At 71.4% G+C, this 57,671-nt stretch carries 40 protein-coding genes, 1 tRNA gene and 1 rRNA gene (1 of these 42 running past the window's edge); 24 read left to right on the forward strand and 18 right to left on the reverse strand.

Features of this window, described 5'->3' with window-relative positions:
- The 3 genes from rrf to ACZ7MG_RS27115 all read left to right on the forward strand — a co-directional run.
- Positions 1 to 84: ribosomal RNA gene (rrf, locus tag ACZ7MG_RS27105) — 5S ribosomal RNA — on the forward strand; the annotation flags it as partial.
- Positions 85 to 196: 112 nt separating this feature from the next.
- Positions 197 to 859: a DegT/DnrJ/EryC1/StrS family aminotransferase gene (locus ACZ7MG_RS27110; protein WP_471384975.1), complete on the forward strand. Its 663-nt coding sequence runs from the start codon at positions 197 to 199 to the stop codon at positions 857 to 859.
- Positions 860 to 980: 121 nt separating this feature from the next.
- Positions 981 to 1,053 (forward strand) — tRNA-Thr (locus ACZ7MG_RS27115).
- 48 nt (positions 1,054 to 1,101) lie between these two features.
- On the opposite strand, the gene ACZ7MG_RS27120 is transcribed toward ACZ7MG_RS27115, so the two are convergent.
- Positions 1,102 to 3,846 (reverse strand): SpoIIE family protein phosphatase, encoded by a 2,745-nt coding sequence (locus tag ACZ7MG_RS27120; protein ID WP_471384935.1) that lies wholly within the window; start codon positions 3,844 to 3,846, stop codon positions 1,102 to 1,104.
- Between the two features lie 328 nt (positions 3,847 to 4,174).
- Here ACZ7MG_RS27120 and ACZ7MG_RS27125 point away from each other — a divergent pair, with 328 nt between their 5' ends.
- From ACZ7MG_RS27125 to ACZ7MG_RS27170, 10 genes are all read left to right on the forward strand, one after another.
- Positions 4,175 to 9,673, forward strand: coding sequence for a HAMP domain-containing protein (locus ACZ7MG_RS27125; RefSeq protein WP_471384933.1), 5,499 nt, complete (start codon positions 4,175 to 4,177; stop codon positions 9,671 to 9,673).
- Between the two features lie 297 nt (positions 9,674 to 9,970).
- A complete protein-coding gene (locus ACZ7MG_RS27130; RefSeq protein WP_471384931.1) occupies positions 9,971 to 10,654 on the forward strand; it encodes a response regulator in 684 nt (227 codons plus the stop codon).
- A gap of 198 nt (positions 10,655 to 10,852) precedes the next feature.
- On the forward strand, positions 10,853 to 13,588 hold the full coding sequence (locus ACZ7MG_RS27135; RefSeq protein WP_471384929.1) for an FtsK/SpoIIIE family DNA translocase: 2,736 nt from the start codon (positions 10,853 to 10,855) through the stop codon (positions 13,586 to 13,588).
- A 322-nt stretch (positions 13,589 to 13,910) separates the two neighbouring features.
- Positions 13,911 to 14,774, forward strand: a complete 864-nt coding sequence (locus ACZ7MG_RS27140; protein ID WP_471384927.1) for a helix-turn-helix domain-containing protein — start codon at positions 13,911 to 13,913, stop codon at positions 14,772 to 14,774.
- 136 nt (positions 14,775 to 14,910) lie between these two features.
- The gene (gene rimO / locus ACZ7MG_RS27145; RefSeq protein WP_471384925.1) at positions 14,911 to 16,392 is read left to right on the forward strand and encodes a 30S ribosomal protein S12 methylthiotransferase RimO; all 1,482 of its coding nucleotides are present in this window, start codon (positions 14,911 to 14,913) and stop codon (positions 16,390 to 16,392) included.
- Positions 16,389 to 17,135: a CDP-diacylglycerol--glycerol-3-phosphate 3-phosphatidyltransferase gene (gene pgsA / locus ACZ7MG_RS27150; RefSeq protein ID WP_471384923.1), complete on the forward strand. Its 747-nt coding sequence runs from the start codon at positions 16,389 to 16,391 to the stop codon at positions 17,133 to 17,135. Before rimO ends, pgsA begins: the two co-directional genes overlap by 4 nt.
- Positions 17,132 to 17,677 carry a CinA family protein gene (locus ACZ7MG_RS27155; RefSeq protein WP_471384921.1) on the forward strand — a complete coding sequence of 182 codons (546 nt, stop codon included), beginning with the start codon at positions 17,132 to 17,134 and terminating at the stop codon, positions 17,675 to 17,677. The genes pgsA and ACZ7MG_RS27155 overlap by 4 nt, the downstream gene beginning before the upstream one ends.
- Positions 17,678 to 17,786: 109 nt before the next feature.
- Positions 17,787 to 18,164, forward strand: a complete 378-nt coding sequence (locus ACZ7MG_RS27160) for a helix-turn-helix domain-containing protein (protein WP_005481441.1) — start codon at positions 17,787 to 17,789, stop codon at positions 18,162 to 18,164.
- A 222-nt stretch (positions 18,165 to 18,386) separates the two neighbouring features.
- Positions 18,387 to 18,857, forward strand: coding sequence for a Dps family protein (locus ACZ7MG_RS27165; RefSeq protein WP_471384973.1), 471 nt, complete (start codon positions 18,387 to 18,389; stop codon positions 18,855 to 18,857).
- 187 nt (positions 18,858 to 19,044) lie between these two features.
- A complete protein-coding gene (locus ACZ7MG_RS27170) occupies positions 19,045 to 19,338 on the forward strand; it encodes a hypothetical protein (RefSeq protein ID WP_471384919.1) in 294 nt (97 codons plus the stop codon).
- Here ACZ7MG_RS27170 and ACZ7MG_RS27175 read toward each other — a convergent pair.
- The 3 genes from ACZ7MG_RS27175 to ACZ7MG_RS27185 form a co-directional block, all read right to left on the reverse strand.
- Positions 19,286 to 20,050, reverse strand: a complete 765-nt coding sequence (locus ACZ7MG_RS27175; protein ID WP_471384917.1) for an SDR family NAD(P)-dependent oxidoreductase — start codon at positions 20,048 to 20,050, stop codon at positions 19,286 to 19,288. The genes ACZ7MG_RS27170 and ACZ7MG_RS27175 overlap by 53 nt on opposite strands.
- Positions 20,051 to 20,082: 32 nt before the next feature.
- Positions 20,083 to 20,937: an Fpg/Nei family DNA glycosylase gene (locus tag ACZ7MG_RS27180; RefSeq protein ID WP_471384915.1), complete on the reverse strand. Its 855-nt coding sequence runs from the start codon at positions 20,935 to 20,937 to the stop codon at positions 20,083 to 20,085.
- A gap of 84 nt (positions 20,938 to 21,021) precedes the next feature.
- Positions 21,022 to 25,776 (reverse strand): ATP-dependent helicase, encoded by a 4,755-nt coding sequence (locus tag ACZ7MG_RS27185; RefSeq protein WP_471384913.1) that lies wholly within the window; start codon positions 25,774 to 25,776, stop codon positions 21,022 to 21,024.
- Between the two features lie 125 nt (positions 25,777 to 25,901).
- Between ACZ7MG_RS27185 and ACZ7MG_RS27190 the strand changes: the two genes are divergently transcribed.
- The 3 genes from ACZ7MG_RS27190 to ACZ7MG_RS27200 all read left to right on the forward strand — a co-directional run bounded on the left by ACZ7MG_RS27190 (position 25,902) and on the right by ACZ7MG_RS27200 (position 27,961).
- On the forward strand, positions 25,902 to 26,804 hold the full coding sequence (locus ACZ7MG_RS27190; RefSeq protein ID WP_471384911.1) for an AraC family transcriptional regulator: 903 nt from the start codon (positions 25,902 to 25,904) through the stop codon (positions 26,802 to 26,804).
- A 69-nt stretch (positions 26,805 to 26,873) separates the two neighbouring features.
- A complete protein-coding gene (locus tag ACZ7MG_RS27195; protein WP_471384909.1) occupies positions 26,874 to 27,659 on the forward strand; it encodes an AzlC family ABC transporter permease in 786 nt (261 codons plus the stop codon).
- Positions 27,656 to 27,961: an AzlD domain-containing protein gene (locus ACZ7MG_RS27200; RefSeq protein ID WP_471384907.1), complete on the forward strand. Its 306-nt coding sequence runs from the start codon at positions 27,656 to 27,658 to the stop codon at positions 27,959 to 27,961. The genes ACZ7MG_RS27195 and ACZ7MG_RS27200 overlap by 4 nt, the downstream gene beginning before the upstream one ends.
- A 106-nt stretch (positions 27,962 to 28,067) precedes the next feature.
- Here the strand turns inward: ACZ7MG_RS27200 and ACZ7MG_RS27205 are convergent, their stop codons facing one another.
- Positions 28,068 to 29,012 (reverse strand): hypothetical protein, encoded by a 945-nt coding sequence (locus ACZ7MG_RS27205; protein ID WP_471384905.1) that lies wholly within the window; start codon positions 29,010 to 29,012, stop codon positions 28,068 to 28,070.
- Between the two features lie 78 nt (positions 29,013 to 29,090).
- On the opposite strand from ACZ7MG_RS27205, the gene ACZ7MG_RS27210 reads away from it, so the two are divergent.
- The 4 genes from ACZ7MG_RS27210 to recX all read left to right on the forward strand — a co-directional run bounded on the left by ACZ7MG_RS27210 (position 29,091) and on the right by recX (position 33,181).
- A complete protein-coding gene (locus ACZ7MG_RS27210; protein WP_471384903.1) occupies positions 29,091 to 29,285 on the forward strand; it encodes a DUF3046 domain-containing protein in 195 nt (64 codons plus the stop codon).
- 208 nt (positions 29,286 to 29,493) lie between these two features.
- Entirely contained in the window at positions 29,494 to 30,753 is a 1,260-nt protein-coding gene (locus ACZ7MG_RS27215) for an AI-2E family transporter (protein ID WP_471384971.1), read from the forward strand.
- A 295-nt stretch (positions 30,754 to 31,048) separates the two neighbouring features.
- Positions 31,049 to 32,176, forward strand: coding sequence for a recombinase RecA (gene recA / locus ACZ7MG_RS27220; RefSeq protein ID WP_471384901.1), 1,128 nt, complete (start codon positions 31,049 to 31,051; stop codon positions 32,174 to 32,176).
- A 3-nt stretch (positions 32,177 to 32,179) separates the two neighbouring features.
- Positions 32,180 to 33,181: a recombination regulator RecX gene (gene recX / locus ACZ7MG_RS27225; RefSeq protein ID WP_471384899.1), complete on the forward strand. Its 1,002-nt coding sequence runs from the start codon at positions 32,180 to 32,182 to the stop codon at positions 33,179 to 33,181.
- A gap of 58 nt (positions 33,182 to 33,239) precedes the next feature.
- On the opposite strand, the gene ACZ7MG_RS27230 is transcribed toward recX, so the two are convergent.
- From ACZ7MG_RS27230 to ACZ7MG_RS27260, 7 genes are all read right to left on the reverse strand, one after another.
- A complete protein-coding gene (locus ACZ7MG_RS27230; protein WP_471384897.1) occupies positions 33,240 to 33,779 on the reverse strand; it encodes a cupin domain-containing protein in 540 nt (179 codons plus the stop codon).
- Between the two features lie 80 nt (positions 33,780 to 33,859).
- Positions 33,860 to 33,907, reverse strand: a complete 48-nt coding sequence (locus ACZ7MG_RS27235) for a hypothetical protein (protein ID WP_309506048.1) — start codon at positions 33,905 to 33,907, stop codon at positions 33,860 to 33,862.
- A 127-nt stretch (positions 33,908 to 34,034) separates the two neighbouring features.
- On the reverse strand, positions 34,035 to 35,726 hold the full coding sequence (locus ACZ7MG_RS27240; protein WP_471384895.1) for an FAD-dependent monooxygenase: 1,692 nt from the start codon (positions 35,724 to 35,726) through the stop codon (positions 34,035 to 34,037).
- 198 nt (positions 35,727 to 35,924) lie between these two features.
- Positions 35,925 to 36,857, reverse strand: a complete 933-nt coding sequence (locus ACZ7MG_RS27245) for an amino acid ABC transporter permease (protein WP_471384893.1) — start codon at positions 36,855 to 36,857, stop codon at positions 35,925 to 35,927.
- A complete protein-coding gene (locus tag ACZ7MG_RS27250; protein WP_471384891.1) occupies positions 36,854 to 37,531 on the reverse strand; it encodes an amino acid ABC transporter permease in 678 nt (225 codons plus the stop codon). Before ACZ7MG_RS27250 ends, ACZ7MG_RS27245 begins: the two co-directional genes overlap by 4 nt.
- Before the next feature lie 120 nt (positions 37,532 to 37,651).
- The gene (locus ACZ7MG_RS27255) at positions 37,652 to 38,500 is read right to left on the reverse strand and encodes a glutamate ABC transporter substrate-binding protein (protein WP_471384889.1); all 849 of its coding nucleotides are present in this window, start codon (positions 38,498 to 38,500) and stop codon (positions 37,652 to 37,654) included.
- Between the two features lie 82 nt (positions 38,501 to 38,582).
- Positions 38,583 to 39,359: an amino acid ABC transporter ATP-binding protein gene (locus ACZ7MG_RS27260; RefSeq protein ID WP_045561136.1), complete on the reverse strand. Its 777-nt coding sequence runs from the start codon at positions 39,357 to 39,359 to the stop codon at positions 38,583 to 38,585.
- Positions 39,360 to 39,677: 318 nt separating this feature from the next.
- Here ACZ7MG_RS27260 and ACZ7MG_RS27265 point away from each other — a divergent pair, with 318 nt between their 5' ends.
- Positions 39,678 to 40,364, forward strand: coding sequence for a response regulator transcription factor (locus ACZ7MG_RS27265; protein WP_471384887.1), 687 nt, complete (start codon positions 39,678 to 39,680; stop codon positions 40,362 to 40,364).
- 9 nt (positions 40,365 to 40,373) lie between these two features.
- Entirely contained in the window at positions 40,374 to 41,786 is a 1,413-nt protein-coding gene (locus tag ACZ7MG_RS27270; protein WP_471384885.1) for a HAMP domain-containing sensor histidine kinase, read from the forward strand.
- Between the two features lie 33 nt (positions 41,787 to 41,819).
- Here ACZ7MG_RS27270 and ACZ7MG_RS27275 read toward each other — a convergent pair whose 3' ends face one another.
- The 3 genes from ACZ7MG_RS27275 to ACZ7MG_RS27285 are packed head-to-tail and all read right to left on the reverse strand — an operon-like array spanning position 41,820 to position 43,461.
- Entirely contained in the window at positions 41,820 to 42,791 is a 972-nt protein-coding gene (locus tag ACZ7MG_RS27275) for a TAXI family TRAP transporter solute-binding subunit (RefSeq protein WP_471384969.1), read from the reverse strand.
- A complete protein-coding gene (locus ACZ7MG_RS27280) occupies positions 42,677 to 43,228 on the reverse strand; it encodes a peptidoglycan recognition protein family protein (protein WP_471946196.1) in 552 nt (183 codons plus the stop codon). The genes ACZ7MG_RS27275 and ACZ7MG_RS27280 overlap by 115 nt, the downstream gene beginning before the upstream one ends.
- The gene (locus tag ACZ7MG_RS27285) at positions 43,126 to 43,461 is read right to left on the reverse strand and encodes a hypothetical protein (RefSeq protein ID WP_471384980.1); all 336 of its coding nucleotides are present in this window, start codon (positions 43,459 to 43,461) and stop codon (positions 43,126 to 43,128) included. Before ACZ7MG_RS27285 ends, ACZ7MG_RS27280 begins: the two co-directional genes overlap by 103 nt.
- An 86-nt stretch (positions 43,462 to 43,547) precedes the next feature.
- Here ACZ7MG_RS27285 and ACZ7MG_RS27290 point away from each other — a divergent pair, with 86 nt between their 5' ends.
- Together ACZ7MG_RS27290 and ACZ7MG_RS27295 are read left to right on the forward strand one after the other, a co-directional pair.
- Positions 43,548 to 43,922 (forward strand): hypothetical protein, encoded by a 375-nt coding sequence (locus ACZ7MG_RS27290; RefSeq protein ID WP_471384978.1) that lies wholly within the window; start codon positions 43,548 to 43,550, stop codon positions 43,920 to 43,922.
- A gap of 107 nt (positions 43,923 to 44,029) precedes the next feature.
- Entirely contained in the window at positions 44,030 to 44,425 is a 396-nt protein-coding gene (locus ACZ7MG_RS27295) for a pyrophosphohydrolase domain-containing protein (protein WP_471384883.1), read from the forward strand.
- A 55-nt stretch (positions 44,426 to 44,480) separates the two neighbouring features.
- Here ACZ7MG_RS27295 and ACZ7MG_RS27300 read toward each other — a convergent pair whose 3' ends face one another.
- From ACZ7MG_RS27300 to ACZ7MG_RS27310, 3 genes are all read right to left on the reverse strand, one after another.
- Positions 44,481 to 45,380 (reverse strand): hypothetical protein, encoded by a 900-nt coding sequence (locus tag ACZ7MG_RS27300; protein WP_471384881.1) that lies wholly within the window; start codon positions 45,378 to 45,380, stop codon positions 44,481 to 44,483.
- Positions 45,381 to 45,460: 80 nt separating this feature from the next.
- A complete protein-coding gene (locus ACZ7MG_RS27305) occupies positions 45,461 to 48,136 on the reverse strand; it encodes a right-handed parallel beta-helix repeat-containing protein (RefSeq protein WP_471384879.1) in 2,676 nt (891 codons plus the stop codon).
- A protein-coding gene (locus tag ACZ7MG_RS27310) for a scabin-related ADP-ribosyltransferase (protein WP_471384877.1) crosses the window boundary here: on the reverse strand, positions 48,133 to 57,671 show its 3' portion. Its footprint extends 1,342 nt past the window's final position; only the last 9,539 of its 10,881 coding nucleotides appear in the window; its start codon lies off the right edge, out of view; its stop codon occupies positions 48,133 to 48,135. The genes ACZ7MG_RS27305 and ACZ7MG_RS27310 overlap by 4 nt, the downstream gene beginning before the upstream one ends.

Genomic DNA, 57,671 nt, shown 5'->3' on the forward strand with positions numbered 1-57,671 from the left:
TACATTCCGAACCCGGAAGCTAAGCCTTACAGCGCCGATGGTACTGCAGGGGGGACCCTGTGGGAGAGTAGGACGCCGCCGAACAAATATTGAGAGCTGGTCCCCGAATTTCGGTTCGGGGACCAGCTCTTTTTTGTTGCTCTTTACTTGGAGTTCACGTTGCGCGACCAGGATCCGCGCCATGGGTACCGTTGGAATGCTCAGGGCCGCGGGTGTCGGCGTCGGTGACGAGGTGGTCGTGCCGGCGTTCGGGAACCCGGAGGTCGCTCAGGCGGTGAGCCTGGCAGGGGCTGTGCCGGTGTTCGCCGACATAGATCCGGTGACGTACTGCCTGGATGCCTCGGCTGTCGAGGCCGCCGTGACGTCGAGGACGGTGGCCGCGGTCGTGGTCCACCGCTTCGGCCGGTCCGCCGATATCGGGGCACTGCGTCATGTCGGGCAACGGCACGGGCTGTTGGTGCTGGAGCAGGGTGAGTCGGAGACGCCGTACAGCGAGCTGGGGGAGCGGCGGCGGCGGGCCGCGTATCTCAGCGCGAAGCTCAAGGGCGTACGGACTCCTGAAGGGTGTGACGGGCACACCTTCCAGCAGTACGTCGTGCGGGTGCCCGGGAACGGGCGGCCGGACCGGGACGCCTTCGCTCGGGCCGTGCGGGCCAAGGGTGTTGAGTGCAGTGTGCCGGTGAAGACTCCCGTGCACCGGATGCCCGGGTTCCGGCGGGACGTGTGTCTGCCCGAGACCGAGCGGGCCGCCGACGAGACGCTGGCGCTGCCCATCGGCGGCGAGATGTCGCGGCGCGAGCTGCACCGGCTGGTGTCCGCGTGCAACGCGCTCGGTGGGCTGTTGCAGCCGGCGTTCTAGTTCTTCCAGTTCTTCCAGTTCTTCTGACTCTTCTGACCGGGCTCTGCGTGGTTCGAAGCAGCTGTCGGATCGGGGTATGATCTATCTCGTTGCCGCGAGGGAAACCTCGAACAGGTGACAGGCCCCTATAGCTCAGTCGGCAGAGCGTCTCCATGGTAAGGAGAAGGTCAACGGTTCGATTCCGTTTGGGGGCTCGGACAGAAAGGCCCCGCCCACTTGGGCGGGGCCTTTCTCATGTCCGCTCAGTCCTGGTGGAGGCCCGGGACGCGCATCGCCAGGATGGCCATGTCGTCGGAGGGGGCGTCGGAGGCGAAGCGTTCGACCGCGCGCATGACCCTGGCCGCGACCGCTCCCGCCGTGAGGCCCGTGCAGGTGGTGAGGACCTCGGTGAGGCCGTCGTCGCCCAACATGCGGGTGCCTTCACGGCGTTCGGTGACACCGTCGGTGACACAGAGGAGGACGTCCCCGGGGTCGAGGGTGACGGTCTGCTCGTACAGCTCCAGGTCCTCCATGACGCCGAGGAGGGCCTGGGGCTCGGCTGCCGGCTCGACCGTGCCGTCCTGGCGCAGACGCAGGGGGAGCGGGTGACCGGCGCAGACGACCTTCAGGACCGCACTGCCGTCCTCCTGGGGCCACAACTCGCCGTACAGGAGCGTCAGGAAGCGGCTGCGGGCGCCCTCGTCGATGATCGCGGAGTTGAGGCGCTCCAGGACCGCCGGGCCGGCGTAGCCCTCACGGGCCAGCAGGCGCAGGGCGTGGCGGGCCAGGCCGGTGACCGCGGCGGCCTCCGGGCCGGTGCCGCAGACGTCGCCGATGGCGAAGCCGTACGCGCCGTCGCGGATGGGGAAGAGATCGTAGAAGTCGCCGCCGACCTCGTTGCCCTCGCCGGCCGCGCGGTAGATGACCTCGACCTCGACGCCGTCGATCTGGGGCAGCTCGGGCGGGAGGAGGCTGCGCTGGAGGGACTGGCTGATGGCCACGCGCTCCGAGTACAGGCGGGCGTTGTCCAGGGCCAGGGCGGCCCGGCGGGAGAGGTCTTCGGCGAGTTCCAGGATCTCCTGGCGGAAGTGTTCGTCCGTGGGCTTGCCGAGGGTCAGCATGCCGATGACGCGGTTGCGGGCCACGAGGGGGAGGACAACGGTCTCGCCGCCCACCGCCGAGGCTGTCGCCAGCGTCGTACCGATGCCCGAGCTGACCGTGGCGGGTTCGCCGAGGCCCAGGCTGCGCATGGAGGTGCGCAGGGCCGCCTGGTGGGCCGCCTCGGCGGGGGCCGTCCAGACGCGGGCGCCCGGGGTGGGAATGGGCTCCGGCGGGCGGATCTTGACGAGGAGGGCCTTGAGGCCGTCGATGAGGTCCTCGTCCTCGTGCAGGACGTAGGAGAGGTACGGGTCCGAGGCCTGGTCGGCGATCGTGTAGACCGCGCACCAGGTGGCGAGGGTCGGGATCGTCATCTGGGCCATGAGGGCCAGGGTCTGGTCGCGGTCCAGGGTGCCCGCGAGGAGGTCGGAGGCCTCGACCAGGAAGCTCAGCGAGCCGCGGCGCAGGCGCTCCAGTTCGCCGAGGCGGGCCGATTCGACGGCCAGGGCGATGCGGTCGGCGGCGAACTGGAGGCGCAGGGCCTCCTCGTTGGAGTACCGCCCGTGCGCCTCGGCGGCGACGCCCAGGGAGCCCGTGAGGCGGCCCTCGACCTTGAGGGGGACCGTGACGACCGAGCGCATGCCCGTGCCGTTGAGGAGGGGGACGGCGCCGGGGACGGCCGTCAGGTCGTCGTGGACGGCCGGCATACGGGCCGAGCCGTAGCGGCCGGGGCCGGCCTCCACCGGGACGCGGGCGAAGCGCTGGCGGGCCGACGGGAGGCCCGTGGAGGCCCGTACCTCCAACTCGGTCTCGTCGTCGGTGGCCAGGAGCAGGAAGGCGGAGTCACCGTCGAGCATGTCGCGGGCGCGTTCGACCGTGCGCTGGAGGAGGCCGTCGAGGTCGTCCGGGGCCGGTGAGCCGATGAAGACCTCGAAGGGGTCCGTAGCCTGGCCGTCGCCGGAGCCGGAGGTGTCGCCGGCGGGCATGCGGATCGGGGTCTGGAGGACGGCGCGTTCGTGGTCCCGTACGAGGAGGCAGACCGTGGAGGGGTCGCCGTCGGTGTCGCGGACCCGGAGGTGGGAGGCGTAGACCGGCGTCACACGGCCGTTGGCGCCGCGGATGCCGTAACTGCCCTCCCAGCGGGAGAGTTGGAGGGCCTCGGCGACGCCGGTGCTGGTGCCCGGGGTGTGCGGCCAGGCGGCGAGGTCGGTGAGGGGCTTGCCGATGACGTGGTCGGGGGCGTAGCCGAAGAGTTCCTCGGCGTCCTCGTTCCAGGCGCCGATCGCGCCCGCGCGGTCGATCTGGACGACGGCGACGCGGACCCGGCCGTCCGCGAGGGGCAGCAGGTCGGCGGGGAGGGCCGGGCCGGCCGAGCGGGTGCCCACCGGGCGGTCGGGGAGGTCGAGTTGGAACCAGACCTGCTTGTGCGTGGAGGTGTACTCCACGCCCCAGCGGGTGGCCATCGCCGCGCACAGCTGGAGGCCGCGGCCGCCCTCGCGGTCCGGGCTGCCCATGGTGATGTGGCTGCCCTGGAGGGGGATCTCACGTTCGGGGTATCTGTCGGCGACCTCGATGCGTACGCCGTCGTCGGCCCGTAGACACAGGACGTCGGCGGAGGTGCCCGCGTGGACGACCGCGTTGGTGACGAGTTCGCTGGTGAGGACCACCGCGTCGTCGACGATGTCGGCGAAGCCCCAGCCCTGGAGGGTGTCGCGGACGAACGAGCGGGCGGTCGCGACGGATCGTGAGACGGCAGCGAAGCTGGCGGCCGCGCGCGCGGTGATCACAGAACTCCTTGTCCGGTTCTCGACGTGCGGGGGTGCGTGGACGGCCTCCTGCCGTGGCAGAGGCTGGTTCTCCGTCGGCCTGGGGTCCTGGGGGGTCTCCCCGGGATGCAGTCCGGTGGTCATGGTGAGGCCGCCCCTCCGATGCCTGCCCGCTCGTGCTCGTGCGCCACCGCCCAGGCCGGACGGGACCGGCATGGCTGGACAGCCGCATGCAAGGTTACTTACCTTCGCCGTCCATGCGGATGCCGGTCGTCTGTGTTTCCGTCCGGAGGTGTGCGGACCGTGTGCGAAGCTGCCGAACTGTTATGGCCTGGTTCAGCCATGGTGAAACACTGGGCAGGCTTCCAGGAGTAGGTCGCGCGAGCAGTGCGAACAGTATGAGAAGTACGAAGCGTTCAAAAACGGCGAAGTACGTCTAGCAGGAACGGTCGACCCTTGCGGGAGGGACACAGTGGAGTCTGGCGCAGCGACGCGAGGCACTAAGGCGCGCGCGAAAGGCGGACAGTCCCTGAGTGAGCAGCGCAAATCACGCAAACCGCGCAATGGGACCACCACCGTGGACACGGCTGCCCTGAACCGGCTGCTCACGGCGTTGGAGTCGATGCGGGACGGCAATTTCCGCAAGCGGCTGACCGTCTCCGGCGACGGGGTGATGGCCGAGATCGCCGCCGTGTACAACGAGGTGGCGGACCGGAATCTGCATCTGACCGGCGAGTTGTCGCGGGTACGGCGCGTGGTGGGGCGTGAGGGCAAGCTCACCGAACGGCTGGAGACGGGGGCCACCGAGGGGTCCTGGGCGGCCGCGATCGACGCGTCGAACGCGCTGGTCGACGACCTCGTACGGCCTGTCTCCGAGGTGAGCCGGGTGCTGTCGGCCGTCGCGGACGGTGATCTGTCGCCGCGCATGGAGCTGCGGACGCAGGCGCCGGACGGGTCGGGGCATCCGTTGCGCGGGGAGTTCCTGAAGGTCGGGCGTACGGTCAACAACCTGGTCGATCAGCTGTCGACGTTCACCGACGAGGTCACCCGGGTGGCCAGCGAGGTGGGTACCGAGGGCAAGCTGGGCGGGCAGGCCAAGGTGCGCGGGATGTCCGGTTCGTGGAAGGACCTGACGGAGTCCGTCAACACGATGGCGTACCGGCTCACCGCACAGGTGAGGGACATCGCGCTGGTGACGACCGCGGTGGCGAAGGGTGATCTGTCCCGCAAGGTCACGGTCGACGTGGCCGGCGAGATGCTGGAGCTGAAGGTCACCGTCAACACGATGGTGGACCAGCTGTCCGCGTTCTCCTCCGAGGTGACCCGGGTGGCCCGTGAGGTGGGCACCGAGGGGCAGCTCGGCGGTCAGGCCGAGGTGCCGGGTGTGGCCGGGGTGTGGAAGGAGCTCACCGATTCGGTGAACCTGATGGCCGGCAACCTCACCGCGCAGGTGCGGGGGATCGCCCAGGTCACCACCGCGGTCGCCAATGGTGATCTGTCGCAGAAGGTGACCGTGCCCGCACGGGGTGAGGTCGCCAAGCTCGCCGAGACCATCAACCAGATGACCGAGACGCTGCGCATCTTCGCGGACGAGGTCACGCGGGTGGCCAACGAGGTCGGGGCCGAGGGGCGGCTCGGTGGTCAGGCGCAGGTGCCGGGTGCGGCGGGGACGTGGAAGGACCTCACCGATTCGGTGAACACGGTGTTCCGGAACCTCACGATCCAGGTGCGGGACATCGCGGCGGTGACGACGGCCGTGGCCAACGGTGATCTGTCGCAGAAGGTCACCGTGGACGTGGCCGGCGAGATGCTGGAACTGAAGAACACCGTCAACGGGATGGTGGACCAGCTCTCGTACTTCGGTGCCGAGGTCACCCGGGTGGCCAACGAGGTCGGGGCCGAGGGGCGGCTGGGCGGTCAGGCGCAGGTGCCCGGTGCGGCGGGGACGTGGAAGGACCTGACGGACTCCGTCAACACCGCGTTCCGGAATCTCACCGGACAGGTGAGGAACATCGCGGCGGTGACGACGGCCGTGGCCAACGGTGATCTCTCGCAGAAGGTGACCGTCGATGTCGCGGGCGAGATGCTCGAACTGAAGAACACCGTGAACACGATGGTGGACCAGCTGTCGTCGTTCGCCGACCAGGTGACGCGGATGGCCCGGGACGTGGGCACGGAGGGCCGCCTCGGCGGTCAGGCCCGCGTGGACGGTGTGTCCGGCACCTGGAAGGAACTCACCGACTCCGTCAACTCGATGGCCGGCAACCTCACCTCGCAGGTGCGCAACATCGCGCAGGTGACGACGGCCGTGGCGCGGGGCGACCTCTCGCAGAAGATCGACGTCGACGCGCGCGGCGAGATCCTGGAGCTGAAGAACACCATCAACACGATGGTCGACCAGCTCTCCTCCTTCGCCGACCAGGTGACCCGGGTGGCACGGGACGTGGGCACGGAGGGCCGTCTCGGCGGTCAGGCGCAGGTGCCCGGTGTCGCCGGTGTGTGGCGCGATCTCACGGAGTCCGTGAACGGCATGGCCGGCAACCTGACCGGCCAGGTGCGCAACATCGCACAGGTCGCCACGGCGGTGGCCCGCGGTGATCTCTCGCAGAAGATCACCGTGGACGCGCGCGGGGAGATCCTGGAGCTGAAGAACACGCTGAACACGATGGTGGACCAGCTGTCGTCGTTCGCGGAGGAGGTCACCCGGGTCGCCCGGGAGGTGGGTACGGAGGGCCAGCTCGGCGGTCAGGCCGAGGTGCAGGGCGTCTCCGGCACCTGGAAGGACCTGACGCAGTCGGTGAACTTCATGGCGAACAACCTGACCATCCAGGTGCGTCAGATCGCCGAGGTCACGACCGCCGTCGCCAAGGGCGACCTGTCGAAGAAGATCACCGTCGACGCGAAGGGCGAGATCCTCGAACTCGTCACCACCGTCAACACGATGGTCGACCAGCTGTCGTCCTTCGCCGAGCAGGTGACCCGGGTGGCCCGCGAGGTGGGCACCGAGGGCATCCTCGGCGGCCAGGCGCACGTGCCGGGCATCACCGGCATCTGGAAGGACCTCAGCGGCAATGTGAACCTGATGGCCAAGAACCTGACCATGCAGGTGCGGAACATCTCCCAGGTCGCCGCGGCCGTCGCCAACGGCGATCTGACCCGTACGGTGACCATCGAGGCGGCCGGTGAGGTCGCGGAGCTCGCGGACACCTTCAACAGCATGGTGAAGACGCTGAGTTCGTTCGCCGACCAGGTCACCAAGGTGGCCCGTGAGGTGGGCACGGACGGCATCCTGGGCGGCCAGGCGCACGTACCGGGTGTGGCGGGGACGTGGAAGGACCTCACCGAGTCGGTGAACTCGATGGCGTCCAACCTGACCGGGCAGGTCCGCAACATCGCGATGGTCACGACCGCCATCGCGAAGGGCGATCTGACCAAGAAGATCGACATCGACGCGCGCGGCGAGATCCTGGAGCTGAAGACCACCATCAACACGATGGTCGACCAGCTGTCGTCCTTCGCCGAGGAGGTCACCCGGGTGGCCCGCGAGGTGGGCACCGAGGGGCAGCTGGGCGGCCTCGCGCGCGTGCGGGACGTCGACGGCACCTGGCGGGACCTCACCGAGTCGGTGAACGAGATGGCCGGGAACCTGACCCGGCAGGTGCGCGCCATCGCGCGCGTGGCCACCGCGGTGACCCGGGGCGACCTGAACCTCAAGATCGACGTCGACGCGTCCGGCGAGATCAAGGAGCTGCAGGACTACATCAACAAGATGATCGCCAACCTGCGCGACACCACGATCGCCAACCAGGAGCAGGACTGGCTCAAGGGCAACCTCGCCCGGATCTCCGCCCTGATGCAGGGCCGCCGGGATCTCGACGACGTGGCCTCGCTGATCATGAGCGAGCTGACGCCGGTGGTGTCCGCGCAGCACGGCGCGTTCTTCCTCGCGCTGCCGTTCCTCGACGGCAAGGACCTGGCCCCGGACAACGACGACCAGTACGAGCTGCGCATGCTCGGCTCGTACGGCTATTCGATGGGTTCCATGCCGACGTCGTTCCGGCCCGGTGAGGCGTTGGTGGGGACGGCGGCGAAGGAGAAGCGCACGATCCTGGTGGAGAACGCGCCGAGCGGCTATCTGAAGATCTCCTCCGGGCTCGGCGAGGCTCCGCCCGCGCAGGTCATCGTGCTTCCGGTGCTCTTCGAGGGGACCGTGCTCGGGGTGATCGAGCTGGCCTCGTTCAACTCGTTCACACAGATCCAGAAGGACTTCCTGAACCAGATCGCGGAGATGATCGCGACGAGCGTCAACACCATCTCCGTCAACACCAAGACCGAGGTGCTGCTGAAGCAGTCGCAGGAGCTGACCGAGCAACTGCGGGAGCGGTCCGACGAGTTGGAGAACCGGCAGAAGGCCCTCCAGGCGTCCAACGCCGAACTGGAGGAGAAGGCCGAGCTGCTGGCCCGGCAGAACCGCGACATCGAGGTCAAGAACACCGAGATCGAGGAGGCGCGGCAGGTCCTGGAGGAGCGCGCCGAGCAGCTCGCGGTCTCCATGCGCTACAAGAGCGAGTTCCTCGCGAACATGTCGCACGAGCTGCGTACCCCGCTCAACTCGCTGCTGATCCTCGCCAAGCTGCTCGCGGACAACGCCGAGTCGAATCTGACGCCCAAGCAGGTCGAGTTCGCGGAGACGATCCACGGGGCGGGTTCGGACCTGCTCCAGCTGATCAACGACATCCTGGACCTGTCGAAGGTCGAGGCGGGCAAGATGGACGTCTCGCCGACCCGGATCGCCCTCGTCCAGCTCGTCGACTACGTGGAGGCCACCTTCCGGCCGCTGACCGCGGAGAAGGGCCTCGACTTCTCCGTACGGGTCTCGCCGGAGCTGCCCGCCACGCTGCACACGGACGAGCAGCGGCTGTTGCAGGTCCTGCGGAACTTGTTGTCCAACGCGGTGAAGTTCACCGACTCCGGGGCCGTGGAGCTGGTGATCCGGCCGGCGGGCGCGGATGTGCCGGTGGCCATCCGGGAGCAGCTCCTCGAAGCGGGTTCGCTGCGGGACGCGGACGCCGACATGATCGCGTTCTCGGTGACGGACACGGGCATCGGGATCGCGGCGAGCAAGATGCGGGTCATCTTCGAGGCGTTCAAGCAGGCGGACGGCACCACGAGCCGCAAATACGGCGGTACGGGCCTGGGGTTGTCCATCTCGCGGGAGATCGCCCGGCTGCTGGGCGGCGAGATCCACGCGCAGAGCGAGCCCGGACGCGGCTCCACGTTCACCCTGTATTTGCCGCTGCACCCGAGCGAACTGCCCCCGCAGGGCTATGCGCACGGCACGTCGGCCGCGCTGGAGGCGGGGGAGCTGCTGGCCTCCGAGAACGAGCTGGCCGAGCGCACCGAGACACCGGCCGAGGTGAAGTCGTACCGCGAGACCCAGAACGGCGCCGCCGCGCTCTTCAGGCGGCGCCGCAGGCCCGTGCAGGCCACCCCCCCGTCCACCCTGCACCGGCAGGGCAACGGGCAGGCGCAGGAGCACTGGGCGCAGCAGGCCGCGCAGGAGGCGGCGGCGCAGCCGCGCCGGACGGTCCGCTTCGACGGGGAGAAGGTGCTCATCGTCGACGACGACATCCGCAACGTCTTCGCGCTCACCAGCGTGCTGGAGCAGCACGGTCTGTCCGTGCTGTACGCGGAGAACGGCCGTGAGGGCATCGAGGTCCTGGAGCAGCACGACGATGTGACGGTCGTTCTGATGGACATCATGATGCCCGAGATGGACGGGTACGCGACGACCACGGCGATCCGCCGGATGCCCCAGTTCGCCGGGCTGCCGATCATCGCGCTGACGGCCAAGGCGATGAAGGGCGACCGGGAGAAGGCGATCGACTCGGGTGCCTCCGACTATGTGACGAAGCCGGTCGATCCCGATCATCTGCTGGCGGTCATGGAGCAGTGGATGCGAAGTGAGTGACAGGGAGCGCCGCAGGTGGTCACAACCCGTTGGGGGGCGCACGGAGTTGCTGACTGAGTGTGGCCGAGGTCGTGTAGAAACGCGGGATTCGGGGAACCTTCTGGTCCCCGCTTGCGTTTCTGCTACGAGCACAGTGACATCACGGTGACAGGGTGTGGCGACGGGCGGGGTACGGCTACGATGACCGGCACAAGGACGGGTGGCGCGAGGGAGTCGTCCCCTGGGGTGACGCCGACTGGTGTCACGTCGAGTCCTGCGGACAGGGGAGGCCCCACGCCGGGGCGAGGAGGGCGGGCCATGGTGCAGAAGGCCAAGATCCTCCTGGTCGATGACCGGCCGGAGAATCTGTTGGCGCTGGAGGCCATCCTCTCCGCGCTCGATCAGACACTGGTGCGGGCATCGTCCGGGGAGGAAGCGCTCAAGGCGCTGTTGACGGACGACTTCGCGGTCATTCTGCTGGACGTCCAGATGCCGGGAATGGACGGTTTCGAAACGGCCGCGCACATCAAGCGGCGCGAACGGACCCGGGACATCCCGATCATTTTTCTCACCGCCATCAACCACGGCCCGCACCACACGTTCCGTGGGTACGCCGCGGGTGCGGTCGACTACATCTCGAAGCCGTTCGACCCGTGGGTGCTGCGCGCCAAGGTCTCGGTGTTCGTCGAGCTGTATATGAAGAACTGCCAGCTCAGGGAGCAGGCGGCGCTGCTGCGGCTCCAGTTGGAGGGTGGCGGCAAGGGTGCGGCGGGCGGTTCCAAGGAGCCCTCCGGTGGCATCCTCGCCGAACTGTCCGCGCGGCTCGCGGCCGTCGAGGAGCAGGCGGAGGCGCTGTCCAAACAGCTCGACGACGATTCCGCCGACGCCGCCGCGGTGGCCACGGCGGCCCATCTCGAACGCAAACTGACGGGCCTGCGCCGGGCGCTGGACGCGCTGGAGCCCGGTGCGAGCGGACCCCCGTCGCTGCCGTCGCAGAACTGAGCACGTTCCGGAGCGCGGGCGGGGCCATGGAAGTGGCCCGGGCCCGCGCCCAGTTGTGACCGGGGCCGTGTGGTCCGGTGGGTGCATGGTGAGGGCCTGTCAGGCCGTGTCAGCTTCGGGGCCTCGGCTGCGCGACACGAACGGGTGAAGCAGTAGGCACACGTGTCGGCTGTGGCCTCCACCGGTAACCTCACACTCATGGCCTCACGTCAGTCCGCAGCGAAGAAGCCGCCCGCGAAGAAGGCGGCCGCTCCGACGAAGGCTCCGGCGAAGAAGGCCCCCGCGAAGAAAGCCGCCGCCAAGAAGGCACCCGCCAAGAAGGCGGCGGCGAAGAAGACGGCCCCTCCGAAGCCGGCGCCCAATCCCACCTCAGGCGTGTACAGACTCGTACGCGCCGTCTGGCTCGGTGCCGCGCACGCCGTCGGCGCCGTCTTCCGCGGCATAGGGCAGGGCGCGAAGGGGCTCGACCCGGCGCACCGCAAGGACGGGGTCGCGCTCCTGCTGCTCGCCCTCGCCCTGATCGTCGCCGCCGGCACCTGGTCCAGCCTGCGCGGCCCGGTCGGCGATCTCGTCGAGATGCTGGTGACCGGCGCCTTCGGGCGGCTGGACCTGCTCGTGCCGATACTGCTCGCGGTCATCGCCGTACGGTTCATCCGGCACCCCGAGAAGCCCGAGGCCAACGGCCGGATCGTCATCGGTCTGTCCGCGCTCGTCATCGGTGTCCTCGGTCAGGTCCACCTCGCCTGCGGGTCGCCCGCCCGCAGCGCCGGCATGCAGGCGATAAGGGACGCCGGAGGGCTCATCGGCTGGGGCACGGCCACCCCGCTGACGTACACCATGGGCGAGGCGCTCGCCGTGGCGATGCTCGTCCTGCTCACGGTGTTCGGGCTGCTCGTCGTCACCGCGACACCGGTCAACGCGATCCCGCAGCGGCTGCGGCTGCTCGGACAGAAGCTGGGCATCGTCGCGGACGACGAGGACGACGCGGAGTACGGCGAGGACGACGCCCGCTACGACGAGCAGTGGCGCGATTCGCTCCCGGCGCGCCCCCGCAGGCGCGGCTCCGCCCCCGAACCGTACGACCCCGACGGCGCCGAGCAGGAGGCCCTCACCAGGCGCCGCCCGAGGCGCTCCGCCGTCCGGCAGCCCGATCCGAACCGGCCGCTGGACGCCGTGGACGTGGCCGCGGCGGCCGCCGCCGCGCTCGACGGGGCCGTGCTGCACGGCATGCCGCCCTCGCCGGTGGTTGCCGACCTCACGCAGGGCGTGAGTGTGGGGGACCGGGAGGAGACGACGCCCGTTCCGGCCGCGCGCAGCAAGCCGGCCAAGGAGGAGCCCCCGGCCGCCAAGCCGCCCAAGGGCGCCCGCCAGGACGCCCTGGTGCCGGATCTGACCAAGCAGGCCCCGGAGGAGCATCGCGAGCTGCCGCCGCGCGCCGAACAGCTCCAGCTGCGCGGCGACATCACCTACTCCCTGCCCTCGCTGGACCTGCTGGAGCGGGGCGGCCCCGGCAAGACGCGCAGCGCGGCCAACGACGCCATAGTGGCCTCCCTGTCGAACGTGTTCTCGGAGTTCAAGGTCGACGCGTCCGTCACCGGCTTCACGCGCGGGCCGACGGTGACCCGTTACGAGGTCGAGCTGGGCCCGGCGGTCAAGGTCGAGCGGATCACCGCGCTCACCAAGAACATCGCCTATGCCGTCGCCAGCCCGGACGTACGGATCATCAGCCCGATCCCCGGCAAGTCGGCCGTCGGCATCGAGATCCCCAACACCGACCGCGAGATGGTCAACCTCGGCGATGTGCTGCGTCTCGCGGACGCGGCCGAGGACGACCATCCGATGCTGGTCGCGCTCGGCAAGGACGTCGAGGGCGGCTATGTGATGGCCAATCTGGCGAAGATGCCGCATGTGCTCGTCGCAGGTGCGACCGGTTCGGGTAAATCGTCGTGCATCAACTGTCTGATCACCTCGGTCATGGTCCGCGCGACCCCCGAGGACGTCCGCATGGTCCTCGTCGACCCCAAGCGCGTCGAACTGACCGCGTACGAGGGCATCCCGCACCTCATCACGCCGATCATCACCAACCCCAAGCGGGCCGCCGAGGCGCTCCAGTGGGTCGTGCGCGAGATGGACCTGCGCTACGACGACCTGGCCGCGTTCGGCTACCGGCACATCGACGACTTCAACGAGGCCATCAGGAACGGCAAGGTCAAGCTGCCCGAGGGCAGCGAGCGCGAGCTGCAGCCGTACCCGTATCTGCTGGTGATCGTGGACGAGCTGGCCGACCTGATGATGGTCGCGCCGCGCGATGTCGAGGACGCGATCGTGCGGATCACCCAGCTCGCGCGCGCGGCCGGCATCCATCTGGTGCTCGCCACGCAGCGGCCGTCCGTGGACGTCGTCACCGGTCTGATCAAGGCGAACGTGCCCTCGCGGCTCGCCTTCGCCACCTCCTCGCTCGCCGACTCCCGCGTCATCCTCGACCAGCCCGGCGCCGAGAAGCTGATCGGCAAGGGCGACGGGCTGTTCCTGCCGATGGGGGCGAACAAACCGACCCGGATGCAGGGCGCGTTCGTGACCGAGGACGAGGTCGCGGCGATCGTCCAGCACTGCAAGGACCAGATGGCGCCCGTCTTCCGGGACGACGTCACCGTGGGCACCAAGCAGAAGAAGGAGATCGACGAGGAGATCGGCGACGACCTCGACCTGTTGTGCCAGGCGGCCGAGCTGGTCGTCTCCACCCAGTTCGGCTCGACCTCCATGCTCCAGCGCAAGCTGCGCGTCGGCTTCGCCAAGGCCGGCCGGCTGATGGACCTCATGGAGTCCCGGGGCGTGGTGGGGCCCAGCGAGGGCTCGAAGGCGCGTGACGTTCTTGTGAAACCCGATGAACTGGACGGCGTGCTGGCCGTGATCCGGGGGGAGACTGAGGCGTAAGGACCGCAGCGGTATCGCGGAGGGGCGCGAGAGGGGCGCACGGCGGGGAAAACCGGTTGTCCGACGGGCGGAACGCGGATGCAATTACGGCATCCGGGTATTCGAACGTGACTCACCCGTAAGGAAATGGTGAGCAACCGTTTCCCTTCGTCGTACGTCAAGTTGGACGAGGGGACAGCTCCGTGCCCCACCCTCACCACCAGCAGGATGTCCGGCCATTCTGATGGCGTACAAAGTCCCACCGCCCGGTTGCCCCACCCTTTCGTACCCCCCCTAGACTGAACTTCCAGCACAGGTGGCTACACGCTCGAAAGGCGCCCCCGTGTCCATCGGCAACTCCCCTGACGGCAACTTCCCCGAAGACGAGCGTCCGTTCGAAGACGACCGTGACGAACGCTCGGCGGAACGCCCCTCGATCGGCCGTGCCCTCCAGCAGGCCCGCATCGCGGCCGGGCTGACCGTCGACGACGTCAGCAATGCCACCCGGGTCCGCATCGCCATCGTGCACGCGATCGAGCAGGACGACTTCGACCCCTGCGGCGGCGACGTCTACGCGCGCGGTCACATCCGCAGCCTCGCGCGCGCGGTGCGCATCGACCCCGCCCCGCTGCTCGAACAGTTCGCCGAGACGCATGGCGGACGGCCCGCCCCGACACCGGCGGCCCCGCTGTTCGAGGCGGAACGGATCCGACCCGAGCGGCGCGGTCCCAACTGGACCGCCGCCATGGTCGCCGCGATCGTCGCGGTGATCGGCTTCGTCGGCTTCACCGCGTTCGACAGCGGTGACGACGGCGACACCACCCAGGTCGCCGAAGGCTCCACCCCGACCGCCGGCAAGTCCGCCTCGCCCACGCCCAAGGCCGACAAGCCCGACGCCGACCCCAAGCCCGACCCGACCGACAGCGCCATCGCTGCCGCGCCCCGCGACAAGGTGACCGTGCAGGTCAGCGCCTCCGACGGCCGCAGCTGGATCTCCGCCAAGGACCACAACGGCCGGCTGCTGTGGGACGGCCTGCTCAAGCAGGGCGAGTCCAAGACCTTCCAGGACGGATCCAAGATCGACCTCGTCCTCGGCGACGCCGGGGCTGTCCAGCTCTACGTCAACGGCAAGAAGATCAAGGACGACTTCCAGCCCGGCCAGGTCGAACGCCTGACGTACACGAAGGGCGACCCGGAGGTCGGCTGAGCCTTCGGTACGTCGCTCTGGACGCCCGGGCCGCGGACGTACAGACGATGCAAAGGGAAACGCGGGTACGGGGTTGGCCAAGATCGGCCAACCCCGTCGACGTGGGCTGTCAGTGGGACGAAGTAGTCTTGAGCCCATGCCTGAACGCCGTACCGTCGCACTCGTCACTCTTGGCTGCGCCCGTAACGAGGTGGACTCGGAGGAGCTCGCAGGCCGCTTGGAGGCGGACGGCTGGGAGCTCGTCGAGGACGCCGAGGAAGCGGACGTCGCGGTCGTCAACACCTGTGGCTTCGTCGAAGCCGCCAAGAAGGACTCCGTCGACGCCCTCCTGGAGGCCAACGACCTCAAGGGTCACGGCAGAACCCAGGCCGTCGTCGCGGTCGGCTGCATGGCCGAGCGGTACGGCAAGGAGCTGGCCGAGGCGCTGCCCGAGGCCGACGGCGTGCTCGGCTTCGACGACTACGCCGACATCTCCGACCGCCTACAGACCATCCTGAACGGCGGCATCCACGCCTCGCACACCCCGCGCGACCGGCGCAAGCTGCTGCCGATCAGCCCGGCCCAGCGCCAGGAGTCGGCGGCCGAGGTCGCGCTTCCGGGGCACGCCCCCGTCGACCTTCCGGAAGGCCTCGCTCCGGCTTCCGGTCCGCGTTCGCCGCTGCGCCGCCGGCTGGACGGCTCACCCGTGGCCTCCGTGAAGCTCGCCTCCGGCTGCGACCGCCGCTGCTCGTTCTGCGCCATCCCCTCCTTCCGCGGCTCCTTCATCTCGCGCCGCCCCTCGGACGTGCTGAACGAGACCCGCTGGCTGGCCGAGCAGGGCGTCAAGGAGGTCATGCTCGTCTCCGAGAACAACACCTCGTACGGCAAGGACCTGGGCGACATCCGGCTGCTGGAGTCCCTGCTGCCGGAGCTGGCGGAGGTCGACGGCATCGAGCGGGTGCGCGTCAGCTACCTCCAGCCCGCCGAGATGCGGCCCGGCCTCATCGACGTGCTCACCTCCACCCCCAAGGTCGCGCCCTACTTCGACCTCTCCTTCCAGCACTCCGCCCCGGCCGTCCTGCGCTCGATGCGCCGCTTCGGTGACACCGACCGCTTCCTGGAACTGCTCGACACCATCCGCGGCAAGGCCCCCGAGGCCGGTGTGCGGTCCAACTTCATCGTGGGATTCCCCGGCGAGACCGAGGACGACCTCGCGGAGCTGGAGCGCTTCCTGACCGGCGCGAGACTGGACGCCATCGGCGTCTTCGGGTACTCCGACGAGGAGGGCACCGAGGCGGCGACGTACGAGAACAAGCTGCCCGAGGACGTCGTCGCCGAGCGGCTCGCGCGGGTCTCGCGGCTGGCGGAGGAGCTGGTCTCGCAGCGCGCGGAGGAGCGCGTGGGGCAGACCGTGCGGGTGCTGGTCGAGTCGGTCGATGGCGATGAGGGCGCGTACGGCCGCGGTGCGCACCAGGCGCCCGAGACAGACGGGCAGGTGCTGTTCACGAGCGGCGCGGACTTGAGCGTCGGCCTTATGGTCGAGGCGAAGGTGGTCGGCACGGAAGGCGTCGACCTGGTGGCCGAGGTGCTCCCGGGCTCGCTCGGCTCCCTCGCGTGTACTGAGGAGGCGGCCAGATGACGGGAGTCCCGGCATCCGCGGCGGGCGGCACCTCCGGCGCCAAGGGCGCGACGAGCGCCTCCGGCGTCACCGGCGCCCCGAGCGCCGCCGCCCCCAGCGCTGCCGGGGAGGCGCGGCCCGTGCGAGGCGGGAAGCTGGGAGCCGTCGCCGTCGACCAGGCCAGCCTCTGGAACATCGCCAACATCCTGACCATGGTCCGCCTGGTCCTCGTCCCCGGCTTCGTGGTGCTGATGCTCATGGACGGCGGATACGACCCGGTCTGGCGGGCCTGGGCCTGGGCCGCCTTCGCCGTCGCCATGATCACCGATGTCTTCGACGGCCATCTGGCCCGGACCTACGACCTCGTCACCGACTTCGGGAAGATCGCCGACCCGATAGCCGACAAGGCGATCATGGGTGCCGCGCTGATCTGCCTCTCCTACCTCGGTGATCTGCCGTGGTGGGTGACCGGAGTCATCCTCGGCCGGGAACTCGGGATCACGCTCCTGCGTTTCATCGTCATCCGGTACGGAGTCATCCCCGCGAGCCGCGGCGGCAAGCTGAAGACCCTGACCCAGGGCATCGCCGTCGGGATGTACGTCCTGGCACTGGAGGGGCCCCTGGCCACTCTGAGGTGGTGGGTGATGGCCGCGGCGGTCGTGCTGACCGTCGTCACCGGAATCGACTATGTGAGACAGGCCATTGTGCTGCGCCGACGCGGAACCGCCGAGCGCGAAGCTGCGGCGGAGGGAGCGGAGCGTTGAGTTCCACGGCCGCCGACGTGCTGCGACTACTGACGGTGAGGGGCGAGACGCTCGCCGTCGCCGAGTCGCTGACCGGCGGTCTGGTCGCGGCCGAGATCACCGCGACCCCCGGCGCCTCCAAGGTCTTCCGGGGCTCCGTCACCGCGTACGCCACGCATCTCAAGCACCAGTTGCTCGATGTCGACGCCACCCTCCTGGACCAGCGCGGAGCGGTGGATCCGCAGGTCGCGGCCCAGATGGCGGACGGCGTCCGCAAGGCGCTCGGCGCCGACTGGGGAATTTCGACCACCGGTGTCGCGGGCCCGGAACCCCAGGACGGCCGGCCCGTCGGCACCGTCCATGTCGCCGTCGCCGGGCCGTCCGCAGCCGATTCCGGCGTATCGGGTGGCGGGAAAGTGTTGTCGTTGCGGTTGAACGGCTCCCGGACGGAAATCCGTATGGAGAGTGTACGGAGCGTACTCGCACTGCTTCTTCAGGAGCTTGCGGGCGAACAGACCGGGAATGAGCGGGCACAGGATACGGAACAGAACGGGGGGACTTGATGTTTGCAGCCCTGAGTGAACACAACAGCGCTCCCCGCACGGCCGCAGCGCAAGGCGGTACGGTGGGGCGTGAAGGATGCGGCTACGCGGTCCGAGGAGGGAGCCACCGATGATTCTGCTCCGTCGCCTGCTGGGTGACGTGCTGCGTCGGCAGCGCCAGCGCCAGGGCCGTACTCTGCGCGAAGTCTCCTCGTCCGCCCGAGTCTCACTCGGCTATCTCTCCGAGGTGGAGCGGGGGCAGAAGGAGGCTTCCTCCGAGCTGCTCTCCGCCATTTGCGACGCGCTGGACGTACGGATGTCCGAGCTCATGCGGGAAGTGAGCGACGAGCTCGCCCTTGCCGAGCTGGCCCAGTCCGCAGCTGCCACCGAGCCGGTGCCAGCACCAGTGCGTCGACCGATGCTCAACTCCGTCTCGGTGGCCGGTGTGCCACCGGAGCGGGTCACGATCAAGGCGCCCGCCGAAGCGGTGGACGTCGTCGCGGCGTGACCTGCCGCGACAGCTAGAAGAAGCAGCGAAGCGGGAGCCCCGGTCGGGGCCTCCAGGGAGACCTGGGGGTGCCGGCCGGGGCTCTTGTGCTGCCCGGGGCTCCCGTTTGCCGGGGTGTCGGCGTGCGGTCATGGTGGTCAGGTGGTCGTACGCACGTCGTACCACGTCGTACGCGGGTCGTACGGAGGTCGTACGGACGTCTCAAGAAGCCGGAGCGTGCTGATGTACGTGGTGAAGAGCCCGTTGTCCGAGGCTGATCTCAAGACCGTTTCCGAGGCGCTGCAAGGGGCCCTGGTCGATCTCGTCGACCTCTCCCTCGCGGCCAAGCAGATCCACTGGAATGTGGTCGGGCCGCGCTTCCGTTCGATTCATCTCCAGCTCGACGAGGTCGTGGACAGCGCCCGACTGCACTCCGACACGGTCGCCGAACGGGCCTCCACCCTCGGCGTCTCGCCGGACGGGCGGGCCGGGACGGTGGCCGGGAGCAGCGGCATCGGCAGGATTCCCGACGGCTGGGTCAAGGACGTGGACGCGGTGGGGACGCTGGTGGAGGCGCTGGGGGCGGTGATCACCCGGATGCGGACGCGGGTGGAGAGCACCGCGGAGGCGGATCCGGTGAGCCAGGACATCTTCATCCAGATCACGGCGGACCTCGAGAAGCATCATTGGATGTTCCAGGCGGAGAACGGGTAGTGCGGCGCTGGTGACCGGTGGGGGCGTGTGGACGGCGGTGAGTGGCTGAGGGGCGCATCGGGTGCCCCGGGGGCGCGGTCCCTGTGAGGGTGTCGTGCGTCCCTGTGCCGGTGGTGCGCCCTCTCCGGCCGTGACGGGGGCCGTCTAGCGTCGTTCTGGGGGCCCGGAGGCCTTGGAGGTGGCGGCCATGCGAATAGTTCGCTGGGGGGCGGCTCTGGGGCTCGGTGCGCTGTGGTGGTGGGGTGTGCTGCGACTCGCGCTGGTGCCGGACGCCGGCGCGGTGGAGGGGGCGGTCGCGGCAGGGGGGTGGGGGCTCAGCCTCCTGCCTGTCCACTGCGTGCCGAAGCGGCGGGCGCCGGGACGGCAGGGGGGCGCGTCAGGGGGCGCGGGGGGTGGTCCTGTTCTTGGGGGCGCGGTGGGGGCCGCGGTCACCAGGGCATGGCCACCCCGCCGTTCGGGCGGAGGATCTGGCCCGTCGTGAACGCCGAGGCGTCGCAGGCGAGGTGCAGCACCGCGTGGGCGATGTCGTCCGGCTCGCCGACCCGGCTCAGCGGTGACAGCCGGGCCATGAGGGACTCCGTGCGCGCCTGTGCCACGTCGTCGTGGCGGTCGGTCATGGGGGTGCGGATCCAGCCCGGGGCCACGGCGTTGACCCGGATGCCGTGCGGGCCGACCTCGGTGGCCAGGGTCTTCGTCAGCTGGACCACCGCCGCCTTGGTCACGCCGTAGCAGAGCAGGCCCGGACCGCCGGTGTCGACGGCGCCGGAGGCCATGGTGACGATGCTGCCGGGCGTCTCGTCCGCGATCATCCGGCGGGCCGCCTCCTGGCAGGCGTGGAGCACGCCCTTGAAGTTGACGTTCCACACCCGTTCGAGATCCTCGTCGCGGGTCTCCAGGACCGGGCTGCTGTGCATGATCCCGGCGATGGCCGCCATCACGTGCAGCTGTTCGCAGGCGGCCACCGCCCGTGTGAGCTGGGCCCGGTCGGTGACGTCGAGGTGGTGGGTGTGCGCAGTGCCGTTGCCGGCATTGATCAGGGTCGCCGTCTCGTGCAGGCCCCGCGCGTCGCGGTCCGCGCAGTGCACCGTCGCGCCCGCCTCGGCGAGCAGGACGGCCGACGCGCGGCCGATACCGCTGCCGGCGCCGGTGACGAACGCGGTGCGGCCGGTGAGGTCGTACGCCGGGAGGGGCATGAGACGACGGTACGAGCGTTTCTGACGATCCGTCAATTGGGTGTGCGGCGTTGAACTCGGGGGCTCGAGCGGGGTGTTCCGGCGGTTCCGGGGGCCGGCGCGGGGCCCGGCTGGCAGGTGGGGCACCAGTAGGTGGGGCGTTCGCGGGAGCCGTCGCCCTGGTCGGCGGAGCGGACGGGGGTGTGGCAGCGCAGGCAGGGCCGGTGTGCTCGGCCGTAGACGAACAGGTCGTGCCTGCGGAGGCCCGTCGTGCTGCGGATCGGGCGGTCGCGGTTGGCTTCGAGGAGCTTCTTGGCTAGGGCGGGCAGGCGGGCGGCGATGTCCTCGGGGAGGGCGCTGACGGGGAGCCAGGGGGTGACCCGGAGCAGGAAGCAGAGTTCGCTCTTGTAGACGTTGCCGATGCCGGCGAGATTGCGCTGGTCGAGCAGGGCTTCGCCGAGGGGGCGCGCGGGGTCGCTCAGGAGGTTGGTGAGGGCTCGGTCGGGATCCCAGTCCGGGCCGAGCAGATCGGGGCCGAGGTGGCCGACGGCCCGGTGTTCGTCGGTGGTGCGGATCAGTTCGAGTACCGGGAGGCGGTAGCCGACGGCCGTGCGGTCGGCGGTGCCCAGGATCGCGCGGATCTGGTGTGCCGGGCCGCCGCGCCAGCGCTCGTCGTTGCCGTACACCTTCCAGGAGCCGTCCATCCGCAGATGGGAGTGGAGGGTCAGGCCGCCCTCGATACGGGTGAGGAGGTGTTTGCCGCGGGGGGTGACGTCCAGGACGGTACGGCCGGTGAGGTCGGCCGTGGCGTACTTCGGGACGCGGAGGTCGGAGCGGGACAGAATCTTGCCGGCGAGGGCGGTGTGCAGTCGCCTCGCCGTCTGCCAGACGGTGTCGCCTTCGGGCATGGGTCAAGGGTGGCACGTTGTGCGGGCCGGGCGCCTAGGGGCTCGGGGGTGCTGGTGGCTTGGCGGGTGCGGGTGCGGGTGGGCTCAGGCTCGGATGCGGAGGCCGCGTGGGGTCGCGATGAAGCCCGCTGCTTCCAGGAGGGGGCCGTGGGGGGCGGTGAGGGCCGAGGTGCCGTTCACGCGTTCGACTGTGACCGTGCCGAGGGAGCCTGCCCGGGCCGCCGCGGAGAGGGCTTCGGCGGCGGGGCGGAGGCGGGGGTCGTCCATGGGGCGGGCGTCCGGGTCGGCGGGCCAGGCCAGCAGGGTCTTGCCGCCGCGCTCCATGTAGAGCGTCAGCTCACCGTCGACCAGCACGACGAGGGAGCCCGCCTTGCGGCCCGGTTTGTGCCCGGCCTCGGTGGGCGGATCGGGCCAGGGGAGGGCGGCCCCGTAGGCGTTCGCGGGGTCGGCTGCGGCCAGGACCACGGCTCGGGGGGAGGGAGCGGGGCGGGTGGGGTGGGCGGAGGCGGCGTGGTCGGGGGAGGCGTCCCAGGGGGACCTGGGCGTGTCGGGACCGTCCGTGAAGCCGTTCGGGGTGGGGCCCGGCAGGGGCTCGTCGCGGTCGCGGGCGGTGGACACCGCGCGGAGGCGGTCCACGGCGCCGTCCATCGCGAACTGGGCCGCGCCCAGGCCCTCGACGACATAGCCGCGGCGGGCCTGGCCGCTCTCCTCGAAGACGGACAGCACGCGGTAGACCGCGGAGAAGCCGCCCTCGACCCCCTCGGCGCCCACCGCGCCACGGGTCACCACCCCGTGGCGGTCGAGGAGGGCGCGGGCCCGGGCGTGGGCGCGGACGGTGGGGTCGGACTCGTGGGCGGGCAGCAGGGACCAGCGGCCGGCGACCGTGGGCGGGCCCGTACGGGACTGGGGGCGCGCGGCGGCGGTCAGGGAGCCGTACCGGCCGCGCGGGATCGTGCGTTTGGCGCGGTGGGCGGTGGAGCCCGCGGTGCGGCCCGAGCCGAGGAGGGAGCGCAGGGGGGTGAGGGTGTCGTTGGTGAGCCTGCCGGACCAGGCCAGGTCCCAGATGGCGTCGGCCAGTTGGGGATCGGTGGCGTCGGGGTGGGTGGTCGCGCGGACCTGGTCGGCGATCTGGCGGAAGAAGAGGCCGTAGCCGCCGGAGAGGGTGCTCAGGACCGACTCGTGCAGCGCCGTCAGTTCCAGAGGGTGCGGGGGTGGGAGGAGGAGCGGGGCCGTGTCCGCCAGGTACAGGGAGACCCAGCCGTCCTTGCCGGGGAGGGCGCCGGCGCCGGCCCAGACGACCTCGCCGGCCGCGGTGAGTTCGTCGAGCATCGCCGGGTGGTAGTGGGCGACCCGGGAGGGGAGGACCAGCTTCTCCAGGGCGGAGGCGGGGACCGAGGCTCCTTGCAGCTGTTCGATCGCGCGGACCAGGCCGTCGATGCCGCGCAGTCCGTGACCGCCGCCGACGTGCTGCCACTGCGGCAGGAACTGCGCGAGCGCGGCGGGCGGCACCGGCTCCAGCTCATGCCGCAGCGCCGCCAGGGAACGGCGGCGCAGTCGGCGCAGCACGGCCGCGTCGCACCACTCCTGGCCGATGCCCGCCGGGTGGAACTCGCCCTGGACGACACGGCCGTTCGCCGCCAGGCGGTGGAGGGCGCCGTCGGTGACGGCCACGCCGAGGCCGAAGCGGGCGGCGGCCGTGGCCGAGGTGAACGGGCCGTGCGTGCGGGCGTACCGGGCGAGGAGGTCGCCGAGCGGGTCCTTGACCGGCTCGGTGAAGGCCTCCGGGACACCGACGGGCAGGGCGGTGCCGAGAGCGTCGCGCAGGCGGCCCGCGTCCTCGATCGCCGCCCAGTGGTCGGTGCCGGCGATCCGGACCCGGATGGCGCGGCGGGTCCCGGCCAGGTCCCGCGCCCACTGCGGCTCGGCGCCGCGTTCGGTCAACTCGGCGTCCGTGAGGGGACCGAGGAGCCGGAGCAGGTCCGCCACACCTTCGGCGTCCTTGACCCGGCGGTCCTCGGTGAGCCACCGCAGCTCCCGCTCCAGCTCGGTCAGCACCTCGGCGTCGAGCAGCTCCCGCAGCTCCGCCTGGCCCAGCAGCTCGGCCAGCAGCCGGGAGTCCAGCGACAGGGCGGCGGCGCGGCGCTCGGCGAGCGGGGAGTCGCCCTCGTACAGGAACTGGGCGACGTAGCCGAAGAGGAGGGAGCGGGCGAAGGGGGAGGGCTCGGGGGTGGTGACCTCGACGAGGCGGACCTTGCGGGACTCGATGTCGCCCATCAGCTCGGTGAGGCCCGGGACGTCGAAGACGTCCTGGAGGCATTCGCGGACCGCCTCCAGGACGATCGGGAAGGAGCCGAACTCGCTGGCTACCTGGAGGAGTTGGGCCGCGCGCTGGCGCTGCTGCCACAGGGGGGTCCGCTTGCCGGGGTTGCGGCGGGGGAGCAGGAGCGCACGGGCGGCGCACTCGCGGAAGCGGGATGCGAACAGCGCCGAGCCGCCCACCTGGTCGGTGACGATCTGGTCGACCTCGCCCTTGTCGAAGGCGACGTCCGCCGCGCCGACCGGGGCCTGCTCGGCGTCGTACTCCGTGCCCGCCTTCATGGGCTCCATGTCGAGGAGGTCCAGGCCCATCAGGTCGGCGTCGGGCAGGCGCAGCACGATGCCGTCGTCGGCGTGCATGACCTGGGCCTCCATGCCGTACCGCTCGGAGAGCTTCGCACCGAGGGCGAGGGCCCAGGGGGCGTGGACCTGGGCGCCGAAGGGGGAGTGGACGACGATCCGCCAGTCGCCCAGCTCGTCGCGGAAGCGTTCGACGACGATCGTGCGGTCGTCGGGGACATGGCCGCAGGCCTCGCGCTGTTCGGCCAGGTAGGAGAGGACGTTGTCCGCGGCCCAGGCGTCGAGGCCGGCGGCCAGCAGACGCAGCCGGGCGTCCTCCTGGGACAGGGCGCCCACCTCGCGCAGGAACGCGCCGAGCGCGCGGCCCAGTTCGAGCGGGCGGCCGAGCTGGTCGCCCTTCCAGAACGGCAGACGGCCCGGGACACCCGGCGCCGGGGAGACCAGCACCCGGTCGCGGGTGATGTCCTCGATGCGCCAGGAGCTGGTGCCCAGGGTGAAGACATCACCGATCCGGGACTCGTACACCATCTCCTCGTCCAGCTCGCCGACCCGGCCGCCGCCCTTCTTGGGGTCGGAGCCCGCGAGGAAGACGCCGAAGAGTCCGCGGTCCGGGATCGTGCCCCCGGAGGTGACCGCGAGGCGTTGGGCGCCCGGCCGGCCGGTGATCGTGCCGGCGACGCGGTCCCACACCACGCGCGGGCGCAGCTCCGCGAAGGCGTCGGACGGATAGCGGCCCGCGAGCATGTCGAGGACGGCCGTGAACGCGGACTCGGGCAGCGCGGCGAAGGGCGCGGCGCGCCGCACGGCGGCGAGGAGGTCGTCGAACTGCCAGGTGTCCATCGAGGTCATCGCGACGATCTGCTGCGCCAGGACGTCCAGGGGGTTGCCCGGGATCCGCAGGGACTCGATGGAACCGCTGCGCATCCGCTCGGTGACCACGGCCGACTGGACCAGGTCGCCGCGGTACTTGGGGAAGACCACGCCCGTGGAGACCGCGCCCACCTGGTGTCCCGCGCGGCCCACGCGCTGCAGACCGGAGGCGACCGAGGGCGGTGACTCCACCTGGACGACGAGGTCCACCGCGCCCATGTCGATGCCCAGTTCGAGACTGGAGGTGGCGACCACGGCCGGCAGCCGGCCCGCCTTCAGGTCCTCCTCGACCAGGGCGCGCTGCTCCTTGGAGACCGAACCGTGGTGGGCGCGCGCGAGGACCGGGGGCGCCCCCTGGGCCGCGCCCGAACCGCCCATCAACTCCGCCGGGGCGTGGTGTTCGTCCAGCGGCACACCGGTGGCCCGCTCGTACGCGATCTCGTTGAGCCGGTTGCACAGGCGCTCCGCGAGGCGGCGGGAGTTGGCGAAGACGATCGTGGAGCGGTGGGCCTGGACGAGGTCGGCGATCCGCTCCTCGACATGCGGCCAGATCGACGGCCGCTCCGCGCCCTCGTTGCCGTCGGTGGCCGGGGAGCCGCCCAGCTCGCCCAGGTCCTCCACCGGGACGACGACGGAGAGGTCGAACTCCTTGCCGGACGGGGGCTGGACGATCTCCACCCGGCGGCGCGGGGAGAGATAACGCGCCACCTCGTCCACGGGGCGCACGGTGGCGGACAGGCCGATACGGCGGGCGGGCCTCGGCAGCAGCTCGTCGAGCCGCTCCAGGGACAGGGCGAGGTGGGCGCCGCGCTTGGTGCCCGCGACGGCGTGGACCTCGTCCAGGATCACCGTCTCCACGCCCGTGAGCGCGTCACGCGTGGCCGACGTCAGCATCAGGAACAGCGACTCGGGAGTGGTGATCAGGATGTCCGGCGGCCGGGTGGCCAGGGCGCGGCGCTCCGCGGCCGGGGTGTCCCCGGAGCGGATGCCCACCTTCACCTCGGGCTCGGGCAGCCCCAGGCGCACGGATTCCTGGCGGATACCGGTCAGCGGACTGCGCAGGTTGCGCTCCACGTCCACCGCGAGCGCCTTCAGCGGTGACACGTACAGCACCCGGCAGCGCTTCCTCGGGTCGGCCGGGGGTGGGGTCGACGTCAGCTGGTCCAGCGCGGCGAGGAACGCGGCCAGCGTCTTGCCGGAGCCGGTCGGGGCGACCACCAGCACGTCCGAGCCCTCGCCGATCGCCCGCCACGCCCCGGCCTGGGCCGCGGTGGGCGCGGAGAAGGCCCCCGTGAACCAGCCGCGGGTCGCGGGGGAGAAGCCGTCGAGGGCTCGATCTGCGGAGCTGACCATGCCCCCATCCTGCACCCGACCACTGACAACGGCCCGGACCTGGGGAAACGGCTCCGTGGGGTCGGGCGCTCGTCGGTGGACGGAGAGGCGGACGGAGAGACGGGAGACGGACGGAGAATGGAGGTATGACGGGTTCGGCGGAGCGGGCGAGGCACTGGCGGTACGCGGAGCTGCCCGGGGTGGATCTGCTGCGGGCGAGCTACGTGGAGAAGAAGTTCGTGCGGCACACCCACGAGAGCTTCGTGATCGCGGCCATCGCCGACGGCGTCGAGGTGTTCCACCACGGCGGCGCCGATCAGTACGCGGGCCCGGGCGCACTGGCCCTGGTCAACCCCGACACCCCGCACACCGGCCGGGCCGGCGTACCGGAGGGCTGGCGGTACGGCGCCGTCTACCCCTCGCCGGACGTGGTGGCCGAGATCGCCGCCGAGACCACCACCATCCGTGGCACCCCCGGCTTCGTGAGCCCCGTACTGGAGGATCCGTACGCGGCGGGCCTCGTCCATCAGGTGCTGCGGGCCGTCGACGAGGGCAACGCGCTGGCCGCGGACACGCTCCTGCGGGTCGCCGTGACCCGTCTGCTGCGCCTGAACGGCGGCCCGCTGCCCCAGCGTGCCGTCCGCACGGCCGGCGCCCCCGTCGCGGCACGCGCGCGTGCCGTGCTCGAAGAGCGGATGGCCGACCCGCCGACCCTGGAGCGGCTCGCCGCCGACCTCGGCACCAGCCCCTTCGCCCTGCTGCGGGCCTTCCGCACGGCCTACGGCATGCCGCCGCACACCTGGCTGACCGACGCCCGGGTCCGCCGGGCCCGGGGTCTGCTCGACACGGGCACGGCTCCCGCCGAAGCCGCCGTCGCCGTCGGCTTCACGGACCAGCCGCATCTCAACCGTCACTTCAGCCGGATCGTGGGCGTGCCTCCGGGCGCGTACCAGCGGGAACGTATGGGTGGCCACGGCGACGGGCTCGCAGGCGTGAGCGAGGGCGAGGGGGACGTGGGCCGGCGCGGAGGCGGCGCGCGGGGGTGGTGAGGACGGCGTACGGGAGCGCAAGAACGTCCAAGACCCATGAGGGCGGGTCCTCGTACCGTCCAGGGCGTGGTGACTGAACAGACAGGTCTCGTGGAGACAGCGGAGAGACATGACGGCGGCGGTACGAAAACCGACGGAGCCGTCGTCCGGGACGCCCTGGGGGTCGGGGTGGCGGTCGGACTGTCCGGGTTCGCCTTCGGGGTGACCTCGGCCGGCGGCGGGCTCAGTCTGCTGCAGACCTGCGCGCTGAGCCTGCTGGTGTTCACCGGGGCGTCCCAGTTCGCCCTGGTGGGTGCGCTCGCCGCCGGCGGCAACCCGTTCACGGCGGCGGCCGGGGCCTTCTTCCTGGGCGTGCGCAACGCGTTCTACGGGCTGCGTCTCTCCCAGGTGCTGGCCCTCCCGCGCGCGGTGCGGCCGTTCGCCGCCCAGTGGGTCATCGACGAGACCACGGCCGTCGCCCTCGCCCAGCCCACCCGTCGTGCCGCCCGCCTCGGCTTCACCGTGACCGGCCTCAGCCTCTACGTGCTGTGGAACCTCACCACGTTGCTCGGCGCGCTCGGGGCCGAGGCAATCGGCGACACCGACGCCTGGGGGCTCGACGCGGCGGGGCCCGCCGTCTTCCTCGCGCTCCTCGCGCCGATGCTGCGGACCACCGCGGAGCGGGCCGTGGCGGGCATCGCCGTCGTCCTGGGGCTCGGACTGCTGCCCGTGCTGCCCGCCGGCGTCCCGGTACTCGTCTCCGCGGTGGCCGCCCCGGTGGTCCTCTGGGCGGAGGGGCGCCGCGGTACGGCGACCGGAGAGGCCGAACAGCCCGGACAGGCAGGACAGGCCGGAGAGAGCGAGGAGGGGCGGTGAACGTCTGGGTCGCGATCGGGGTCACCGCCGTCGGCTGCTACGCCGTCAAGCTGATCGGTCTGTTGGTCCCGCAGGGCGTCCTCGAACGCCCGCTCGTGCGGCGGCTCGCCGCCCTGCTGCCCGTGGCTCTGCTCGCCGCCCTCACGGCCCAGCAGACGTTCGCCGGGCACGACCTGGTGCTGGACGCGAGGGCGGCGGGGCTCGCCGCAGCCGGCGTGGCGTTGTTCCTGCGTGCGCCCTTCCTGGTCGTTGTGGCCGCGGCGGTGGCGGTCACGGCGGGGGTGCGGGCGTTGACGGGCTGATGTCCGAAGTGGTTGTCGTGCTCCGCGCGCGGACCCGTGTTCGTACGGGCACGCGCGTGTGCCCCGCCGTATCGCCGGTACCGCACGCGCGCGGGGCGCTCGGGCCTCAGCCGATCGGTCGGCCGTACGCCCGGAGCGTCCGCAGTGCCTCGATCGTCACGATCGGGCGGCTCTCCATGGCGGTGCTTGGCGCCCACTGGCGCCAGCGGATCGGCCAGCCGCCGTCCTCCGTCTGTTCGGCCGCCAGGAAGTCGAGGGAGCGGGACATCTCCTCGTCGGTGAACCACGCGCGCGCGAGGGACTCGGGGGTGTGCGCGAAGTCGTGCGGGTAGTGGTGCTCGCCCGGCGCGTAACCGTCGGACACCGGGTAGTCGTTCGGCCGCTCCGGGTCGAGTGTGGCGAGCCGGTGTTCGCGCACCAGGCGGCCGAGCCGGTCGGCGGCCACCTGCGCGCGTGGGCGGTCGGGCACGGACTCCAGGAACGCCACGGCCGCATGGATCTCGTAGGGGTGCGACTTCTCCAGGGACTCGACGGCCTGCCAGCAGAAGTCGGTGGCCCGGAACAGCCACGCGTGCCACACCTGGTTGCGGTGCAGCAGGCCCACCACGGGCCCGGTGGCCAGCAGATCGCTGGGCGGGTCGTCGACGATCGGCACGAACGGGGCCGCCGGGTAGCCGCGTTGGCCCGGATGCACCGCCGGGAGGGCGCCGTCCGGGGTCGACACCGAGGTCAGATAGCGGCACACACGCTCCACCCGCTGTCCGCCGCAGCGCCCGATCGAGTCCAGGACGCGCAGCGCGTGCCCGGTGTGCAGCGGCTGGCTCACGGGCCCGCGCAGATCGGGTTCGAGCGCGTGGCCGTACCCCTCGTCGGTGTTGCGGTAGGCGGCCAGCGCGGTCTCCACCGCGTCGGCGCTCCCGTCCAGGAAGTGGTACGCGAAGCGGCGCTGCTCCAGCACGCGCGCGGTCAGCCAGACGAACTGTTCGGCGCGCGCCAGCGGGGTGTGCGCCGCGGACGACGAGGGGAGTGGGGATGCTCCGGTTTCGGCCATGGTTCGACCGTAGGGCGGAAAGCGGTATCGGAAAGCCGTCCCGGCCAGGCCCACCCCCTGGGGCGGGATACTGGACTCATGCGGTTGACGGTCTTCTGGCAGCGGATGGCGGATCACTTCGGTGAGGGGTACGCCGACACCTTCGCGCGCGATCATGTGATGTCCGGCCTCGGCGAGCGCACGGTGCACCAGGCGCTGGACGCCGGCTGGGAGGCCAAGGACGTCTGGCGCGTGGTGTGCACGGCCATGGGCGTACCGGCCGAGAACCGCTGAAAACGCGCGGACTTCACCGCGTGGACGCCGGTAGTTGGAGCGGAAGATCCGGGGGCGGTGACTGATTGTCGGTGGCGTGGGCGAGACTTGGTCCGTGGCCCCCAGAGACGAGACCGAGCGGTTCGACCACCCGGCGTCCCCGACCGGCACGACACCGCCCACCGGCCCCCCGGCCGGCATGGGGCCCGGCGCCGTGCCGAACGGCCGCATGCCTCGCTGGCTGCCGCGCGCGATGGTGCTCGCGCTCTCCCTCGTCGCCGTGTTCCAGCTGGGCAGCTGGGCGTTCCACCAGCTCATCGGGTTGCTGGTCAACATCCTCATCGCGTTCTTCCTGGCGCTCGCGATCGAGCCCGCCGTGAGCTGGATGGCCTCGAAGGGGCTGCGCAGGGGCTTCGCCACCTTCCTGGTCTTCCTGATCACGTTGATCGGGGCCGCCGGGTTCGTCACCCTGCTCGGTTCGATGCTCGCCGGCCAGATCATCAAGATGGTCGAGGACTTCCCGGCGTACCTCGACTCCGTCATCAGCTGGATCAACTCGAGCTTCCACACGGAACTGAAGCGGGTCGACATCCAGGAGGGGCTGCTGCGCTCCGACTGGCTGCAGAAGTACGTGCAGAACAGCGCCACGGGCGTCCTCGACGTCTCCGCGCAGGTGCTGGGCGGCCTGTTCCAGCTGCTGACGATCGCGCTATTCTCGTTCTACTTCGCCGCCGACGGGCCGCGGCTGCGGCGGGCGCTGTGCTCCGTGCTGCCGCCGGCCAAGCAGGCCGAGGTGCTGCGGGCGTGGGAGATCGCCGTCGACAAGACCGGCGGCTATCTGTACTCCCGCGGTCTGATGGCGCTGATCTCCGGTGTCGCGCACTACGTCCTGCTGGAGTACCTCGACGTGCCCTACGCGCCCGCGCTGGCGGTGTGGGTCGGTCTGGTCTCGCAGTTCATCCCCACGATCGGCACCTACCTGGCGGGTGCCCTGCCGATGCTGATCGCCTTCACCGTGAACCCGTGGTACGCGCTGTGGGTCCTGGTCTTCGTGGTCATCTACCAGCAGTTCGAGAACTATGTGCTGCAGCCCAAGCTGACCGCCAAGACCGTGGACATCCACCCGGCCGTCGCCTTCGGGTCGGTCATCGCGGGCACCGCGCTCCTCGGCGCCGTGGGGGCGCTCATCGCCATCCCCGCCATCGCCACGCTGCAGGCCTTCCTCGGGGCGTACGTGAAGCGGTACGACGTCACGGACGACCCCCGGGTGCACGGGCACCGCAGACGCGGCACGGGCAACCTCCTCGCCCGGGTGCGGGGGCGGCTGGAGCAGACGCGCGACCGGCGGCGGGAGGGGGAGGCCGAGGACGGCCCGGACCCCGAGAACGGCGCCGGGCCCGCGGGCGGCCCGGACCCCGAGAACGGCGCCGGGCCCGCGGGCGGACCGGACCCGGAGAACGGCGCCGGGCCCGAGGACGGCGCCCGGTAGCGCATGGCCGCGGGCGAGCTTGTGCCGCCCGGCATGGACCGTGGGGCCTGTGGGGACCCGGTCGTGGAAGTCCTTCGGATGTCCCGTGGTGTCGCTTGACACTAAAATCGAACATCCATTCTTATGGAGGCTCTGGTGAGGCCCTCGGCCGGAGTCCGACAGGATTTCGGCAGGGTTTTCGTGGAGAAGTGCCCGAGTTATCCACAGGCCGGGCGGGCGTCGGGGCCCATTGTCAGTGGCAGGCGCTAGCGTCTTTCACGTGAAGCGATCGACTCAAGCAAACCGGGTGGAACCCATGGCAGGAACCGACCGCGAGAAGGCGCTCGACGCCGCGCTCGCACAGATTGAACGGCAGTTCGGCAAGGGCGCGGTGATGCGCCTGGGCGAGCGGCCGAACGAGCCCATCGAGGTCATCCCCACCGGGTCGACCGCCCTCGACGTCGCCCTCGGTGTCGGCGGTCTGCCGCGCGGCCGAGTGGTGGAGGTGTACGGCCCGGAGTCCTCCGGCAAGACGACCCTGACCCTGCACGCGGTGGCGAACGCCCAGAAGGCCGGCGGCCAGGTGGCCTTCGTGGACGCCGAGCACGCCCTCGACCCCGAGTACGCGAAGAAGCTCGGTGTCGACATCGACAACCTGATCCTGTCGCAGCCGGACAACGGCGAGCAGGCCCTGGAGATCGTGGACATGCTGGTCCGCTCCGGTGCCCTCGACCTGATCGTCATCGACTCCGTCGCCGCGCTCGTCCCGCGTGCGGAGATCGAGGGCGAGATGGGCGACAGCCACGTGGGTCTGCAGGCCCGTCTGATGAGCCAGGCACTGCGGAAGATCACCAGCGCGCTCAACCAGTCCAAGACCACCGCGATCTTCATCAACCAGCTCCGCGAGAAGATCGGCGTGATGTTCGGCTCCCCGGAGACCACGACCGGTGGCCGCGCGCTGAAGTTCTACGCCTCCGTGCGCATCGACATCCGCCGTATCGAGACCCTGAAGGACGGCACGGATGCGGTCGGCAACCGCACCCGCTGCAAGGTCGTCAAGAACAAGGTCGCGCCGCCGTTCAAGCAGGCCGAGTTCGACATCCTCTACGGCCAGGGCATCAGCCGCGAGGGCGGTCTGATCGACATGGGCGTGGAGCACGGCTTCGTCCGCAAGGCCGGCGCCTGGTACACGTACGAGGGCGACCAGCTCGGCCAGGGCAAGGAGAACGCCCGTAACTTCCTGAAGGACAACCCCGATCTCGCCAACGAGATCGAGAAGAAGATCAAGGAGAAGCTGGGCGTCGGCGTGCGGCCCGCGGAGCCCACCGCCGAGCCGGGTGCGGACGCGTCGGTCTCGGCCCCGGCCGCGGACGACGCCGCGAAGACGGTGCCCGCCCCGGCTGCCAAGGCCCCCAAGACCAAGGCCGCGGCGGCGAAGAGCTAGTCCGTGACACGCAGAACGGACTGGGGCGAGCACGCATACCCCAGTGCCCCCGGGAGCCGGGGGCGCGGGGGTACCGGCGGGGACGCCGGGGGATCCGCGGCGGACGGGTACGGGTTCGGACCGTACGGCGACGAGACGCCGTCGTACGGCACGGGCGGGCCCCGCACCGGTGCGGGGCCCTACGACGGCGGGCCGTACGGGGAAGGCGCGTACGGCGGTCCGTCCGGAGACGGGCCCTACGGCGGCGAATCGTACGGCGATGACGGGGGTGCCGGGCGGCGGGAGGACGGCTCGCGTTCCGGTGTGGGCTCGGCCGGCGGCGGCCGGTGGCGTGGGGGCGGTGCCTCGCGCGGCACGGGCGGTGACGGTGGGACGCGTGGCGGACGCCGTGGCCGGGGCGGCAGGGGGCGTGGCTTCGGGGAGTCGGGCGACGGCCCGGACGACGGGGGGCCGCAGGACGGGGGTTCGTCTGTCTCGTCGAGGGCCGAGACAGGCGAGTCCTCAGGGGACCCGGCTGAGCGGGCGCGCGCGATCTGTCTGCGCCTGCTCACCGGGACCCCGCGCACCCGCAAGCAACTCGCGGACGCCCTGCGCAAGCGCGAGATCCCCGAGGACGTGGCGGACGAGGTGCTGTCGCGGTTCGAGGAGGTCGGACTGATCAACGACGGCGCGTTCGCGGACGCCTGGGTGGAGTCCCGGCACCACGGCCGGGGCCTGGCTCGGCGGGCCCTCGCCCGGGAGCTGCGCACCAAGGGCGTCGACTCGACACTGATCGACGAGGCCGTCTCCCAGCTCGACTCCGAGCAGGAGGAGAGCACGGCGCGCGAGCTGGTCGCCCGCAAGCTGCGCTCCACCCGGGGCCTCGACCGGGACAAGCGCCTCCGCCGGCTCGCCAGCATGCTCGCCCGCAAGGGCTACCCCGAGGGCATGGCCCTCCGAGTGGTCCGGCAGGCGCTGGAGGAGGAGGGGGAGGACACGGAGGGGCTGGAGGACGACGGGTACTGAGCGGCAGCGGTGCGGGAACGCACACCGGCGACGTGGCACGTGGGCCGGCGGCCCCGGATCACTGCCAGTCGGACGGGCGCTCGACGTGTTCCAGGCGCAGTACCTGGCCCGTGCGGCTGTAGCGGCGGATGCGGGGGAGGGGCGGGTAGTAGGCGTGGACGGAGATCGCGTGCTCCTCGGTGGACTCGTTGAGCACCTCGTGCACATGGTGGCGTCCGAAGGAGCGGCCCCTGCCGGCGGACAACTGCCGTTCGCGGTCGACGCCTTCGGTGAGTTCGAGGGTCTGCCAGCCGTCGGTGGGCAGACGGGCGGCGAGCGAGTACTCCTTGAGTTCGCCGGCGGCGGTGACGAAGGCGCCCACCGAGTCGGCGTGGTCGTGCCAGCCGGTCCCGGTCCCGGGCGGCCAGCCGATGAGCCAGGCCTCGCTGCCGCCGGGGCCTTCGAGCCGTACCCAGGTACGGCCCTCGGGGTCGAGCGGGAGCGAGGCGATCAGCTCGGCGTCGGCGGCGGTGCGACGCGCGAAGTCGAGCAGTTCCGCCTGCGTGGGGCCGGAGACGGCCGGCGCGGAGGCGGGGGGAACAACGGGGGACACAGACACGGGTACCGTCCTGAAGTGCGTTCGCTCGGGAGCGCGCGGCGGCACGGAGGCGGCGCGCGCGGAAGAAGAGGGAGGCGAAGTCAGCAGGACGGACGACACACGCAGCCCGCATAGCGGACGAGGTCCATATGGACCCTCCGCCACAGGCGCGTAGAGGTGTCGGTCACGGTCCGGAGTAGACCATGACAGCGCGGAGCGGTCAACTGACCGTCACTATGTGGACACGGTGACGGTCTCCGGGCCAGGCGCAGGTGCTCAGCGGGAACCCGTGGCCGCACCGGTCGTCTCCGACGGCTGCTCCACACCGCCCAGCGTCGCTGCCGCCGCCGTGTACAGGTCGGCGGGGCGTACGCCGCTCAGGGCGGTGACGAGGTAGCCGTCGGGGCGGACGAGCAGGACGGTGTGGGCGCCCGCGCCAGGGTAGGCCTCCGCGACCAGCAGTTCGGCCGGGTGCGGCAGCGCGGCGACGGCGGCGGCGAGGCGCGGCATCAGCCCGGCGCTCATCCAGTGCTTGCGCTCCCACACCCCGGTACCCGGCGCGATCAGTACCACCAGCAGCGCCCCGCGCCCGAGCCGGTCCCGCAGCGGTACGAAGGTGCCGTCCTCCGCGGTCACCTCCACATCCACGACCTGGAAGCCCGGCAGAGTGGCGATCGGAGTCTCCGCGGCGGCGCGCGGAGGCATCAGCGGGGAGTCGGCGTACGCCCCCGGCGCGCCCAGTGCCCCGCGCCCCAGATGGCCGTCGGCGAGCAGCGCGTCGTGGCCCCGGGACGAGCCGGGGACGTACGCGCGCAGGCCCTTGCCGCCGCGCAGCAGGGGCAGTACCTGGTCGGCGGCGCGCAACCGGGTGGCGACGACCGCGCGCCGCTCCGCCTGGTAGCTGTCGAGCAGGGCCTCGTGCGGGCCGTGGTGCCAGGCCAGGGCCAGTTTCCAGGCGAGGTTGTCGGCGTCCCGCAGGCCCTCGTCGAGCCCCTGGGTGCCGAGCGCCCCGAGCAGATGCGCGGCGTCCCCGGCGAGGAAGACCCGGCCGACCCGCCACCGCCGGGCGAGCCGGTGGTGCACGGTGTGGACGCCGGTGTCCAGCAGGTCGTAAGGCGGTGTGGAGCCGCCCGTCCAGCCGGCGAGGGTCTCGCGGACGCGGGCCACGAGGAGTTCGGGCGTGACGAGGTCCTTGCCCGGCGGCAGCAGCCAGTCCAGGCGCCAGACGCCCTCGGCGAGGGGGCGCGCGGTGATCTCCCCGCCGGACGGACCGGCCGTGCGCCACGGCGGCATCCGGTGCAGCAACGCTTCGCCCGGCCAGGGGAGTTCGGCGCGGAGTGCCGCCACCGCGTGCCGTTCCACCGCCGTACGGCCGGGGAAGCGGATGTCCTGGAGTTTGCGGACGGTCGAGCGCGGGCCGTCGCAGCCCACCAGGTAACTCCCGCGCCACCAGGTGCTCTTGGGGCCTCGGGTGTGGGCCGTGACGCCGGACTTCTCCTGCTCGATCGCGTCGAGACGGCTCTCCACGGCGACCTTGACGAGCCGTTCGCCGGCGATGGCCTCACGCAGCGCGGCGGTCAGGACGTGCTGCGCGATGTGCAGCGGGGGGAGTTCGGCGGAGCCCTCGACGATGTCCTCGGGGCCGCCCTGGGTGCCCTTCGCCCCGTTTCGGGGCGGGACCTCCGACGCGTCGAAGTCGGCTTCCCCGAACCTGACCTGACGCATCACCTGCTTGCGCCGCATCGACCGCCATCCGGTCCAGCGGCAGCCGGCCCGGGAGAGGGGGACGCCGGACAATTGTTCCAGCAGGGCGGCCGTGTCCTCGTTCAGCACCACCGTCCGGGCGAGCCGCTGCTCGTCCTTCCCCGGTCCCTCGTCGAGGACCACGGACGGCACCTCCTGGCGCGCCAGCGCGAGGGCGAGCGTGAGCCCCACGGGCCCCGCTCCGACGATGATCACCGGGTCCACGGCGCGGTGCCCCCCGCCCGACGTGACGTCCCGGCGGACGTGGGTGAACAGGAAGTTGGAGCAGGGTGCACGATCACAGAACGTATGCAACCCATTGCCGGTGCTTGCGTCAAGTGACGGAGGGCAGTGGCGATCATGCCACTGCCCTCCGGGAAGCGAATCGGGGGACATCCTGGGCGGATGTCACCTGATCACCTGTCAGGTGCCCGCGGCACCACCGCCACCGCCACCGGCGACACCACCCATGCCGACGCCGCCACCCGGGCCGGCCGCCGCGGTGCCCTCGATCGCCGCTGGGCCGAGGACCGCTCCGGTCGACTTCTTACCCCGCCGCAGCCGCTGCTCCAGCCAGCTCGCGAAGCTGGTGATGATGAAGTTGAGGACGATGTAGATGATCGCCACCACGATGAAGCTGGGGATGACGTTGGCGTAGAACGCGGCCATCGTCGCGCGCCCGTTGAGCAGTTCGGTGAAGCCGATCATCACGCCGCCGAGCGCGGTGTCCTTCACGATGACCACGAGCTGACTGACGATGGCCGGCAGCATCACGGTGACGGCCTGCGGCAGCAGGATGCTGCCCATCGTCTGGCCCTTGCGCAGACCGATCGCCTGGGCGGCCTCCGTCTGGCCCTTGGGGAGGGCGAGGATGCCGGCCCGTACGACCTCGGCGAGGACCGAGGCGTTGTACAGCACCAGGCCGGTGACGACCGCGTAGAGCTGCCGCTGCTCGGTGGTGAGGTCCATCGAGCGGGCGATGATCTCGTTGGCGAACAGCATCAGCAGCAGGACGGGGATGGCCCGGAAGAACTCGACCACCGCACCGGCCGGGATCCGGACCCACCGGTGGTCGGAGAGCCGCGCGATGCCGAACAGCGCACCGAGAGGAAGCGCGATCACGATGGAGAGCGCCGTGGCCTTGAGCGTGTTGGCCAGACCGGGCAACAGATACGTCGTCCAGGCCTCGGACGTGAAGAACGGCTTCCAGAGCTTCCACTCCAGCTGGTTCTTGCTGTCCAGCGCCTGCCAGAGCCACCATGCGAGGAGCGCCAGCAGGACGACGAAGACCACCGTGAGGATCACGTTGCGTCGTTTGGCCCGGGGGCCGGGGGCGTCGTAGAGGACGGAACTCATCGCTTCACCGCCAGTCGCTTGCTCAGCCAGCCGAGGATCAGGCCGGTGGGCAGGGTCAGTACCACGAACCCGAAGGCGAAGATCGCGCCGATGAGCAGCGTCTGCGCCTCCTTCTCGATCATGCCCTTCATCAGGTAGGCGGCCTCCGCCACACCGATCGCGGCGGCCACGGTCGTGTTCTTCGTGAGCGCGATCAGGACGTTGGCCAGCGGTCCGATGACGGCCCGGAACGCCTGCGGCAGCACGATGAGGCCGAGGACCTGGGTGAAGCTCAGCCCGATGGCACGGGCCGCCTCGGCCTGGCCGACGGGCACGGTGTTGATGCCCGAGCGCAGGGCCTCGCAGACGAAGGCCGCCGTGTAGGCCACGAAACCGAGAATGGCGAGTCGAAAGGCCGTGAGTTTGACGTCGTTGCCCGCGCCCATCGTCACCCGGAAGATGTCGGCGAGGCCGAGCGAGGTGAAGACGATGATCACGGTCAGCGGGATGTTCCGCACGACGTTCACATAGACGGTGCCGAAGCCGCGCATCAGGGGTACGGGGCTGACGCGCATCGCGGCCAGCAGGGTTCCCCAGATCAGAGAACCGATGGCTGAGAAGACGGTGAGCTTGACCGTCATCCAGAACGCACCCAGAAAGGTTGGGTCGTTGTAGTTTGAAAGGAAGTCGAACACTGTCTCCCGCGCTTCCGGGTGTGTGGCATACGAGGCAGGCGCAGCGCGCCGCCGCCCGTACCGCGCCTTGCGGCGGGCGGCGGCGCGACCACGAGAACCGCGCTGGTGGCGGTTACCCGCTTACTTGATGTCGCCGATCTTCGGGGCGGGCTCGTTCTTGTAGTCGGCCGGGCCGAAGTTGTCCTTGACCGCGGTCTCCCAGGCGCCGTCGCTGACCATCTTCTCCAGGGCGGCGTTGATCTTGTCCACGGTCGCGGTGTCGCCCTTCTTGACGCCGATGCCGTAGTTCTCGTTGCTGAGCTTCAGGCCCGCGAGCTTGAACTGACCCTTGTAGTTCTCCTGCGCGGCGAAGCCCGCGAGGATCGAGTCGTCGGTGGTGACCGCGTCCACGGCCCCGCTCTGCAGGCCGGCGATGCACTCCGAGTAGCCGCCGTACTCCTTCAGCTGCGCGTCCGGAGCGATGTCCTTCTTGACGTTCTCCGCCGAGGTGGAACCGGTCACCGAGCAGAGGATCTTGCCGTTGAGGTCCGTGCCCTTGCTGATGTCGGAGTCCGCCTTCACCAGCAGGTCCTGGTGGGCCAGCAGGTACGGGCCGGCGAAGTCGACCGACTTCTTGCGCTCGTCGTTGATCGAGTAGGTGGCCGCGATGAACTTGACGTCCCCGCGGGACAGCGCGTTCTCACGGTCGGCGCTCTTGGTCTCGACGAACTCGATCTGGTCGGGCTCGTAGCCGAGCTCCTTGGCCACGTACGTCGCCACGTCGACGTCGAAGCCGGAGAAGGAACCGTCGGGGTTCTTCAGGCCGAGACCGGGCTGGTCGTACTTGATGCCGATCTTGATCTTGTCGCCGCCGCCGGTGCCGGAACCGGAGCTGCTCTCGTTGCTGCTGTCGTCGCCGCCACAGGCCGTGGCGGTGAGGGCGAGGACGAGGGCGGTGGCCGCTGCGGCGGAGGCCTTGCGAAGCTTCATGGTGAACATCCTTTGAGTGGAGAAGAGATGCGGACCGTCATGGTGCGGGTGCCGGGCGCCCCGCGAGGCGTCGGCAGGGCCGTCAGTGGTGCAGGATCTTCGACAGGAAGTCCTTGGCCCGGTCGCTGCGGGGGTTGCTGAAGAACTGGTCCGGCACAGCCTCTTCGACGATGCGGCCGTCCGCCATGAAGACCACCCGATTGGCGGCCGACCGGGCGAAGCCCATCTCGTGCGTGACCACGACCATGGTCATGCCGTCCCGGGCGAGCTGCTGCATGACCTCCAGGACCTCGTTGATCATCTCGGGGTCGAGTGCCGAGGTCGGCTCGTCGAAGAGCATGACCTTCGGGTCCATGGCCAGCGCCCGTGCGATCGCGACACGCTGCTGCTGACCACCGGAGAGCTGTGCGGGGTACTTGTCCGCCTGGGTGCCGACGCCGACCCGGTCGAGCAGGTTCCGGGCCTTCTCCTCAGCCTGCTTCTTGTCGGTCTTGCGGACCTTGAGCTGCCCCAGCATCACGTTTTCGAGCACGGTCTTGTGCGCGAAGAGATTGAACGACTGGAACACCATGCCGACGTCCGCCCGCAGCCGTGCGAGCGCCTTGCCCTCCGCGGGCAGCGGCTTGCCGTCGATCGAGATGTCACCGGAGTCGATCGACTCCAGCCGGTTGATGGTGCGGCACAGCGTGGACTTACCGGACCCGGAGGGTCCGATCACCACGACGACCTCGCCCCTGGTGATCGTCAGATCGATGTCCTGGAGTACGTGCAACGCGCCGAAGTGCTTGTTGACGCTCTTCAGGACGACCAGGTCGTCGGCCGCGGGCACCGCGTCCTTGACCACCGAAACTTCGGTCATCGCTTTCTGGCTCCGTCCTCCTCGGTTTCGGAGGACAGTAGTGACCTGCGACGACCAGCGTCATTACATCTGAGCGAGAATTGAGCATAACGATCTGGTAGCCGGACGGACACTGCACGTGACGGGCCTGGGCGGGGCGTTTCGGCTGGGTAACGGAACCCGCCGGGAACTCGTACGGCCTTGACGGCGTCCTCACTCATCAGTGTGACTGCGAAGGGGCCGGCGCGCGCGTCCCGAGATGCGAATCCGCGTAATGTGTGCCAGCCCAGGCGTACATATGACCGAAACACGCTCTCCAGTGAACCGGAAGGGGTCGGAATGCGGCTGCTCCTCGTCGAGGACGACAACCATGTCGCCGCCGCCCTGTCCGCGGTCCTGGCCCGGCACGGCTTCGACGTCACGCACGCCCGCAGCGGCGAGGAGGCGCTCCAGGCGCTCGTCCCGGAGGGCAACGGCTTCGGGGTGGTTCTGCTCGACCTGGGCCTGCCCGACCAGGACGGCTACGAGGTCTGCGGCAAGATCCGCAAGCGCACCAGCACCCCGGTGATCATGGTGACGGCCCGCTCCGACGTACGCTCCCGGATCCACGGCCTCAACCTCGGCGCCGACGACTACGTGGTCAAGCCGTACGACACCGGTGAGCTGCTCGCCCGTATCCATGCCGTCGCCCGGCGCCGGGCGCCCGACGAGGCCGCGGCCTCCGGTGACAGCGGGCTGCGCCTCGGGTCCGTGCTGATCGAGCTGCCCACCCGCCAGGTCAGTGTGGACGGCGCCGTCGTCCAGCTGACGCGGAAGGAGTTCGATCTGCTCGCGCTGCTGGCCCAGCGGCCCGGGGTGGTCTTCCGCCGGGAACAGATCATCAGTGAGGTGTGGCGGACCAGTTGGGAGGGGACCGGCCGCACCCTGGAGGTGCATGTGGCCTCGCTGCGGTCCAAGCTGCGGATGCCTGCCCTGATCGAGACGGTGCGCGGGGTCGGCTACCGGCTGGTCCCCCCGACGCCGTAGCGTGCCCGCGTGCGCACTCGTCTTCTTCCGCTGCTCATCGTCCTGATGGCCGCCGTGCTGCTGGCCCTCGGCATCCCCCTGGCGGTGAGCCTCGCGGCGGCGCGGCAACAGGAGGTGGTCGTCGACCGCATCGACGACACGGCGCGCTTCGCGTCCCTCGCCCAGTTCGTCACCGAGCGTCCCCGCGGCTCCCGGGTGACCACCACGGACGGCCGCCGCGAGACCCTGAAGCGGGAACTGGAGCAGTACGAGAAGGTGTACGGCATCAAGGTCGGCGTCTTCTACCGGGAGAAGAGCCAGTCGGCCATGGCCAACGCCCCCCACGACTGGGGCCGGCCCACGGAGGGCGAAGGGCTCGACGCCCTCAAGGAAGCACTGCTGGGGCGCCGCCCGCACGATCCGAAGCAGGTGTGGCCCTGGCAGGAGGGCCGGCTCGTCGTCGCGTCGCCCGTCATCCACGACGGTGACGTCGTCGCCGCCGTCGTCACCGACTCGCCCACCGGCCAGATGCGCTCCAAGATCCTGCGCGGCTGGCTGATCATCGGGGCCGGGGAGATCGCCGCGATGCTCCTCGCCGTCGGGGCCGCGCTGCGGCTGACCGGCTGGGTCCTCAAACCCGTCCGCGTGCTCGACGTCACCACCCACGCCATCGCCTCCGGACGCCACAAGTCACGCGTCGCGGTGGCCAGCGGGCCGCCCGAACTCCGGCGCCTGGCACGGTCGTTCAACGAGATGGCCGACAACGTCGAGGACGTGCTGGAGCAGCAGCGCGCCTTCGTCGCGGACGCCTCCCACCAACTCCGCAACCCGCTGGCCGCGTTGCTGCTGCGCATCGATCTGCTCGCCCTCGAACTGCCCGAGGCCAACGAGGAGATCGCCTCCGTCCGCACCGAGGGCAAGCGGCTCGCCTCGGTCCTCGACGATCTGCTCGACCTGGCGCTCGCCGAGCACGCGGAGTCCGATCTGCGGCTGATCGACGTGGGCGAGCTGACCGCCGAGCGGGTCGCGTCCTGGTCGCCGCTGGCCGACGACAAGGGGGTGACGCTGGCCGGCACCTGCCCGGCCACCACCGCTTGGGCCGATCCCATCGCCCTGTCCAGCGCCCTGGACGCGGTGATCGACAACGCGCTGAAGTTCACGCCCGCCGGGGAGACCGTCGAGGTCCGGGTCGCCTCGAACGGCGAGAGCTCCTCGGTCGTCGTCACCGACGGCGGGCCCGGTCTCAGCGACGAGGAGCTGGAGCGCGTCGGCGACCGCTTCTGGCGCAGCACCGCGCACCAGAACATCAAGGGCTCGGGTCTCGGTCTCTCCATCTCCCGGGCGCTGATCGCGGCGGGCGGCGGCTCCATCGCGTATGCCCACCACGAGCCGCACGGGCTGCGGGTGACGGTGACGGTGCCGCGGTCGCGACCGCTGGTCTGACACCGGGCGGGCCTTCGCGTCAGGGGTGGCGCGCTACGGCTTCACCGACAGGTAGTACGCCGCCGCGCCCTTGTGCAGCGGCAGCGGGTCCGTGTAGATCGCGGTGCGCAGGTCCACCACCTGGGCCGCGTGGACGTCCTCGCCGATCTTGTCCCGGCTCTTCAGGACGACGCGGGTCAGCCACTCGACGAGCCGGGGGTTCACGTCCTCACGCGTGATCAGCAGGTTGGCCACGGTGAGGGTCGGCACGGAGTCCTTGAGGATGGTCGGGTAGGCGTCGGCGGGCATCAGGGACGTCCGGTAGTGGCTGAAGACACCGCCCTGGTCGTGCAGCTCCGTCACCAGTTCACCGCTGATCGGAACAAAGCGGAAGTCGTACTTCTCGGCGAGGTTGGTCAGCCCTCTCGTGGGCAGCCCGCCCGACCAGATGAAGGCGTCGATCTTGCCGGTGCGCAGCGCGTCGGGACTTGTCGCGATGGTGTCCGGCCGCGCGTCGATGTCCTTGTCGATGTCCAGGCCGTCCGCCGCCAGCAGACGCTCGGCGATCAGCCGTACGCCGGAGCCCTCGGGTCCGACGGCCACCCGCTTGCCCTTCAGTTCCGAGACGTCCTGGACGGTCGAGTCGGCGGGCACGACCAGCTGCACGTAGTCGTCGTACAGCCGCGCCACGCCGCGCAGCTTGTCGGCGCCGGGGCGGCCCTCCTCGATGTACGTCTGGACGGCGTCGGCCGCGGCGATGGCGACGTCGGCCTCTCCGGTGGCCACCGCGTGGACGTTGGTCTGGGAGCCGTTGCTGTCCTCCAGCTCGACCTTCAGGCCGGGCATGTCCTCGACGATCGCGGTCCGCAGCTGGTTGCCGTACTGCTGGTAGACACCCCGGTTGGCGCCGGTCATGAACCTGATCGTCCCGGTCGGCGGTCCCTCGCGCGGCCACAGCCACCACGCGAGCAGTCCGAGGACCACCAGCGTGGCCACCGAGCCCAGCAGCGCGTGCCGCTTGTTGATGTGGGGGAGTGCCTGGGCCATGCGACGAGATCCTGCCAGGTCACCGGGCGGGCGGCCAGGGTCGGACCTATCCGGTGCGAGCTCGTGACCTCGGGGATGCCCCTTCGTCTGCGGGTGCGTGGGGCTTCTCGCGCAGTTCCCCGCGCCCCTGAAGGGCAGGGGCTGCGCCCCCTGCCCTTCATCGGCCCGTTGCCACCGCCGTGCCGGCGGACCAGGACCTTGACCAGGCGGGTCAGCGCGGAACGGGCGGCCTCCTTCGGGCCCTGCTCGGTGAAGGTGCCCAGCAGGGCGATGCCGAGGTTGCCGGAGTTGAAGCCGCCGACGTGGAACGCGGTCACCACCTTGCCGTCGGCGTCGTGCGCGGGCAGACCGTCGTCACCGGAGTAGCGGCCCTCGTAGATGCGGCCCGCCTCGTCGATGAGGAAGTGGTAGCCGATGTCGCCCCAGTCGTTGGTGACGGCGTGCAGCTGTAGATCGCGCGGACCGTGGCGGCCGGGTCCGGGTCGTCGTTGGCCACGGCCGTGTGGTGCACGGTGATCGTCTGGAACGGGTAGAAGGCGGTCGGCGAGTTCTCCGTGCCGTCCGGCTTGAAGCGCAGCGACTCGTCGGCGCCCCAGGCGGCCCGGGAGAGGTACTGGACGCCTCGGACCCGGGTCGGGTCGGACGGCACGGTCACCTTGCGGTCCGGGCCGCCGTCGCCGAGGGACGTCCACGCGCCCTGGGTCGGTGCCGTCCCAGCGGACGCCCACGTAACCGATGGGGAAGGCCGCCTCGACGGGCGCCTCGCCGGTGGCGGCCTCGCTGCGGATCTTCGGGAAGGTCTCGGTCGTCGTGCCGGCCTTGGTCTCCGCCGCGGTACCGGAGTCCGCGGTACCGGCGTCCGCGGCGTCCGCCGTGCCGGAGTCGCCGGTCGTGGCCATCACGGTCGGGGTGATCACGGCACCGGCCGCGACCGCGCCCGCCGCGCCGATCACGGCACGACGTGTCACCCGGGACTTCGCCAAGTGGGTGGGGGAACGCTCGCGATGGGTCCTCAATCGCTCGGGGTGGTACGAGGTGGTACGTGAAGACACAACGGAGCGTACGGAGTGGAGTCACCGGTTCCGGTATCGGCCCCCTGTGCTGACGTAGCGTCAAAGGTCCATGAGGCAAAGGGACTTGGTGTGTCATGACCGTAGGAGACGGACAGGGCTGTCGGCGCGGGGGCGGCGGGTCGAGGGGATCGGTAGGGTCGCCGGATGAGTTCCTCTCCCGCTCGCCTGGTCCGCGAGTTCCATCAGGCCTTCGGCCTCGACGCCCGTACCGCGCCCACCGAGGTCTCGCCCGCACTGGCCGCCCACCGGGGTGAGCTGCTGGCCGAGGAGGCAGCCGAGGTCGCCGAGGTGGCGGTCGACGGCCCGCTCGACCGGCTGGCCCACGAACTGGCCGACGTGGTCTACGTGGCGTACGGCACCGCACTCGTGCACGGCATCGACCTCGACGCGGTGATCGCCGAGATCCACCGCTCCAACATGACGAAGCTGGGCCCCGACGGGCGGGTGGCCCGCCGGGACGACGGCAAGGTGCTCAAGGGGGACCACTACCGGGCGCCCGACGTGTCCGCCGTGCTGCGGGAGCAGGGCTGGTCCGGGTGAGCGCCCCGGCCGCGCGGACCGGAGCGCTCAGAAGCGGCCCGGCGGGCCGGGACGCTCAGAAGCGGCCGGAGAGGAACTCGTCGTCCGAGTCGGAGGCGACGGCGGTGACGGTGTAGAGGTCACGGGCCGCGTCCCGCCTGCCCTCGGCGTGGTTGTACTGGACCTTGAAGACATAGGTGCCGGGGGCGAGCGTGACACCCGACTTGAGGGTGATGACATAGCCGATCTGGTCGCTGGTGGAGTTCTGGCCCACGGCCGCCTTGTCGCCGAGGGAGGTCCACGCGCCGGTGCTCGACACACCGCCGGTCTGGATGACGCGGACGACGACCTTGAGCGAGCTGAGCGGCTTGGTCGACTTGACGGTGATGGTGCTCTGGTCCCAGAAGTCGTTGGAGTCGGTGTCCACGCCTCCGTCGGCCCACAGATAGCCGGACGTCGTCTCCGACTCGGTGTTCTTGGTGGTCGTGGTCTTCTTCTCCTCGGTGCCCGTGGAGCCGGACGAACCCGTCGAGCCGGAGGTGCCGCCCGTGGTGCCGTCGGTGTCGGACTTCGTGTCGGCGTCCGGTGCCGAGTCCGCCGCGCCGCCCGCCGCCGCCCCGGCGCCCGCGCCGCCGGAGACGGGGACGTAGACGACGTCGGGGTCGTCCTTGCCCTTCCCGCCCTCGTGCGGCGACGGGGAGGCGGACGCCTTGTCGGCGTCGCCCGGGGAGGGCTGCTGCCGGGTGGGCTTCTCGGCCGCCGTGGTCACCTTCTCGGCGGAGCCGCTGTCCCAGTCGATGGCGGCCACGGCCGTGGCGGAGCCGGCGATCACCAGGACCGCGGCGGCGGACCCGCCGACCGCGTTCCACACCCGGCGGCCGGGCAGGAAGCCGCGGAGCGGGGTGCGGGTCTTCCGGGCGAAGAGGTCGGCGAACTCGCCGTCCCTGCGGTCGCCGGGGGTGGGTGTGTGCGGCATCAGGCGGTCCTCATCAGGTTGTCGAGAAGGTCGGTCGGTCCGTGGGCCGGGGCGCGGTTCGAGCGGGTGCGGGTGGTGGCTCAGAGGCTCTGCGGGATGTCCTCCGGCCTGAGGGTCATCACGTCGGACTCCGTGGCGTCCGGCAGTTCGGCGATCCGGTACGCCTGGCGTTCCGTCATCGCCTGGAACAGCTGGCGGGCCGTACGGCCGTTGCCGAAGCCGCGCTCCCGGGGCATCGCGTCGAAGCGCGCGGTCAGCGACTCGCGGGCGTCCGGGGCGAGTTCGTACTGGTGCTGGGCGGCCTGGTGCTCGACGATGCTGACCAGCTCGGCGCTGCCGTAGTCCTCGAAGAGCAGGGTGCGGTTGAAGCGGGAGGCGAGGCCGGGGTTGGAGCGGACGAAGACCTCCATCTCCTTGAGGTAGCCGGCGACGATCACCACCACGTCGTCGCGGTGGTCCTCCATCAGCTTCAGCAGGGTGGCGATGGCCTCCTGGCCGAAGTCGTTCGAACCGGTGTACTGGGTGAGGGAGTACGCCTCGTCGATGAACAGCACACCGCCCCGGGCCTGCTGGAAGACCCGGGAGGTCTTCGGGCCGGTGTGGCCGACGTATTCGCCGACCAGGGCCGAGCGGTCGGCCTCGACCAGGTGGCCGCGCTCCAGCAGGCCGACGGCGGCCAGGATGCGGCCGTAGAGCCGGGCCACGGTGGTCTTGCCGGTGCCGGGGTTGCCGGTGAAGACGAGATGGCGGCTGAGCGGGGGCGGGGCGAGGCCCATCTCCTCGCGGCGGCGGACCATCCGCATCAGCTTCACCAGGGACGAGACGTCCTGCTTGACGCGGTCCAGGCCCGCCAGGCCGTCGAGTTCGGCGAGCAGGTCCTCGATGGTGTCCTCGGGGGGTGCCTCGGTCTCCCGCGCGGTCGACCGCGGGTCCGCGCCGGGGCTTCCGGAGGCCGCCAGGGACTGGTCCGCGCCGGTCGGCAGGGACGGGTTCTTCACGTCCCGGGAGAGGCAGTCGTCGAACACCGGGCGGGCGCCCTTCTCCAGGGCCACGTCCTCCTCGGTGTCCCGGACCAGACAGCCGCGCAGCACGGGGGCGCCGCCCGCCGAGACGTGCAGCGCCGGGAAGGCCGTACCGTCGCTGCCCGCCCCGGCGAAGACACAGTCCTCGAAGGTGCCGCGGGCCTTCTCGCCGACGAACAGGCTGTTCTTGCCGGTCCGGGCCACCGTGACGGCCCTGATCCGGGGTTCCGCCCCCGGGCCCACGACCAGACCGGAACCGGCCGCGTCCCGGACCGTGCAGCCCTCCACGCTCGGCATGGCACGCTCGCCGATCACCAGGCCGGCCGTGCCGGACCCGCTGATCCGGCAGTCCCGCAGCACCGGGGTCGTCCCCGTGCCGCAGGAGATCCCGGCCCGCTCGGCGTCGGTGACGTCGCACTCCTCCAGGACCACCGTCCCGGTCGACTCGGTGGTGATCCCGGCCCGGCCGCGCACCACGGAGAGGCCGCGCATCCGGGCCTCGGCCGCGCTGTCGATCCGTACCCCGGACAGTCCGCAGTCCGTGACGCGCCCGCCCTCGACGGTGAGCCCGGCGCGGTCGGTGGCCCGGATCCCGTGCTCGGCCGTCGAGGCGATCCGGCACGCGGTGAGCGTCACCCGGGAGTCGTCGCAGGCGTGCACCGCGCTGAACGAGCAGTCCGTCACGTCGCCGGCGGCCAGGCGGACCTCGGAACGGTCGCCCGCCAGCAGCCCGTTGGCCCGGCTGCCGGTCACCGACGTGCCCTCGGCGGTCAGCCGGGCCGTGCCGCGGGCCACCAGACCCGAGCCGTGCGCCCGGTCGACCTGGCAGTCCACCAGCTCCACACGGCTCTCGCCGTCCGCGCTCACCCCGGGCCCCGAGCCGTCCCGCAGCCGGCAGTCGCGCAGCAGGACGTCACCCGTGCCGGAGACGGCGACGCCGTCCGTGCCGGTGCGCAGGATCTCGCAGCGGGCGAGCAGGACACCGCCGCCCGTACGCTCCCGGTCCTCCGGCCGGGCCGAACTGCCCAGGACCCGTACGCCCTCGGTGGCCGTCTCCGTCACCCGGCAGTCCAGCGCGGTGACGGTCGCCTCGTCCTCGACCAGCAGGCCGCTGCGGCCCGGCCCGGAGATCCGGCAGTCACGCAGCACCGCCCGGGCGGCGCCGCGCACCCGGACGCCGGAGCCGGTGACCCGCCGTACGGTCAGTTCGGCGGCCTCGGCGTCGGCGCGGGCGCCGATGACCACGCCGGTGCCCTCGACGTCCTCGACCACGACCCGGGTCAGCCGCGCCGGACCGGTGGTGTTGAGGTGCACGGCGGCCAGCTCGGCCCCCGACACCCGGCAGTCGGTGAGGGTGAGCGAGGCGTCGCCGCCCGCCTCCACCCGGCCGCCGGAGATCTCGCAGCCGTCCAGCTCCAGTGCGCCGGAGGTCACCAGCACGGCCGGCAGCGCCGGGTCCTGGCCGGTCAGGACGAGGCCCTCGACCCGTACGCCCGGGGCCGTGGCCTCCAGCACGGGGCGGCCGGGGGTGGCGGCCAGCAACCGTACGGCGTGCGCGGGGCCGTCCTCGGGCAGCAGGTGGACCGCGCGGTCCAGGAGCAGCTGCTCGACGTACTCGCCGGGGGCGACGCGGATCTCGTCGCCGTCGCGGGCGGCGCGTACGGCGGAGGCGATGGTGCGGTGCGTGCCGCGGCCCTTGGGGGCGACCCGGTGCACGGCGGCGGTGGGGGTCACAGGAGCTCCGTTCCGTCGGGGAGGGCGGCCGGATCGAGGGTCAGCGGCTGCGAGGTGGTGGGTGCTGTCGGGGCCGGTGTGGTGGTCGCGGGCGGGAAGGCGCGGGACGGCTGGATGTTGGCCGTGTCCCTGTTGTTGAGCCCGTAGTTGAGGGTGCCCGCGCCCAGGGCCTCGGCGGCCTGCCAGATCAGCTCGCCGGGCCCGCCGCGGTGGAAGATCCGCGAGCCCGCGGTGGCGTGCCAGGTGTAGCGCAGGAGTCCGCTGGTGATGCCGGAGAAGGCCGAGCCGGCCGCGCCCCAGGCACCGGCTTCGAGGGCGTCGAGGCCGGTGCGCTTCTGTCCGTTCACCCCGAACACGGCCGCGTTGACGGCGTTGTTGACGAATCCGGTGAGGACACCGACGCCCAGGCCGTTGAAGAAGTCGTAGGAGCCGGAGCGCCAGCGGGTGGGGTTCTCGAACACGGTCCACTCGCCGTCCCAGTCGTCGCTGGAGGCGAGGGGATGGCGGTGCCAGTCCTGGCCCTGGTCGAGGTTGGTCAGGCCGTACTTGAGGTAGCCCAGGCGGGTGGTGTCGTAGGCGACGTTGACGCCGACGCGGATGCCGCCGCCGATGGCGCCGTTGAGGGCGGCCCGCTGCAGGGCGACGGTCGGGTCGAACCTCGTGTTGCCGAGGTCCGCGGTGATGGCGGAGACGGCGAGGCTGGTGCCGAACTCGATGAGATAGCCCATGGTGAAGTCCGTGACGGCCTTGCGCACCTGGTGCCGCCACATCGGCATCGCGGCCGAGGAGCCGTCCTCGACGCCGGTCCAGATCTCGTGGAACACATCGCGGAACTCACGGTTGAAGCCGCGCAGTTCCGCCGTGTAGCCGCGGAAGTCCACCTCGCGGCCGATGAGCCGCCAGCTGCGGTGCCCGTCGAGGCCCACCTCCCCGCCGACCTTGGGGAAACTGCTGATCTCCGGCAGCTTGGCGATGTCGAAGTTCGACCAGCGGCCGAAGGCGTCGGTGATCCAGACCCGTCCGGTGATGGTGCGCTGGGCCACCAGCCGGCCGTCCTGGTACTCGCGCCACTGGTTCCACAGCGACTCCGACTCCCGGTACCGGCCCTCGACCCCCTCCACCGGATCACGGCGGTGGAGTACCTTGCCCATGTCGAACTCCTGCCAGACCTCCCGGTTCACGGTGGCCGAGACATCCGGTTCGAAGTGCCGCGCGGACCGCGAGATCAGGTCGGACAGGGTGATCCGGCCGGGATCCACGGGCTCCGGGAGGACCCGCTCGTTCACCGTGTACGCGTACTCGCGGACCCGGCCGCCGTCGCGGAACCGTACGACGTCGGTGCCGATGTGGTCGCTCCAGCGGCCCCCGGCGACGTCCTGATAGGTGCGGATGCCCTTCGAGGTGACCGTGCCGTCGGCGCCGGTCTTCTGCCAGGACCAGGTGCCGTCGGGCCCCCGGGTGGCGTCGACCCAGACGGAACCGTCGCCGGTGGCGTTGCGTTCCCGGATCGCGTCGCCCCGCCGCCCGTTCGGCAGCCGCTCGAAGTCGGTGAACGAGTCGTCCCAGGTCCGGGTCCGCACCAGCGAGCCGCGGTTCTGGATCCGGACGCCCTCGGTGACCGTGCCGTCCGGGCCGGTGGCCTTCCAGGTCCAGTGGTCCTTGCGCGGGTTGCCGTGGGCCTCGACGTACAGGTCGCCCCAGTGGTCGCGGCGGCCGGTGATCTGCAGCTGGGTGTTCTTGTCCACCCAGACCCCGGAGACGTCGTCGGCGCCGATACCGCGCGCCGGGTTCTCGCCCAGGTACTCGCGCACCCCGGTGCCCTGCGAGCGCAGCGACAGCAGTTCGTTGCCGTCCGCGTCCTTGAACACGTCCACGAAACCGCCGTCGGCGGAGATGTGCCGGGTGCCGGTCGTGCCGTTGTTGGTGTTCAGCCACGGCAGTTCGTACGCGTCCGCCGTGCCGTTCCACTTCGGGGCCGTGCCCCACTGCTTGGGGTCGGCGGCGCTGCGGCCCACCTCGACGACGTTGCCGTTCTCCAGGGTGCGGGTCTCCCGGACGATCCGGCCGAACTGGTCGATGTCCTGCCAGCCGCGGCCGCCGTGCGCGGCCAGCCGGACGCCCTTCAGCGTGGTGCCGTCGGCGGCGGTCTCCGTCCACTTGGACACCTGGAACATGGAGTCGCCGGTGACGAAGTTGCGGAAGAACCCGTCGAACCGGCCGTGGCCCGCGCGCGGGTACCAGGCCGCCGCGGGGAGACGCTGGTCGGAGATCCGGGCGACGTGCAGGGTGCCGCCGTCGGCGAGCTGGGTCACCTCCTCGGTCAGCTCGTCGATGAAGTCGATCGGTTTGTTGTTCGGGCCGACGGCCGTGTGCACCAGGGGGTTCGCCCGCATCCCGCCGGGGGCCGGGCCGGACAGCACCGGGTGTTCCAGGTACTGGCGGGAGCCGTGGTAGCCGTCCAGCGGCCAGACGTCGCCCCGCCGCTGGGCCACGGCCCGCTGCCCGGTGGCCGGGTCGAGATAGGTGTCCTTGTAGCCGATCCGGGTCCAGGACCAGTCACGGGTGCCGTGCAGCACCTCGGTGCCGTTCTTGTCGAAGCGCGTCCAGACCCAGTCGCCCTGCGCGTTCTTCTCCGCCCGGATCAGACCGCCGTCGAGAGTCTTGGTGTACGTCCGCACATCGAGGACGTCCACCGGGGCCCAGCGGTACGGCAGCGTGTCGTGGAAGGTCCGGCGGTCGCCGTCGAAGATCCGCTCCCCGGCCCGCAGTCTGTTGCCGGCCTCGTCGAACTCGGTCCAGCGGGCCCGGCCGGACCGGTCCAGATCGAGGTGCAGGACGTGGCCGTTGCCCAGCATCTCGCGCTCGAACAGCGTCACCTTGCCCTCGCCGATCAGCTTGATCCCGCCGGTGGCCGACTTCTCCAGCGTGGCGGTGTCGAAGCGGCCGGTCAGCGGGGTGCCCGAGGAGTCGAGCCGTACGGCCTTGCCGGTCGCGTGGTCGATCTTCCAGAACTGGCCGTTGGCCTTGCCGCCCTTGACCCGTACGGCGACGGTCTCCTCCAGCAGTCGGCCCGCCGGGTCGAACACCGTGCGCTCCAGGGGCTGGGCGCCCTTCCCGGTGGGGATCAGGGCGATCCGGCCGTCGTCGAGCAGGTCGGCGCGGAGGCCCGGCAGGTCGCCGCCCGTCCGGTCCAGGACCTGGGGGAGACCGCCGGGGGTGTCGGCGTCGAAGCGGAACATGCCCCGGTCGCCGGGCAGATGGACGTCCTGGAAGGCGTGCACGCCCTCGGGGCCGTAGTGCCAGTGCGTGGTGCCGGCCGTGTCGGTGAGGGTGAGGCCGCCGTGCACCTGGGTGCTGGGGGCGACCGTGAAGAGGTCGTCGGCCGGGCGGGTGCCGGCGAAGTCGACGGCGGTGGGGGCCCAGTGCCCGCCGTCCGCCGGGCGGCCGGTGACGCCGAGCCTGAACCCGTCCAGGTCGGCCGGGCCGCCGCGCAGGAACACCTCCTGGTAGGTCAGCCCGCGGTTCGCGTCGAAGCCCAGCGTGATGTCGGTGGGGTGGTGGTGCACGGTGTAGCGGCTGCCGCCGGGGCCGCCGTGCGGGGTGGGCGTGACGGTGAAGTCGCCGATGACGCGGCCCGCCGGGGGCACGGCCTGGAGGTCGTCGAGACGGGTCGCGAGCGGCAGGTCCAGATAGTCGCCGAGGGCGGAGGCCCCCTGGCGCCGCAGTCCCAGGCGGGCCTGCGTGGCCATCTCCCGCAGCTGGTCGCCCAGCAGTCCCGGGCGCAGACCGAGCCGGTCCAGCGAGACGGCCGCGTCGTCGGCGAGCCGCTGTACGCCGGGCAGGTCCAGCCCCTGGAAGCCGGCGGAGTCGGGCGCCGTGTGCAGGAAGTCCATGGCACCGGCGACGCCGGACATGTCCACCGGGGCGCCCTCCGGTGCGGTACGCGGGCCGCCGGCCTCGTCGAGCGTGCGGTCGAACATGCGGGCGAGGTCGGTGTCGTCCAGGGTGTGGGCCAGGTCGCCCGCGTCGCCGAGGTCGCCCGCGTCGCCGAGATCGTCGAGCCGGATCGGTGCCGTGTCGGGGCCGGCGCCCTCGGTGAAGCGCAGGAAGCCGGAGCCGTCGGGGTCCGGCAGGTCGCGCAGGGCGAGGCGGCCGGTGTGGTCGAAGTGGAAGCGCGAGCCGGTGAGGGTGTCGGTGACGGTGAAACCGCCGGGCAGGCGCTCGGCGAGCGTGCCGGTCGTCGGGGTGAGGCGGACGGAACCGGCGGCACCGGTGGGCACCAGCAGATCGACGTCGGTCCGCCCCGCGCCCTGCGGTCCGGGCACGACCGTCACGTCGATCCGGATGCCCTCCGGCAGCCCGTCGACCGCGAGCACGGTCTCGCGCCCGAGGAAACGGCCGTCCGGTCCGAACGTGAACCGGGTCGTGCCGGTCGGATCGACGACGGCGAATCTGCCGCTGTCGTCGAGGAGTTCGACCGTGAAGTCCGAGGCGCGCGACGGTCCGGTCCCGCCGGTCCCGCCGGTTCCGCCGGGGGTGCGGTCGGTCAGGTCCAGGCGGAACGCGCCCTGCGGGGCCTCGTCGGTCGCGGGGAAGCGGGTCACCCGCAGGTCGAACTCCGCCAGATCGTCCACGCCGGACAGCGGGACGCGGAGCGGGTCGTCCGCGCCGCGGAGGCCGCTGCCGAGGCCGTCGCCGAGGCCGCTGCCGAGGCCGTCGTCCATCTCCCGGAGGGCGTCGAGGCGGGCCTGAAGCGCCTGTAGGTCGGTGTCCGGCAGGTCGGTGAGTTCGGAGAGCGTGTCGGTGTGGGGTGAGTCGGCGCGAGGTGAGTCCGGGCCCATGACGCGGTTGAGTTCGTCGGCGGAGAGGGGGCGGACGTCCTGGGTCAGGTCGTTCCAGAGGTCGTCGACGAGGGACCGTTCTTCCGGGGTGAGCTGGTCCAGCCCTCGGAGCGGGGTGGTGTGCGGGGCGTCCGGGCCCGGGAGGCGGTTGAGGCCGTCGAGGGGGCCGCGCACGCCGCCCGCCTCGTCGAGCGTGCGCTCGAAGATCCGCGCCACATCGCCCAGGTCGCCGCCGAAGTCGCCGAGGCCGCCCAGGTCGTCGAGCCGGACCGGTGGGGTGCCGGGCGCGGCGTCCTCGGTGAAGCGGAGGAAGCCGGAGCCGTCCCGTGCGGGTACGTCGCGGATCGTGAGCCGGCCGTTCGCGTCGAAGTGGAAGCGGGAGCCGGTGACGGTGTCGGTGACCGTGAAGCCGTTGGGCAGCCGCCCGGCGAGCGAGCCGTCCATCGGGCCCAGCCGGAAGGAACCGGTGAGGTTCGCCGGTCCGGTCAGTTCGAGGACTCTGGTCGTGGTGGAGCCCGTGCCGGGGGTGATCGTCACCTTGACGCCCAGACCGGCCGGGCCGTCGAGGCCCGGCAGGGTGAGCGGCAGCTCCTGCTGACGCAGGGTGCCGCCGGGTTCGAACCGCCACACCGCGCTGAGCCCGCCCGTGTCCGCGACGGGCACCCGTACGGTCAGCTCGGTCAGCGTTCCGTCTGCCGTCCGGACCGGTGTCAGCGTCGCGCCCGGGACCGGCACCCCGTCCGGGCCGACCACCCTCGGCATCGGGTTCAGGGCGTCGTCGGTGAAGCGCAGGGCCAGATCGGTGCCGGTCAGCGGCAGTTCGCGGTGCTCCAGGTGTCCCAGGGCGTCGAACTGCCAGCGCACACCGCCCTGCGGGCCCGTGATGCTCAGCCCGCCGCCGTCGCGGAGGGTGATGTGTACGTTCTCCAGCCGCACCGGGCCGCCCGGGGCGCCGAAGTCCAGCACGTCGATCCGGAACGACGCCGGCGCGAGGTCGGTCGCCGGGAACTCCGTGACCCGCAGCCGCAGGTTCGTCAGCTCGTCCGCGCCGGACAGGGTGACGCCGTCGAAGCGGGAGGGGTTCAGCGGGGTCGGGACGCCCTCGCCCGCCGTCGACGCGAACCGGGCGTCGAACGTGGTGGGTCGCGGCGTCGCGTCCGTGCGCGGCAGATCGGGCAGCGTGAGCCGGTTCAGCGCGCCGACGTCACCCAGCTCGTCGAGGCGGGTGAGGTCGGTGGCGTCGCCGAGGTGGGTGAGGTCATTGGCGTCGCCGAGGTGGGTGAGGTCGCCGGTGTCGCCGAGTCGGCTGAGGTCGCTGGCGTCGCCGAGGTGGGTGAGGTCGCTGGTGTCGCCGAGGTGGGTGAGGTCGCTGGTGTCGCCGAGGTGGGTGAGGTCGCTGGTGTCGCCGAGTCGGGTGAGGTCGCCGGTGTCGCCGAGTCGGCTGAGGTCGCCGGCGCCGCCCAGGCGGGTGAGATCCCCGGCCTCGCCCAGGTCCCCGAGGCGGCCCAGATCGCCGAGGTCGCCGAGATCGCCAGCGTCCCTCAGGCGGCCGGCCTCGCCGACCTCGCCCAAGTTTCCGAGGCGCCCCGAGTCCCCGAGGCGGCCCAGATCGCCGAGATCGCCGACGTCCCTCAGGCGGCCGGCCCCGCCGACCTCGCCCAGGTCCCCGAGGCGCCCCAAGTCCCCGACGCCCCCCGCATCGCCGAGTCGGCCCAAGGCACCCAGGTCACCCAGGTCAGCGAGGTCGCCGGCAGCGTTGCGTGTCGAGGGCGGGCTCACCGTCGTGTCCGGTGTGGCCGAGCCGGACACGTCCAGCCGTATCGGCGGCGAGGCGTCCGCCGGGAGGTCCACGAAGCGGCCGCCCCGGTCGAACACGAACCGTCCCCCGGTCGCCGTGTCGGTCACCGAGAAGCCGCCGGGCAGTCGCTGGGCCAGGTCCCCGTCCAGCCGTACGACGTCGAAGGCGCCCTCGCCCAGCCCCGGCACGGTGAGCCGGAACGTCGCCGACCGGTCGCCGCCCGGCAGTGACGTGAACGTCGTGGTCAGCCGGGATCCGGTCAGCGGGCCGCCCACCGGGCCGGACAGGGTCAGCTGTTCGGACAGCCGTGTCCCGTCCAGGTCGAACCGGCCGATCCAGGCACCGTCGAGCGACCGCACCCGCACCCCCGTGACCACGCCCAGCGCGCCCCGGACCGGCTCGATCGTCGCCCCGCCCGGCAGGGGCACCCCGTCCGGGCCGACCACCCGGGGCAGGGACCCGGGCCCCGCCACGGCGTCGAAGCGGACGAAGCCGTCACCGCCCGGCAGCCGGATGTCGGTGAACTGCCGGACCTCGTCGGCGCCGAACACCAGCCGGACGTCCCCGACCTGGTCGGTGAAGGTGAACCCGCCGCCCTCCAGCGGGACGCGCTGCCACTCCGTCCGGAAGCCGGTGGTGCCCGCGAAGTCCGCCGGGTCCACCACGACGGTGTCGGTCCGGGGCGCGGGCGCGTCGAAGCGGTCGAAGGTGAAGTCGTCCGACAGATAGCCGACGTCGTCCAACTGACTGCCGACGTCGTCCAACTGACTGCCGATCTCGTCCAGCGCGTCGGACCCGTTGAAGGAGCCCAGGTCGTCGAGGGGCCGCGTCCCGCCCAGGTCGAGCTGGTCCAGCAGCCGCAGCTGGTCGTCGAGGGACAGCCCCTGGAAGTCCAGCGCGCTGATGCCCGAGGTGCCCTCCCCGGCGCCTCGCGGAGCCAACGCGAGTTCGGGGAGCGGGTTGTTGCCCCCGAAGTTGGGGTTGGGGATCCATTCGAGGAGGTTGTGCTGGGCGTCCATCCGGTACGCGCCCCGGATGAACTCCGAGGCGACACCGCCGGGAAAGGCGATCTCGTTCTCCGAAGCCCAGCCCGACGTCCGCCAGGCGTCCGTGCCCATGGATCGTTCGAAGGTCCGGCCCACGTCGATGCCGCCGGAGGCCTCGATCTCGAACTTGAAGACGCCGTCCCAGATCAGGTTCCGGTCCGTGGTGGTGCTCAGGAACGCCGACGGCTGGCCGGTCCTGACCATGACGTCGAGGCTCGTCTCCAGGGGGTCGCGGACGGTGAACCCCTCGTTGAAGATCTGGTCCAGGGGCCGCTTGCCGCCGATCCGCCACAGCGTCTCGTCGGTCGTCCGCCAGACCGGGGGCGGTGTGATCGTCTGGATGTCGACCGAGCGGTCGGCGGCGAACGCCAGCCGGTCCAGCCGCTGCGGCGACGGCAGGGCCACCTCGTCCAGCGCCGTCCCCGGCAGCCGGGGAAGCGTGACCGATCCCGGGTCGCCGAGGACCGCGGGCCTGCCGTCGGCGCCGAACCGGGTGACGACGCCCTCGGGGCTCGTGACGGTGAACACGCCGTCGGCCATCCGCACCTGGACGTCCGGCACGATCCCGGCGTCCGACCTGAGCACCCAGGTGACGGTCGGCCCGGGCTCCATGGTGATCCACTGACCGGTGGGCCGTCCGACGCCGTCCAGCAGCCGGAGTTCACCGGCGGGCAGCGCGGCCCCGGGACCGTCGACGCGGGTCATCATCACCGTGATGTCCCGGCGGACGGTGTCCAGGTTCATCCCCAGCCGGTCGAACGCGATCCTGGACCGGTCGAAGTCGAGCCGCGCGGCGCTCAGATCCAGCTCGGCCTTGGCCCGGCTCAGCGGCGGTACGTCGGTCAGCGCGTCGAGTTCGCCGAGTCCGCGCCCGGCGGTGTCCAGCTGGACCTGGGTGGTCTGGGTGCGCAGCCAGGCCTGGAAGCGTTCCGTGGCGAGCCTGCCGGTGGCGCCGCCGGTGACGATGTCCCGCAGGGTCAGCGGGGTGAACGTGGTGCTCTTGGTGACCGGGGTGGTCAGGTCCGTGCGGACGGGCCCGAGGCCGAGCAGTTCGCGTGCGCCCCGGGAACCGTCGGCGGTGTCGGGGATCAGCCGGGTCAGGTCGTCGAGCCTGATGCCCAGCTCGTCCAGGCGGTCGGTGCCGGCCGCCGAGTTCCAGGCCGGGACGCGGGGGTCGGCCGGGCCGATGACCTCGACCGTCACCCCGTCCTTCAACCGCACCCGGACATCCACCGGGTCGGTCTTCCCGACGCGTAGGACGACCCCGTCCGGGGTGACGTTCACGAGGTCGATCTCGCCGTCCAGGATCCTGCCCACCTGGAACTCGGTCAGCCCGCCGAGTCTGCCGTCGAGGCTCAGCTCCGCCAGGTCGGACAGGTCGTCGAGGGGCTTGAGCAGTCCGGTCGCCGTGCGCTCCACGCCCGTCAGCTCGTCGAGGCCGCGCAGCTGGTCGACCATGGTGCGCGGCGGCAGCAGGGTGGTGGGGGAGACGGGGGCGAGAGGTCCGCCGAACTCGTCCACCTGGTCGAACAGACCGAGCGTGGTGCGCAGCCGGGGCGGCGTCAGCTCATCGACGACCCGGCCCGTCACGGGGTCCAGCACGCGGAGCCGCTGTCCACCGGGGGCCGTGCCGACCGGGAGGCCCACCGTGTCGAGGGTCTCCAGGGTGTTCAGCCGGACGCCCAGCTCGTCGAGGCCGGAGGGCATACGGGGGGTGCCCGCGCCGGTCAGGGAACTGAACGACGGGGTGCGCGGTGCCGGCACCGGCGTCACCGAGATCTCGGCCAGCTCGTCCAGGGTCCGGTCGAACTCCGGGGTGCCGGGCATGGCGAGCCGGTCGGTCCCCGTGC

The organism is Streptomyces sp. NPDC107538, from assembly GCF_055657445.1.

Coding starts and splice junctions, on each gene's coding strand:
- ACZ7MG_RS27110 (WP_471384975.1), top strand. CDS start 197: ATGCTCAGGGCCGCGGGTGTCGGCGTCGGTGACGAGGTGGTCGTGCCG.
- ACZ7MG_RS27120 (WP_471384935.1), bottom strand. CDS start 3,846: ATGACCACCGGACTGCATCCCGGGGAGACCCCCCAGGACCCCAGGCCG.
- ACZ7MG_RS27130 (WP_471384931.1), top strand. CDS start 9,971: ATGGTGCAGAAGGCCAAGATCCTCCTGGTCGATGACCGGCCGGAGAAT.
- ACZ7MG_RS27135 (WP_471384929.1), top strand. CDS start 10,853: ATGGCCTCACGTCAGTCCGCAGCGAAGAAGCCGCCCGCGAAGAAGGCG.
- rimO (WP_471384925.1), top strand. CDS start 14,911: ATGCCTGAACGCCGTACCGTCGCACTCGTCACTCTTGGCTGCGCCCGT.
- pgsA (WP_471384923.1), top strand. CDS start 16,389: ATGACGGGAGTCCCGGCATCCGCGGCGGGCGGCACCTCCGGCGCCAAG.
- ACZ7MG_RS27160 (WP_005481441.1), top strand. CDS start 17,787: ATGATTCTGCTCCGTCGCCTGCTGGGTGACGTGCTGCGTCGGCAGCGC.
- ACZ7MG_RS27165 (WP_471384973.1), top strand. CDS start 18,387: ATGTACGTGGTGAAGAGCCCGTTGTCCGAGGCTGATCTCAAGACCGTT.
- ACZ7MG_RS27170 (WP_471384919.1), top strand. CDS start 19,045: ATGCGAATAGTTCGCTGGGGGGCGGCTCTGGGGCTCGGTGCGCTGTGG.
- ACZ7MG_RS27175 (WP_471384917.1), bottom strand. CDS start 20,050: ATGCCCCTCCCGGCGTACGACCTCACCGGCCGCACCGCGTTCGTCACC.
- ACZ7MG_RS27180 (WP_471384915.1), bottom strand. CDS start 20,937: ATGCCCGAAGGCGACACCGTCTGGCAGACGGCGAGGCGACTGCACACC.
- ACZ7MG_RS27185 (WP_471384913.1), bottom strand. CDS start 25,776: ATGGTCAGCTCCGCAGATCGAGCCCTCGACGGCTTCTCCCCCGCGACC.
- ACZ7MG_RS27190 (WP_471384911.1), top strand. CDS start 25,902: ATGACGGGTTCGGCGGAGCGGGCGAGGCACTGGCGGTACGCGGAGCTG.
- ACZ7MG_RS27205 (WP_471384905.1), bottom strand. CDS start 29,012: ATGGCCGAAACCGGAGCATCCCCACTCCCCTCGTCGTCCGCGGCGCAC.
- ACZ7MG_RS27210 (WP_471384903.1), top strand. CDS start 29,091: ATGCGGTTGACGGTCTTCTGGCAGCGGATGGCGGATCACTTCGGTGAG.
- ACZ7MG_RS27215 (WP_471384971.1), top strand. CDS start 29,494: ATGCCTCGCTGGCTGCCGCGCGCGATGGTGCTCGCGCTCTCCCTCGTC.
- recA (WP_471384901.1), top strand. CDS start 31,049: ATGGCAGGAACCGACCGCGAGAAGGCGCTCGACGCCGCGCTCGCACAG.
- ACZ7MG_RS27245 (WP_471384893.1), bottom strand. CDS start 36,857: ATGAGTTCCGTCCTCTACGACGCCCCCGGCCCCCGGGCCAAACGACGC.
- ACZ7MG_RS27255 (WP_471384889.1), bottom strand. CDS start 38,500: ATGAAGCTTCGCAAGGCCTCCGCCGCAGCGGCCACCGCCCTCGTCCTC.
- ACZ7MG_RS27260 (WP_045561136.1), bottom strand. CDS start 39,359: ATGACCGAAGTTTCGGTGGTCAAGGACGCGGTGCCCGCGGCCGACGAC.
- ACZ7MG_RS27265 (WP_471384887.1), top strand. CDS start 39,678: ATGCGGCTGCTCCTCGTCGAGGACGACAACCATGTCGCCGCCGCCCTG.
- ACZ7MG_RS27290 (WP_471384978.1), top strand. CDS start 43,548: ATGGGGAAGGCCGCCTCGACGGGCGCCTCGCCGGTGGCGGCCTCGCTG.
- ACZ7MG_RS27295 (WP_471384883.1), top strand. CDS start 44,030: ATGAGTTCCTCTCCCGCTCGCCTGGTCCGCGAGTTCCATCAGGCCTTC.
- ACZ7MG_RS27300 (WP_471384881.1), bottom strand. CDS start 45,380: ATGCCGCACACACCCACCCCCGGCGACCGCAGGGACGGCGAGTTCGCC.